Source organism: Zunongwangia mangrovi, assembly GCF_900112105.1.
GTDB classification, from domain to species: Bacteria; Bacteroidota; Bacteroidia; order Flavobacteriales; family Flavobacteriaceae; genus Zunongwangia; species Zunongwangia mangrovi.
Genome location: NZ_FOKV01000007.1, coordinates 57,672 through 115,342, shown reverse-complemented (window position 1 = coordinate 115,342; position 57,671 = coordinate 57,672). Strand labels below are relative to the sequence as shown.

The following is a 57,671-nucleotide window of genomic DNA, read 5'->3' as shown; positions in this document are numbered from 1 at the left end:
ATGGAGCCAGATTCCATTTTTCGTGACCTTGCTGGCCTCCATGATAGGCAAGTTCTGGATCGATCCCTATGCCCGCTTCTGTCCATAAAATAATGTTCTTAGAGTACAGAGAAAAGGAAATATTATTTGCAGAAATCTTACTAGCTAATTTTTCTGGCAGCGTGTATGTAAAAGTTATATCTCTTAATTTCACAAAAGACGCATCATACATAAAAGCATAGCCAGTACGCCAAAAACTCCCACTAGATTCTACTACGCGGTAAGCATCGAACATTCTGGTTCCCGGGCCTCCAAAATTTTCAGTATAAGTTCCGTCCCCATTATCGATCACTCCTGGAAAAAAAGCTCCATTATAATTACCATTATTCTCAAAACCTCCAAGTTCTTCGGTTCTTCCACCTATCCAAACATCATTATCACGATAAACCGGATTATTTCGAATTTCATTTGCTAAAGCTTCTCGATCTCCGCCAAAAGAATTGGCATCTAGAATTCCAGAAAATGTACTGGAACTTACTCCATTTTGCCAGTTTTCGATCTTACCAGAACGAGCCATTCTTTTCATAGATTCAGAAAAGAACTGTCCTCCCTGTCGCCAATCGAAACTCGCAGATAGTGTAAAGTTCTTATATGAAATAGATGTGGTCATTCCTATGGTAAAATCATGATTAAAATTACCTACCTTCTTTTGATTCTCGTAAGTACGATCTACTACCCATCTACCGTTAGTATCCAGTAAATTCCAACCTGCATAAGGCCCTTCTTCTACTTTTTGAATATAAGGTGAGTATAGATCACCAATTTCTCCTCCTACCCTGGTGAATGATCCCATATCACGACCACCTCCAAAAGAAACACGATCTATCCCGTCCACAAGTTCTACCAGTTTACTTTTTTGGGTGGTGAAATTGAAGTCCATATTCCATAAAAAATCCTCACTTTTTATGGGAACCAGATGCATTCCCAACTCAACTCCGTAGTTTTCTACTTTACCGGCATTGATAGTGGTACTTGTATATCCCGAAAGTGGTGAAGCATTAACATTTAAGATCTGGTTACGGTTTTCGTTTTTATAATACGTCGCATCTACACCAAATCGATTATTGAAAAATTTAAGATCTGCACCTACTTCATAAGAAGTTGCTATTTCTGGCTTCAACTGGGTATTAGGCATACTACCTGGCAGCGAATAAGTAAAATCTTCTCCCCAATAGCCTTGTGATAATATTGGATGAATAGCATAAGGAGATGTATCTTTTCCTACCTCGGCCCAACCTGAACGAAGTTTTATTAAAGATATCCATGATGGCATTTGTGTTATTTCTGAAATTAAAACACTCCCAGATACCGATGGATAGAAATATGACCTATTTTCACGAGGAAGCGTACTCGACCAATCGTTTCTTGCAGTAACATCAATAAAAGCAATGTCTCTAAATCCTAAAGAAAGTAATCCATAAGCGCTATAGATCGCTTTTTCTGAAAATGCACTGGCATAATTTAGACCACCTCGTGCTACATTAGATAACGTAAATAATCCTGGTAACACAAGATTATCACCTCCCGCATTAAAACTTTCTCCTTTAGAATTTAGAATATTACCACCAGCAGAGGCAGAAACATTAAAATCCTTTAGATCTTTAGTATAGCTGAAAAGTACCTCGGCATTCGATTCTCTATCCAATGCTCTATTAATAAAATAGGAACCAAATGGTTGCGTATTACCAAAGCCCTGGTATGACCACGGACGAATAATTTCCTGTCTATTATTATTGCTGCTATGAGAAACTCTTGCAAGTGCATTAAACTCATCGCTAATTTTCCAATTTAGTTCAAGATTTCCAAAACCGCGAATTCTGTCAAAACGGTTTTGGCGTTCTCTACTAAACCACCATGGGTTATTGTAACCTTCTGTAATATTTCTTTGCTGAACATTATTCTCTAGCCAAATTTGATCTTTAAGATCGTTAATGTTGATATGCGGTGCGATATTATAGATGTCAAAATATTCATCATTACCACCAATTAAGTTTGAAGGATAATTATCTGAATTAGAATTGGTAAGATTAAGGTTTAAGGATAAATTTACATTTTCTGCAATTTTATAGTTTGTTCCTAGATTTAAACCTATACGCTTAAGTTCTGCTTCAGGTGTTATTCCCTCTCCATTTAGATGTGAAATTCCAAGTCTAAAATCTCCTTTTTCGTAGGAACCAGAAACCTTCGCATCATTGATCGTTGTTACGCCAGTGGTAAAATAATCTTCCAGACTGTTATCATAAAATTGTAATGGAGCGGCTTCCCCATTTGTATTCCATTGTACTGCCTGTGCACCTTCTTCCGCTCCGTACCAATGCTGCCAGGTGGCTTCGTTAAATAAACCACGCTGCCCATTGGTGAAACGATTCTGTAAATCGAAGTATTTATAAGGATTATTAATGGTTAAAGTTGAATTTAGGCTTACTCCTATTCCTTTTTGAATGCCTTTACCAGACTTTGTTGTAATTAATATCACGCCATTTCCTGCTCTGGATCCATATAATGCAGCTGCACTTGCTCCTTTTAGTACACTTACAGATTCGATATCCATTGCACTTATATCTCCCATCACGCTAGCGTCTCCTACGGGCGCTCCATCAATAACTACCAAAGGTTGATCATTTCCAGTTAATGAGGTTCTTCCTCTAATAGTCACGTAAGATGGTGCAAAAACGTCATTTCCAGCTCTGCTCACATTTAGTCCGGAAACTTTTCCAGATAATCCGCCTAACACATTTTCCTGCGGAACTAAATTTAAACGTTCAGAATCTACTTCTCCAACGGCATATCCTAAAGCTTTTTTCTCTCGCTTCATTCCTAAAGCTGTAATTACAACTTCATCCAGATCAGCTGCACTGGGAGATAATTGAATATTTATTGTAGCACGCTCATTAACCGCAATTTCTTGAGTTTTGTATCCAATGAAGGAAACAATGAGCATGGCATTTTCCGAAGAAATAGAAATACTAAATTCCCCTTCAAAATTTGTTACCACACCATTAGAAGTTCCTTTTTCGATAACACTTGCGCCAGGAAGTGGAAGCCCATTTTCATCTGAGATCATTCCCTTTACCAGGAACTGCTGTTGCTTATTCGTGGATTCAGAATGTGAAGGCAGCGGCTTCTTTTCTGTTAAATGAATTTGTTTGTCTTGCTCTACAACAGTGTATGCTGTAGAACTTTTATCGAACATCAATTTTAAAACTTCAATTAAAGGTTTCTTTACAACCCTGATGTTTATTTTTCGACTTAGATTTACATTTTTAACTCGGTAAATAAAATGGAAATCAGATTGATTTTCGATCTCATCTATTAATTGATAAATACTAACATCTTTATGATCGAAAGTAATTTTTGTTTTTTGTGCCAAAGAATCATTGGCCTTCATACTAAAGACAGATAAAAAAAGTAAAAGGCTTATTCTCATTTTTAATTTATCGAATAAAGGTTTTGGTCTTCTTTTAGGTTTAAGAAGTTTTTTCATACTTTTAAAGCATTATTAAGTGATTGTTTTTTGTGACAGTCTAAAATATACAGATCGGGAAATGTTGCCGCATTTTCCGATTTTTTTTGCTTCAGGTTTTCTAAGCTACTGTCTGGTTCTAACTTGAGTGATCTTGTACAATTTTTACATAGTTTTTATTTTAAATATTAATTGATATAGATAGTATCTCCAGATGCTGTATAATCGATACCATGGTATTTCTTTAAACTTTCAAAAAGCTTAGTGACCTCTATTTTTCCAAAGCTTGCGCTAAACTTTTCTCTTGCCAGCACTTTATTATTGTTGATAATGGTCTTGTCGTAATGTCGTTCCAGCTTTTTTATCATGCTATTAAAACTTATATCACGAAAAATAAGCTTCCCTTCCATCCAGGAAGTATAGATATCTGGAGTGGTTTCAGTAATAACAATTCTGCTATTGCTCTTTTTAATGCTTCCCATTTCTCCGGGAGATAATATGAACTGATCTCTATTATCACTAATTTCATTTGGAGCGAGAGCCACTGCTCCTTCTACCAATACAACATCTGTTGTTTCGTCTTCGATATAGGACTGAACATTAAATTTGGTGCCTAGAACGCTAATTTGTAGATGATCTGCATTCACAAAAAACGGATGCAAAGAATCGTGAGCTACTTCAAAAAACGCTTCTCCTGTTAATGTAACCTCACGATTTTTTCCTTCTATAAATTGAGATGGATAATTTATGGAAGACCCTGAGTTTAGATGAACCTTACTGCCATCTGCCAGCTGTAATTTGAATGTTTTACCGTAAGGAACATTAAGTGTGTGATATTCGATTACTTTAGAAGTTTCAGAATTGTTATAAATAAGGGTTTGATTATTGTTTATTCCGTGAACGCTTCCATTAGACGTAACAGCATAATCGCCATCTCTTTTTTCTATAACTTTTAATTCGCCGTTAGGAAGTTCTAAAGTAATTTGATTCTCATTAAAAGCACTATTTTCACGATCTCCGAAAAATTGTTTCAATAAAACAGCACTACCTAAAAGCATTACAAAAACAGCGGCAATAGACCAGTAACTTATTTTATATGAAGATTGTTTCTTAGGCTTTTGAACTTCAATAGTGCTTAATATTCTGGTAAAAAGTCTAAGCTTAACCTCTTCTTTATTGCTTAGCTGCCATAACGATTCTTGTTTGATCTGCACTTTTTCACAATAGCGTTTTAGAAGTTTCACTTCAGAAGCACTACACGTTCCTTTTTCAAATTTCTGTAAAAGATCAAAAAACTCAACTTTGGTCATGTTCATTAGCTTTATATAAACAAGACACAAAAGCCAGGCTTATTTCACACACCAAAATCTCAAATAATTTGATCTTAATATTTTGTTAACCCAGGCTGAACCTTATGCTAACTTTAGGCTATAAATTGCCAGAAAACAATAGGATTATTAAAGTTGTTCCTAATTCTTTGCGTAGATGTTTTAGTGCAAGGCTAATTTGATTTTCTACTGTTCTTTGAGATATATTGAAATGCTTTGCAATTTCAGCTGAAGAATAATGCTGAATCTTATTCATATAGAAAATATCACGACAACGATCTGGAAGTTCTTTAGAAGCGCGGTTTATAGCTAAAATAGTATCATTTTTATCAAATTCTTGTTCGATCTCAGGAATTAATTCAAGCTTACCAACGATCGCTTCATCTAATTTTGTGAATTTATCGTCTCTAATTTTTAGTAAGGCTCTATTACGAACTGCATTAAAAAGGTAGCTTTTAAGATTCGTGATTTCTAGCTCTTCTTTTCTAATCCAAATTTGCGTAAATACTTCGTGAAGAACATCTTCGACGAGCCAGGTATCATTTAAAATTTTAAAACAATACATATAAAGTCTATCCCAATATTTATCATAAACCTGTTTAAAAGCTATTTGATTCCCTTGTTTAACAAGCGAGAAGAGCGTAGGGTCTGTGGATATATTCAATTTTTCGGCTTCCAAATGAAGTCATCTTATATTCACAAAAAAATTGAAGATTTATAAATTGGGCAAGGCATTGGGGTTAAGGATATATTACTATAACACTACTTGTATATCACCTAAAATAAAATTGTGAAATAAAAAATGGGGACGAATGCACCCCTACATAGCTGTCCCCACTTTATATATTACCGCTATGAACTACAAAATTAAATTTCAAGACTCTTAGCTTACTTAAAATATTCTGTACTTAAACGGTTAGGTTGAGATAAGTTCTAAAAACCCCAATTTTCGAGAACTTATCTATGCAATGATATTACTATAAATTTATTTCTGCAATACCCAATATTGGGTAAAAATTGGGTATAATTTAAAATGAAACTTTTAAAATGCTTCTCCAATACTTATATAAAAGTTGCTGTCGTCTTTAGTAAACGCATAATCAAACCGCAGGTAAACATCCTTTTGCTGGAAGATCAAAAAACGTGCTCCTGCACCGGCAGACCATTTTACATTATTTACCTGTAACTCGTCCCAATCATTAAAAACTTCTCCCACTCCTGTAAAAATCGTAGCACCTAAACGATCTGTAAAACCAAGTTTTAAAGGTAAAAATCGATATTCTACCTGTGCTGCAATCTGGTTCCGATCTCTGTACCGTCCTTTAAAATAACCACGCATTAAACTTTCACCGCCCATATAAGAAAGCTGATTAAAAGGTACGTCACCGCCAAAATTAAATTCACCGTAAAGTTGTGCGGCGAGGACATTATTTTCACTTACTTTCTTATAAATTCGGTTATCCAGAGTTATTAATTGATATTCTACATCACTTTTCCAGAAAGGATTATAATTTAGATATGCAAATTCGCTAAAAAAGGCATCACGTTCGTTTAAAACATTATGGCGCTCATCGTACACAAAACCTACTCCCAATCCAAAATTTGTGGTTCCATCAGCTCCAAAGGGTAATTCAAAATCTATTTCATCTCGCCCTTCAGCAGGATCAAAAGAAACATTGCTTAAACTTCTAAAATCGGTTTCAAGACCGATATAGAAATTTTCGAGCACTCGACGTAAAACCCGTTCTTTAATCCGAATTTGAGTAGCATCTACCAACGCGATATTTTTCTGCGGAACATTACCTCCTATTCCATAATATTTCAGCGGAAATTGTTCAAAATCGATATCTCCTAGAAAAAACCAGGTATCCTTATCTGAATATAATGCATGACTCATTCTAATCCCATACTGCCCATTTAGCGTAAAAAAGCTGTAGGCTTTCATTTCACTTAAACGGTTATTTACATCTTCGTTTGCGTAGTAAATATAAAGCGGAGTTACTCCAAATTCTACTCCGGTTTCGGGACGATATCCTACAGTTGGAAATACAAAGAATTGAGAACGTTCTTTAGAAACCGTATCATTTAAAACGTTATTAATATATCTGGAAATAAAATTCCTCTTGGGTTGTTTTTTTTTCGAGTCCTGAGCAAAACCAGCAAACTGAACACAAAAAAACAGGCAGAAAACGAGTAAAGTGGAGTAAGTTATTCTAATCATAATTGGGTTTGCAAACAAAAATAAACTTTAAAGTCTTTAAGCATCAAACTTTCACTTTTACCTAACATTAAATTGGGAAGAATTCTAAAACATTAATAATTCTATACATCGATTTGATCTCGAGCTATCTAGACAAATAAATTTAATATGACTTTAAAGATTTTATTTATTTCCAGGTCGCCTCGATATAAAGACGATTGTCAAAAAATGCCACACGGGCTTGCCCAGTAGTAATCTACTTATTGAAAATCGATAAGTTGTCCGCTATCTTTATTAACTTCCGTAGAAATATTTATTACATCATAATTCCTTCGGAAAATACTGAATATCAATATTCGTCATTTCTAAAAACATTTATTTTAACTAAATTAGCCTCGTACAAATAAGAAAATTAAGCCTTAAGATGCCTCAAACTCTATAGGTTTGTATTGAAATATGAGTTCTAAAAAATATAAAACCATCATTCGGATTGTTTTAGCTATCGGCACAATTACTTCTCTCTTTTTTGTTCCATGGATCATCCTAAAAGCCTGGCTGATGCCTTTACCAGATACGGTGCAGGAACAAGTAAATCGGGCTACCGGTCTTGGCTTTGATGGTATTATTGTTTACGTAGATAAGAAAGGTAACGAACCCGAATTCTTTGCTGCGGGATATAAAAATAAGGAAGAGAAAATTCCGGCAGATCCACATTCCATTTTTAAAATAGCAAGTATAAGTAAACTTTATCATGCTGTTGCGATTGCGAAATTAGTGCGAGAAAACCAGCTTTCTTTAGATAAAAATCTTGCTGATTATTTACCAGAATTAAAGGGAAGAATCGAAAATGCTGAAGCAATCACGCTGCGAATGATGGTACAACATCGTAGTGGGATTCCAAATTATACCGATACGTATATGTACTGGGCAGCACCAAAAGAAACCGCTGAAGAAAATCTGGCTTTGGTATTAGACCAGCCTGCAAATTTTGCACCAGGGACAGATTACGAATATTCAAACACCAATTATCTGCTTATCGACAGGATCATTCAGCGTGTTTTAGGTTACGATACTTTCGATTATATTCAGGCCAAAATCCTAGATCCACTTCAGCTTAAAAATACTTATGCGTCCATTCAAGATGTAGACATAGATGATGTAATGAGTGGCTATTATGTAGGCTACGAAGGCGATCTTAAATACGATAATATCGATGTGATGCTGGCTACAGCAGAAGATTTGGGAAAATTTATTAGAGCACTAAATGATGGCTCTGTTTTTAAAGATGAAAAAGAACAAGAGATTTATTCTTCGATTTACCGCTATGAGCATACGGGTTTGATCCCAGGATATCAAAGCATTGCCAAATATCATAAAGATATCGACACGGTCGTTATTCAATTCACCAATACCGTAGATTTTGAAGGTTACAACTGGAACCTGCACGAAATCATCTATAACCGCATCATTAAAATATTGAAGAAGAACAATTCCTGATCGCTTATACTTTTATGGTAATATTCGAGTTTCTATAAAAGTTTTATATTTCAGAAATTATTGCTTTTTCAATCCAATACCAATGCTATGATTAAACATTTACCTTTCAGAATTTTTGTATACAGTATTTTTATATCATTGGTTTTCGCCTGTAAAAATGATGCGAAAATTGTACAAAATGAATATGAAATAGCTTCAGATACGATCAATTTTCAATGGCAAAAATTAAAACAGGGTGGCTTTACCATTAATCACGGCACAATTCTTATTCCGGTGAAATTAGAAGGAATAGACAAGACTTTTAAAATGCAGTTGGATCTTGGTATCGATCATAATGTGATCTACGGCGATACTTTAAATGCGATTACTTCGGCTTATCCGGCCTTACAAAATAATATTCAGCATAGAGAAGGTTACGATGTTTTTTATAACCAAATCCATTTTGGAAATCAGCAACCAATCGCTCAGGATAGCTTAATGGTTCAGAAGAATTTTGGAAAATCTGAAAACTTAAAAGATTTTGATATCATTGGCACATTGGGAGCTAACGAGATCAAAAACAAAATTTTACTTATAGATTTCAAATCTCAGCAATTAGTGATTACTGAGAAATTAGAAGATTGGGAAGCAAATTCTTTTAGTTATACGCCGCTTCGCTTTAAAAATAATCAGCTGTATTTAGACCTAATTGCCAACGGAAGTAAAAATGCCGTGGTGTATAATACCCATGCAAGCTTATTTCCTTTTGCTACAATAGATGCCGACTTATTTAAAAGTATTACTGAAGAAAATCATACAGAAATAAAGAATTTGAAATCCTGGGGCGAAGATATTAGTTTTACCGGAAGTAATATTACTACCAAAATTAGAATTGCAGATGTTAACCTGCCGATCAATAATAAAAAAGCCTTTTTTACTAAAGCTGAAAAAGTGAGTAAAACCCTGAAATCTGAAAACCTAAAAGCGGTGATTGGCAGCGATCTTTTTATGAATAATACCATTGTAATCGATTTGGTAAATAACCGCTTTGGGATTAAATAAAATAGTGGGTAATTTCAATTTAAACTTAGTAATCAGTTTTTTTCAAGCTGAATTATAACTTTAACGGTCACCCTGAATCAAATCCGATTTCCAACCGAACCAGATTCAGGATGAAAATATTAATGTTAGCTAGTTATCCGCATCTAAATGAAAATTGGAAAGTTCGAAGGAATTTGATTTTTCAGTATAAACTAAATTGGGTGCCAGTTCAAAAAGATGCGCTTGTGTTTCAAAGAAATGCATCATATAGCCGGCAGTATTTACAAAAACCACAACATCACCAATTTCGGGAAGTTTAGGCAAGCTTACTTTCCTTTTCAATAATACATCTTTTTCTAAACAATAAGCCCCAGTAAAATAAACATCTACAGCGTCATTTTCTGTTTTATTTTCGTCCAAATCTGCATACATAACGTAAGGATCCAGCATAAAATCTGCGCTAGAACTCATCATCTGGCTCATATTCATTTCTAAACCAATTAACCATTGGCCTTTTGCATCTTTTTTTCGATGAACAACTTTCGCCATGGTCATCCCAGATTGATTTACTAAAGATCTACCCGGTTCTATACGAATTTCAACATTTTTCTTTTGAAGTAAAGAAGCAACAGAATCACTGTTTTGATCCTGATATTGTAGAACTTCATTCAAAAATTTATCTGAATGGATTTCATTAAAATAAGGATAGGTTTTCCTCTCCCCTTTTATTTTTCCGTCTTCGAATCTATATCCAAGTCCGTTTTTATTGAATGTCACCGGTGAAATTTCATCCTTCAGACTTTGCTTCAATCTTTCATCAAAATGTAACCATTCATTTTTATGCTCTAGATAATTGATCAAAATTCCACCGCCCATATCGATAAATCGAAGTGAGAAATCATGCTCTTTTAAATTTTGTATCAATTTGATGCATTGCAACAAAGCTTCACTTCTTTGGTGCGTAGAATAGCCATCTAAATGAAAATGTAGGCCCACTGCACTAAGATTACTATAGGCTTTATCTTCACCAACTTTGTTAATTAAATATTCTTCAATTTCGTCGATATCGAAGCCAAAGCGGCTGTAGAGTTTGTTTCCATCGACATGAAAACCACTTATGCGAAAAGCAACAATAGCTTTTTTATTATTTTTTTCAGCAAGATCATTAACCAGAATACATTCATCATCGTTGTCTAAAACAATTGGTACATTATTCTGAATAGCAATTTCAATCTGCTTCTTAGTTTTTATTGCTGAAGTTAATACTAGATGATCACCATCTCCACCAAGCTGAAGCGATTGTAACAGCTCGCGCTCACTCGCAGTATCTACCCCAATATTATCTTTAAAAGCCTGCTTTACAAATGCTTTTGCTTTATTAGCTTTTCTGGCATAGAAGATTCCAGATTTTACATTGTTAAGTTCAAAAACCTCTTTAAATTTTGTACAATTTTGGGTAAAAGAAGCAGGATTGAGAATGTTTAATGGAGAGCCATACTTTGCAAAAAGCTCATTCACTACTCCCGGATGATCCATAATATCGTGCATCCATTGCGAAGTTATTGGCGTAAGCCCATTTTCCTGATTTCCATTTGTATACTTACTATTGCTCATTTAATATTTTTAGAATTTGAAATAATCTTATTTAAGTGATCTACTACGCCATTCGCCCAAACTGATGAAAAATCGTTACGGCTTCTGGATAGCGTATCATTATCGAAAGTAACACCCTCGGTAGGGGTGCCATATATTGTGATATTATGTAATTCCTTTCCTTCTTTGCTAATTGGATGTCCTTCTTTGCTAAGATCCATACCTCCCGTCTCGTAAATCCCTGTTTCATCTATATTCTGAAAAACCTGCATTTTACCTTTCTCAAAAAGATTTTTATAAAGTAAAGAGGATTGTTCAGGTAATTTCATTTTAGGAATACGTGCATCGATGTGATAGTCGGTAATTGCCTTTTTATTAGTTTCTAAAGAAAAATTATCTAATTCAAATTTCCCATTGGGTAGCTGATCTATCTTCGGAGATTTACCATAGCTGAAATCTAAAATTCCAGCCTTTAATATTGCTAATATTTTAAACATATTTTCTAAAGGCGGCCCGTAACTAATTCGGTTGAAAAAAGAAAAATACTCCGTATCAAAAATTTGATGAGATCTGGCTGTCAAACCTCCAAAACTATAGAGATCATTGAAAATCGGACTTATATCATGCCACGCGCCAATCGCCGCGAGTAACGGACTTTTTCTTCCCTCTGACACCTGCGCTAAAGTTTCGTCCAGAAGATGTTTTACAGCTGAAGTATCATAGTCTTCATGCTGAATAAATGGTGATTGGAGTGCTTCAAATGAAAACCGCTTTTCTGAAGGATATTTTATGTGAAAGCTTTCAATTTCGTTTAGTATTTCAGAAAATGATAAATTTTCATCTAAATTTTCCCCTGAATTTCTGAAAGCTACACTGTAATATCGATAAATAAATTCCTTCCTGATCAATGGTAGTAAATCTCCTGAAAAATCGAATTTATGAGCCGAATTCTTTCTAATTTCACTCAGTTTTTCAGCAGTAAAAAAACGTAACTCGGGAACCTTCGGCATCTCTCCTACTCTAGGAATCATTAACGCACCAGACCTACAATAAGGATAAATTACAGCAGGTTCGTTTCCAGAAGCGAAATATTCCATATTCTTGCATACACCACTAAAACTTCCTCCTCTTCCTTCAGTTAAAGCTAAAACAGCATCTATAAAAGTTAATCCCATTCCTTTTATCGCTACGGAAGAATTAGAATCAATATTGACTAATTTTTTTTCAACCGGATACACAAAGTCGATATTCGAAGAAATTGACTCTTTATTTTCTAAAATTTCGGAACGATTTCCCGCATGTCCGGTGGTTAGTAACAAATTATGAACCTCTACAAGATTTTTTGATTTTACTTCTGAAAGTGTTTCCAGCTGAAGCACGTCTTCATTTTCGGTAATATTTACAACTTCTTCGTGATGTTGATATATCTTAATGTTCTCTGGAGCTGAAGAAATTAAATCTTCAAAACTTTTACTAAGATATTTCCCAACCATCTTTCGTGAAGAAAATTGATCCTTTAAATAACGCTCATCAGTTCCAGTACTATCTCTAAGCCATGTAGTATAATTGTTTAGTTTAACTATCGATTTTGGTTGTTTTTGAGGCCGAATATCTATTTTCTGATTTGTAAAATTCATTTTTAAATAATCGGGCTGATCTAAGCGATACACATCACCAGCACCAAAATATTCGTTTTTATTATAAAGATGAATATTTACAGTTTCCTTAACTTTTTCACTTTTAAGCTGAGCTAACAAACGTTCCAAACCGTATAGACCTTTAGGACCAAGACCGACAATAGCGACGTTATATTCAAAAGAAGGTTTAATTTTCCATCCTCCAATAGGCGTTAAAGCATCATAAACCCCCGGAATATTTCGTAATAACCACTGCTGATTATAAATAGTATCAAGATATCTGCTTCCACCATCGCTTAGGATAAATGCGCAACGTGAGCCTTCTTCTATTTGATCCTCGTATTTTTGAAATGCTTTTATGATCGCTCCAGAAGAACCGCCGGCAAGAATACTTTCTTTTTCGAGTAATTCCCAACATCCTGCAGCACATTCCAGATCACTCACCTTAACAAAATCATGAATATAATCTTCATCTAGAAATTGTGAATCTACCCCAGCGCCATGACCGGGAATTTTTCTTGTGCCAGCTTCACCGCCAAAAAGCACACTTCCAACTGCATCAACAGCTATAATTTTAGTATTAGGATGATTCGCTTTTATATAATCTGCACATCCCATTAAAGTTCCACACGTACTTGTAGCAACAAATAGATAATCTAATCTTCCATTTAAAGCTTCGTAAATTTCCTGAGTGGTTTGATAGTGTGTTTTGGGATTGTCCAAATTTCCATATTGATTACTCCAAAAGCTATTTTTAGTCTTTTTAAGCAAGTCTTTTACTTTAGCTAAGCGAGCACCCAAAAATCCGCCTTCTTCCAAAGGTTTAGTCACCATTTCGATAGTGGCTCCATAAGTTTCCAGTAACTGCGAAGTAAGTTTGTTGATTTTGGGGTCTACAACAACGATCAATTTTAATCCCATGACTAAACAAGCCTGAGCCAGGCCAATAGCCATATTGCCAGAACTAGATTCGATCACCGTATCTCCCTCACGTAATTCACCAGCCTCCATGGCTTTTTGGAGAATATTAAAAGAAGTTCTTGCTTTAACACTTCCGCTGGGATTAAAGCTTTCTAATTTGGCAAAAACTTCAACTTTAGTAGAAGAAATATGTTGTAATCGTACTATTGGTGTATCGCCTATAGTTTCTAAAATAGAATTAGAAACCTGAAGTCTATCTTTCAAGCTCACGTTCATCTTCAACAGGATTAGGTTTGTTAACGAATAAATTTAGATACATTTATTCGTAACAAAATCCTTATTAGATAAATAATAACATTTTTGGCTGAATTATAACTTTTGTATCTCTATTCCAAGCTACAATCTAGTTTCAATGTTGAAAAAGAATGTTTTTATTCTAAAAAACATTTTAGCTAAAGGTCATTATTTTAAAAATCAATTATATTTATATTTACCAACATTTTTTCGTGAAACGAATTTAGCTTATTAAGCTTATACGTTTTTAATTCCTAATTTCTAAATTGTAAATACACCACATTCTTCGCTACTTAAAACTTATAGCTTATCGAAAATTCTGTAGTCACAAATATTTTTAAAGGGATATCCCTTTCTTCGGAAGAAATTCTTTTAATCATCCCTCATCTTGAAAAAATAGAATTGAAAAAGGGAGAGAACTTATTAGAAGCTAATGAAACAGTGCTTTACCAATATTACGTGTCCAAGGGATGTTTACGCACATATTTTATAGACCAAGCTGGTAAAGAACATACGCTTCAATTTGCTATTAATGATTGGTGGATAAGTGACTATACTGCTTTTTTTAGTAGCACCCAGGCGATCATGAATATTGAATGTATTCAGGATGCTATTCTATATAAAATCTCTAAAAAAGGGATGGAAGACTTATTTCTGAAAATACCACAACTAGAAACTTTTTTCAGAAGAAAAATGGAAGGAGCTTTTGCTAGTTTTCAGAAAAGAATTTTAGCAAGCCTGGCGCAATCGGCTAAAAAAAGATATTTAGCATTTATTACTACATATCCTAATATCGAACAAAGTGTTAAGAATTATCATATTGCCTCATATCTTGGAATCACAACCGAGAGTTTAAGTAGGATAAGAAGAGAAAATGCCAAGAAGTAATTTCTTATCATACATCAATTTTTAAGGGCTTTCTTCAAGCTACATTTGCCTATATAAATTAATTCAATTGCTTAAATGAAAAGAGTATTAACAGCGATTTTCACTATGGTTTTATTGTCATCTTGTGGGCAAAACGCTAAAAAAGAAGCGCAAGCAGAACCAACAAATAGTGAGAACCTTAAAAAAAACAACGAAATGAAAAAGGTGTTATTTGTATTAACAAGTCATGAAGATCTAGGCGAAACCGGAGAAAAAACAGGTTTTTGGATCGAAGAGTTTGCATCTCCCTACTATTTTTTAAAAGATAAAGGTTTTGAGATCACTTTAGCTTCGCCAAAAGGTGGGCAGCCTCCTATAGATCCCAAAAGTGAGAGCGAAGATGCTCAAACTCCAGCGACAGAACGTTTTTATAATGATAAAGAAACGCAGAAGGTTTTGGCAAACACTATAAAGTTAGAAAATGCAAATCAGGAAGATTTTGATGCGATTTTCTATCCTGGTGGTCACGGTCCTTTATGGGATTTAGCTGAAGATAAAAATTCTATTGCCCTTATTGAAGATTTTTATGAGCATAACAAACCGGTTGCTGCTGTATGTCACGCTCCAGGAGTATTTAAGAACACTAAAAATGCTGAAGGAAATTCTTTAGTGGAAGGAAAAAAAGTTACCGGCTTCACTAACGAAGAGGAAGAAGCGGTTCAACTTACCAATGTAGTTCCTTTTTTAGTGGAAGATATGCTTAAAAAGAATGGCGGTATTTATTCTAAAAAAGAAAACTGGGCTCCTTATGCCGTTGAAGACGGTTTATTGATCACCGGGCAAAATCCAGCATCATCTGAACTGGTTGCTGAAATTTTAGTTAAAAAACTGAACTAATACCGTTCAATATCATTTATCAAAAAAGCGATCTGGATAGCATCTGGGTCGCTTTTTTATTTAAGTGGATTTAGATAAACAACAACTCATTGAAATCATTCTTGCTTGGATTTAAAATTTAAAAGTGGAATTTGACGTTTTGGAGTAATCCTATTTGCTATAGTATATCAAAAGCATAAAATTTCCTTTAATACACTTTTTGATTTTGGAATATTTCATTCTTGAAAAAACAGCTATCGTTCGCGATTATATACAGTTGCAGATTAATTAGTCAATTTAGCTCATGTTTAAAATAAATATTACCAAAAGATCAAGTATTAATTAGCAATTGGCCAAAGGTATTATTGAGCAGATTTGTTTTCAATAGCATTTATCATATTTAAAGCTGATTTCGCTAATACGCTTTCTGGAAACTCTTCTAAAGTTTTTTCATAATATTCTTTAGATTTTTTTCCGTTTCCTATTTGTGCATAGCAAAACCCTATATTTCCCAATGCTATTTCGCGATAAGAAAATTTTGAAGAACTTAATAATGTAATAAATCGGTATTTATCAATCCATTCGTGTTTTTTGAAAAAGTAATAGCTTTTCTCAAAATCAGAAATTGCATCTTTAAATCTTCCTTTATTATTTTTCTTTATTCCTTTTCTATGGTCTCTTGGAATTAAGTTTCTTAATAAGAAAGAAATGATTAAATAAGTCATTGCGCCCAGAAGCAATGCTTTTTCTGGATTAAATTGATACCAAATAAAAATAAGTATTCCCATAATAATAAAATGGGGAATTAGTGAAATCCAATTTGTTTGCTTTACAGTTGGTACTCTTGAATTCATCCTTCGATATATTTTTATTCAGAAATGTTATTTTTTTTATTTCAGTTGTAACCATGAAAATCAGAACATTAATAAAAATCTATTTAGTCACTTTATAATATTTTCTATTTACATTCATAAGCATATCGTTTGAATCAAATGAAAAATAGCTATCTAATATCGTAATTTTTAATCTGTAATTTCACCGTGCCGGTGTTGGTTTCATTGCTTTTCATCGCTTTACGATCGATCTTGGTATCGCTTCCCATAAAATTAAGCGGAATTTTTAGATTTTCGATCGCAAAAGAAACTTCAATATGATCTGGTAATATTTCAGCAGCATTGTACTGCATTTGTAAAGTATAGCTTCCCTGATTTTTAGTGGTAATTTCAGAAAGTATAATATGATCATTTTCAATATCCAGATAAAGTGTCGCCATCGCCATATCGGCTTTTTCGTCTTTTGGAATTACGCTTAAAACTTTCAAATTTTGATTATCGATCGTCTTAAAACCACGATCAACATTGATAAAAGGATGCTCAAAAAGTTCAGAAAACGTTAAATCGAGTCCGCGTTTTGGAAAGATCAAAAAATCTTTACTCTCAAACTTTATGTTCTCGCCTCGATTATATTCCATCGAAGCCGTTTTTGTAGGCATATTTATAAACGGCGCTTCAACATCTACCACAATATCTGCGGTGAAATGTAAAACCTCTTCCATTCGCTCTTTAATTCGCAATAAATCTTTATCGATTTCCTGCGCCTGTAAGCTCACGCTTAGCATTAAAATCAGCAAAAAAATGATCCTTAATTTCATCCAATATCGGTTTTACTGAATTTATAAATTCCAACAACAGCAAATAAAACAGTATATCCTAAAAGCATTATGTTGTCTTGAAAAATACTATAATGATCCAGATCGTATGCGAAAAATCGCTGCCATGAATTGGTTAACTTCGGAAAAAAATAGTCGCCAAAATCACCAAAATCGGCTTTTATAAATAACGAACTTAAGATTAGAAATAACGCTGAAGCAATCCAGGTTTTGGTAGGTTCTTTCAGGATAATTCCTAAAGTTACGCTTACCGTCGTAAAAAAGATCATGCTTAAAGTGCCAGACGCAAAGGCCCATAAAATCCTGGAGAAGGCTTCTTCCGCAGGGAAAAAATTTAAAGTTCCCAAATACACCACCAAATCGCCATCTCCAAAAATACCATAAGCCAATACAAAACTACTAAGCATTAAAAGCGCTAAGATCGATATTGTAAAAATTACGGACGTAATATATTTTGCGGTGATCAGTTTCTTTTTGCTTACCGCTTGCAGCATCAAAGTTTTTAAAGTTCCGGTTTTGTATTCTTCAGTAATTAAAGCTGAACTGACGATCATTAAAATTAAAGGTAAATTAAACCAAAGTGAGTTTAAAACGATGTATAACAATAAATTACCGTTAAGAAGGTTTCCTTCAAAATAAAAAGACTGCCTTAAATTGTCTAATAATAGCTCTAAAATAGTCTTTCCCTGATAATATGCGGCAAACAAAATGATAAATTCGATAATTAAAACTGCCGCGATCGCATACCATGTTTTGGCTTCTCGAAACAACTTAAATAGCTCTACCTTTAAAATTCTATACATCATGCGGTAGCGGACTTAAAAGTTCGTTCAACGTAAGCTGTGGCACACAAGATGTGATTTTGTATCCTTTTTGAACCAATTTTTCTAAAACATTAGAAATTTCAGTAGAATTACATTGAATATCGATCCTGTGATCTTCAGCATAAATGATATTTGGAAATTCGTTTTTCACCTTCCCTATTCTGTTTCCTTTTATCGTAAACCTGGAAATACATCTTTGAAAAAGCGTATTGGTTTCGCCCTTATTCACCAATTTTCCACTATCGATTACGTATAAATAATCGCAGCAATTCTGTAATTCGGTCATTAAATGTGAGGAAATTAAAATGGATTTATTCTGAACCGCCAGTGATTTTATAAGCTGAATTAATGCTGAAACACCCGTTGGATCTAATCCTGAAAATGGTTCGTCCAAAATGATAATTTCAGGATCGTTTAGCAAGGCAATCGCGATAGCCAGGCGTTGTTTCATTCCCATCGAGAAATTACGCACTGCATCTTTTCGCTCTAACGGAAGTCCTACATTCTTCAAATATTCCTGAAGACTTTTTCTATCCCGGGGTGCATCCTGAATTTCAGCAAAAATCTTTAGATTCTCGTAGGCATTTAAATAGCCATACAATCCGGGATTTTCGATGATCGCACCTATAAATTTTCGTTTCTCTGAATGAATTTTTAGCGTACCAGAATCTGGCGTTACCAAATTGCACAATATCTTAAACAAGGTGGTTTTACCCGCACCATTTTTACCTAGTAGCCCGTAAATTTTACCGGCTTTAAGCTGCATAGAAATATGATCTACGGCTTTACCAGATTTGTAGCTTTTGGTTAAATTATTGGCCTTTAAGATCACGAAAGTAGCTTTTGCTGATTTCTAAAATCGAATTTTGGTGCATAATAGCGCTCTAAAAAAGTACGCGACCAAAAATAATTACGGAAGAGAAATAAAGGATCTTTTATCATAAAAGTCGGAATAAAATGATACCAGCTAATTCCCATTTTTTGATAAAATCGCTGCACATCTTTATCGATTCCCAACTCCTTGGCGGCGGCCATAAACGCCATTCGCTGGCATTTACTACCCGTATAATTTATAGCGATCTTTGTTTTAAATCCATGCTGAAACATTTGATCTTTAGCTCTTTTATAATTCTGAAATCGCGACCAAACATCGGCCATTACCAAAAACATGTGAATAAAAGAAAAAAGTAAACACCAAAGCCAAAAACCAATGATAAGCAAATCGTTTTCTACAAGCGATTCATTAAACTTTGCGTAATAAAACAAAGTTTCGATAATAAAAAGAAGTAAAGCGCCATACAACAGCTTTCCTACATTCCAGTACGATAGAAAAATACTTGGTTGTTTTGGCAGATCATGAAAATTCATTTAAAAATGACTAAGCTTGAAAGACAAATATAAATCATTGCTTCGTTTACATACATTAATAAACTAGGCTTTAACTTAATTTTGATTTTCTGAATTTAGACAGAAAAGATAATGAATATCCACTTAAAAATATGTGCCGAAATTATATAAAATAGGTTATGCTTTTAGTAAACTACCTCGGGGTAAGCCCACGTGGCATTCACTAGAAACAATTTTTTAATTTCAAGGCAAGTCTCGGAGTATTATACCCTTTGGCTGTGCCAATAAAACGAAACAGGGAACGCAAGACGTTCCCTGTTATTTCGAAGATTGATTGGTTAGGATGATTTTCTCCGAAATTATTCTTTAGTAGTTTGGATCACTACGTTCCCTCCAGATTTAAATAACTAGTAAGATTTGCTTTCTCCTCAGTTTTGCCTGTGCTGGATTTACAAGCAAATTGCACGGCCAAAACCGATAATATCAGGCTATATTTTATCAGTTGTACTGAGGTGTTTTGGGAGACTTTCATTCAGTATAAATTTTAAGTTTTATCCTAAAAGCTCTGGACTTTCTTTGTAGGTTTTCCAGATAAATTCACCAAAAAGTGTATTTGCCCAGGCAAACCATAATCTTGAGAAATTTGTAGGATCATCTTTATGAAAAGTTTCATGCATAAATCCGGTATCGCCATGAGTAGCTTTAAGCATTTTAATACAGTCTTTAATTTCTTTATCACTAGTACTGGTTAAACCTCTCATAGTAATAGACATTGGCCAAACCATATCCATCCCTACGTGTGGCCCACCAACACCTTCTGCAGCGCTTCCTTTAAAGAAAAACGGATTATCTGTAGACCAGATAAATGCTCTGGTATTTTGATAAATCTGATCATCTACCGGCATGGCATCTAAATATGGAAGAGAAAGCAAGCTAGGTACATTGGCATCGTCCATTAATAAATGATTGCCAAAACCATCGATTTCGAATGCATAGATTTTACCGTATTTTGGATGCTCTACAATAGCATGTTTTTTTAAGGCGCTATCTACTTCTTTCGCCAGGCTTAATAATTCTGAAGCCGTTTGGCTATCATTTGCCAATTCGGTCATCATTTCTGCAGCCTGTTTTAAACTCACTACTGCAAAAAAGTTAGACGGAATTAAAAATGAAAATACCGTTGCATCATCTGAAGGTCTAAAAGCCGAACAAATTAATCCTACAGGATTTACCGGGTATCCATAACCATGCAATGCACGAGTATCTGTAGCTTTTGCCGTTTCTCTTTGAAAATGATAGGAACCACGATCATTCTTTTTTTGCTGATCTTTAAACACCTTTAAAATTTCTTTTATCGCTTTTTGCCATTCTGCATCAAAAGGTGCCGTATCTCCAGTAGTTTTCCAGTAATTATAACCTAATCGAATTGGATAACATAAAGAATCTATTTCCCATTTACGCTCGTGTACACCAGGTTTCATATCTGTATGATCTGTTGTCCACTCCCCTTTTTTTGAAGGATCATCATAAAAAGCGTTCGCATAAGGATCTTTTAGAATGTACTGGGTTTGGCGATTGATCACTCCTGCAATTAAATGCTGAAGATCTTTATCCTCATCTGCAAATGCCATATAAGGCCATACCTGTGCAGAACTATCCCTTAACCACATGGCATCGATATCTCCTGTAATTACATAGGTATCTGGTCTTCCATTTTTTGTAGTATAGGTGACTGTAGTATCTAAAGTATTTGGAAAACAGTTATTAAATAACCAGGCCAGTTCTTCATCATCTACTTTTTTGCCAAATTCTTTTATGGCTTTTTCGATTGCCTTACTTTCAAAATTTCGTTCTCCTTTTGGTGTTCTAACCACAGGATATTTTTCTAAGCTGGATGCGAATGATACTTTTGGATTGATCATTGCTAACGACCCAAATAAAGCCGAGTTTTGGATAAATTTTCTTCTTTGCATAGTTTCTTAACTTATTTGCGGTGACTCACTATATTCTGCCCACAGCTCATCTAAAGACTTACCTGTATATTGATTCCATAGATCTGCAGAATAGGTTTTATTTCGCATGTTTTTATCTAATTTCTGAACAATTTTTTTATCATATTTTTTAGTTAACCAATACAGGAATCTTGCTGTAATTCTATAACTGTTTTTATATGAATTTTCTGGGTTATAATCTGGTAGGCTCCATCCTGCTCCTTCGTTATCTACACCATATTTAAACCGAACATAATCTGCAATACTTTCAATCTTATCAGAAATAATTTAATCGATTAAATAAAACGTTTTAGCTTTCAGGGTTAAAAATCATATATTTATATATAAAACTTCTGAGCTAGGCACGAGACTTATTTGGAAAAGATGAATTTCTTTCAATCAAAGATGCAGAAAGGATTTTTTGGTTCTTATAAGGTTTATCTGAAGCGTTTTTTAACATTTTAAGAACAGTTGTCATCAATTCTTCTCCTATTTCCTCCAATGGTTGAGAAACAGCAGTAATCGGCGGAAAATAAATTTTGAAAAGATCATTGTCATCAAAAGTAATAATCCCCATTTCGTTGATCTTTTCTGGATATGATTCCCTAATAACCTCTAAACCTATTTGCGTTAAATAATTTGTTGCAAAGAATATGGCATCAAGGCCTTGTGCTGCTATATATTCTTTTATAAGCTCTTTTACTTTCTCTATATTTTTCTCGTAAAAAGGAACCTCCAGTACAAATTCTTTCAAATTATTAGCCTGCATAGCTTCACGATAACCACGTTGTCTAGCTTCCATTTGTGTCTGACTTGACGAAATAGTAATAAATCCAATATTCTTGTACGAATTATCCACTAAATGCTGACTAGCCTTATGAACCGCTTCAGAGTTATCTATAATCACATAATTGGTTTCAATTTCTGGGAAATAGCGGTCAAACAGAACTACAGGAATATCATCTGAAACTAATTCTGCTATATCCTGCTGAATTCCCGGGGAGGGAACAATAACGTAAGCATCTACCTGGCGCTCTCTAAATAAATTAATAAGATCTCTGGAGCGCTCATCTTTATTTTCGTTGCTACAAAAAAGAACCTTATATCCCTTATCATATGCAATATCTTCTATGATCCTGGCTAATTTAGAGAAGAAATAATTTGAAATATCCTCTACCATCACCACGATGATCTTACTTCTACCTGTTCTTAAACTTTGTGCTAATTGGTTAGGTTTATAATTGATGGATTTGGCATAATCTAAAACTTTTTTTGTAACCTCTTCTGAAATTCTCTTTTCTCTTGCTTTACCATTTAGTACGAAAGATACCGTAGTTACCGAGACATTTAGGGCAGCCGCAATGTCCTTTATAGAATGTCTTTTGTTTTTCATGTTAGTTAGTTTGCTTATAGTTGCTTGCTAATATAGCATGCTTTTTTAAGTTTTTGGTAAAGAACTGCTTCGATACTGAATATTACAGTCGAGTTCGATCTTTCTAATTAAATCTTCTTCATCTTTTTTCTTCAGTTTTTCCAACATCAATTCCATTAATTGCTCGCCAATTCTCTGCAGAGGTTGAGAGATCGCAGAAATAGAAGGATCAAATAATTTAAACAAAACATCATCATCAAAAGAAAAGAAGCCTTTAGTTTGCAAATATTCTGGATATTCTTCCTGTAACAATTCTAGAGCGCTAACAGCAAGGTAATTCGTAGCAAAGAATATCGCATCAAAATCTTCGGTATTATTTATCTTATTCCTAAACAGGTTTCTTCGCTTTTCCCTATCTTTTTCAGCAAAAGAGATCTCAAGAACATTTGGTGATAGTTCATGTTCTTTAACAGCATTTGTATATCCCAAACGTCGATCTAGCATCTGCGTTTGCTTTACATCTGTAGTAACGAAAAGGATCTTTTTATATCCATTTTGGATCAAATTATTCGCAGCGGTATAAGTAGCCTGTTTATTTGCTGCTACAACATGACTAACATTCAGATTAGGAAAATAACGATCAAATAAAACTACCGGGATACCATCATTAACTAAATTCTTTATATCATTCTCGATTCCAGGAGAAGGTACAATAATAAAACCATCTACCTGCCTGTTTCTAAATAGGTTGATTAACTCTTTAGATTTTTTATCCTCATTATCATTGCTACAAAATAAAACACGATATCCTTTCTTGTAGGCAATATCTTCAATGATCCTGGCTACTCTAGAATAAATATCCTCTACCATAAAAACAAGGATCTTACTCTTACCAGTTCTTAAACTTTGCGCTAATTGATTTGGACGATAATTTATTTTGGTTGTAAAATCGAGGACCTTATTTGTTAACTCTTCTGAAATTCTTTTCTCCTTTGCCTTACCATTTAATATGAAGGATATGGTTGTTGAAGAAACACCAAATTCTTTGGCTATATCTTTTAAAGAATAACGTTTTTTTTTCATTTAAAAATTTCAATATTTTCTCTCACCCCGCCAGTGATCATAAGAACATTTATCTTAGCCTTTAAAAATAGACATTCTTAAATCATTACACAAAACTCTGTATTTCTTAGATTGGGGAGAAAGACACTAGCCTCTCTCCCCGGATGTAAAACTCACACTTACAAAATCTAAGTGCTTTATAAATAAAAAATCTTCAGATAGACTTCTTTGATAACAAATTCAATAGAAAAAGGTCTAATTTTCTACAAACCTTTTTCTGTTTTTTAATGCGATGCAATATATTCATTTTTACCTCATTCCATTTTATCAATTTAGCTAGTGTTTTTAAGAGATCTAAAAATCTATAAATCAATCCACTAATTGCAATTAACAAATCATAATTCGATAAATATCGTACAAAATATAAAAAATTAGATTAAACCATTTAGCTATAGTGTGTTTTTAAATAAAATACCTTCAGGTAAGCTTACAAGGCATTCGTTGAAAATAAAATTTTAATTTAAAGGCAAGCCTCAGGGTACTATACCCTTTGGCGGCGCCAATAAAAAAGCCGGTAAAATTATTTACCGGCTTTTTTATTTAATATAATACTTCGTTCTTTCTACCAGAAATACCAATAAAAAGCACCTGTCAATCCTAATATAATTACAGAGTGAACAACATCCCATTTGTTCCAACTCTTACGGTCTTCATCATGATCTTCTTTAGTAGTTGTACCAAAGACTAATCCTTTGATTTTTTTGGCTTCTGGAGCCTCAGTAGCTAAACTTACTCCTACAACCACAAGGATACAGAATAAGAACATCCAACCACAGAAATATAACCAGTTAAGATCATAAAATACATATTTAAATATAGAATCTGACGCCTCGGCAAAATTACTGTAGTAAACTTTTGCTCCTAGTCGTGTAAGACCAATCACTAAACCAGAAATTAATCCCCACATACCACCTTTTGCGCTGGTACGCTTCCAGGTAATCCCTAATAAAAAGGCCGCAGCAATACCCGGTGCTAAAACAGATTGTACATCCTGTAAATATGTGTAAAGTACATCTCCTACACTTCGCATAATTGGTATCCATAAAATCCCCAGTATAACGATTACCAGTGTAGCCATTTGGCCAATTTGTACTAATTTTTTCTCTGGTGTTTCTGGCTTCAAACGCTTATAAAAATCGATTGTGAACAACATTGCTGAAGAATTAAATAATGATGCTAGTGAGCTCATTAAAGCCGCTAGAATACCACATACTACAAGCCCTTTCACTCCTGCTGGTAATAACTTAGCTACCAATGTTGGGAAAGCGGCATCTGCATTAGCTACTCCATTGTCTAAGAATGGTAAAAATCCTTCGCCTCCTGCTGAAATATTCTGATAATGAATTGAAAACGCTATCATCCCAGGAATAAGGAATAAGAAAACCGGTAAAAGTTTTAAGTATGCCCCGAAAATAGTACCACGACGTGATTCCTTTAAGTTCTTTCCAGAAAGTACACGTTGTACAATATATTGATCTGTACACCAGTACCAAAATCCAATAATAGAAGATCCTATTAAAGCACCTAACCAAGGAAAATCTGGATCATTATTACTTCTAATCAAGTTCACCATAGAATCACCATAATCATTTACCTCTACAGAACTTGTTATAGCAATCATTTGATCCCACCCACCTAATTCTTTAAGACCAAGAACCACGATAATTGCAGATCCTAATAGTAAAATTGGTGTTTGTAGAATTGAAGTATATAATACCGACTTCATACCTCCAAAAATGGTATATAAAGCGGTAATTAGAACAAGACCTATTGCAGCGATCCAGAAGAAATCGATGCCCCATAATTTTTCTATTCCAAAAACCTCCTGAAACACAAGTCCACCGGCATAAACTGTTACCGCTACTTTGGTTAAGACATAACTAATCAATGAAATCACAGAAAGTATGGTCCTCGACTGCTTGTTATATCTTCTTTCTAAAAATTCGGGCATGGTATATACCATACTTCGGCTATAAAATGGTACGAAAACCCAACCCAAAATAAGGATCATCCAACCCTGTATTTCCCAGTGCGCCATGGCCATACCGCTTGAAGCTCCTGCCCCGGCAAGACCTATTAAATGTTCTGAACCAATGTTCGAAGCAAATATCGATGTACCAATGGCAATCCAACCGGCATCTTTACCTCCTAAAAAATAATCGGCAGAATCGTTAGATTTTTGTCTAACTACGTATAAAATAACTCCTATAAGTAGTAAACAAAATACGCCTATAACGATCCAATCTAAAGTATCGAATGTTTGCATATTCTTATTTTACTGAAAATTTAAAACTAGTTTTAGAACTGTATTTCTCTCCTGGATTTAATACTACAGAAGGAAATTTTTCCTGATTTGGAGAATCTGGATAATGCTGTGTTTCTAAGCAAAAACCAGAACGTTTTGCATAAGTACCTTCTCCACCTTGCTGTGGTAAGGTTCCATCAAGAAAGTTACCGGTATAAAACTGGATTCCCGGTTCTGTAGTAGACACCTCAAGAAAACGTCCACTCTCTGGATCGTAAGCTGAAGCTGCAAAATGCATATCTTCAGTTTGATCGTTTAATACCCAACAGTGATCGTAACCAAGTCCCAGCTCTAATTGTTTATTTTCAGCTTCAATTTCTTCACCTACTTTTTTAGCTTCAGTAAAATCAAAAGGAGTACCTTCAACGCTTCTTAATTCACCAGTAGGAATTAAAGTTTCATCTACAGGTAAAAATTCATCTGCATTTAAAACTACCTCATGATCTAAGATCGTTTTACTGAAGTCTCCTGTTAAATTGAAATAAGAATGTTGCGTAAGATTAACGATCGTTTTCTTATCTGTTTCAGCTTCATATTCGACATCTAAAGAATTATCCTCACTTAAAGTATAAGTTACCTTTACATCAAGATTTCCTGGATATCCCATCTCTCCATCTTTACTCTGGTAAGTTAATACCAATGATGTGCTATCTGATGGAACTTCAGCAGTCCAGATCACTTTATCGAATCCTTGATCACCACCGTGAAGAGAGTTTTCTCCATCATTCTGCGGAAGTTGATATTCTTCCCCATCTAAACTGAATTTACCGCCGGCAATTCTATTACCAAACCGTCCAATTAATGCTCCAAAATATGGATGATCTGAAGTATACTGGCTTAGAGAATCGAAGCCTAAGATCACATCCTCAAATTCGTCATTTTTATCTGGTGCTTTTAATGAAGTAATACGACCACCGTAAGTAATGATCTTTACTTCCATACCTGCTTCATTGGTTAAAGTGTATTGTTCTACCTTTTCCCCTTCAGCGGTAGTACCGTAATCTTCTTTGGTCAAGAAATCGATTTCGGATTCGGTTTTGGCTACCTCCTCTTTTTCCTTATCAGACTTCCCGTCTCCCTTACAGTTAGTAAGGGAAAACAGAAAACTGAAAAGGCATAGGAAATAAACCGTATGCTTTATTTTTTTCATAATTTAAGTGTACTATTACATTTTATGTTGAAAGAGGTGATAATATGCCTCGTTGGCATTTATAGTATCTTTAAAGTCTCTTACTTTAGTATCCTGATCTATTACAAGAAGCTCTACACCTGCAATATCGGCAAAATCTTCCAAATATTCTGTAGTTAACGCCTGCGTATAAACAGTATGGTGAGCACCACCTGCTAAGATCCACGCTGTAGCGGCAACCTCAAGATCTGGTTTACAGTCCCAAAGTACTCTGGCAACAGGTAAATTAGGTAATTCTTTTTCTGGTGCAACAGCCTCGACTTCGTTAACGATAAGTCTAAAACGATTACCCATATCTATCCAGGTAGCATTAATTGCTGCTCCAACAGGAGAGTTAAACACTAAACGAACTGGATCTTCTTTTCCTCCAATTCCTAAAGGATGCACCTCACAAGAAGGTTTATCATCTGCAATACTAGGACAAATTTCCAGCATATGAGAACCCATTACTAAAGATTTCTCTGGAGTAAAGTGATAAGTGTAATCTTCCATAAAAGATGTTCCACCTTCCAGACCGTAAGCCATTACCTTCATCACTCGGGTTAAAGCAGCTGTTTTCCAGTCTCCTTCTCCACCAAATCCATATCCATCTGCCATTAAACGTTGTACAGCAAGACCCGGCAATTGCTTTAATTCTCCAAGATTCTCAAAGGTATCTGTAAAAGCTTTAAAACCACCTTCATCTAAGAATTTACGTAAACCTAATTCGATCTTAGCAGCATCGATCAAAGATTGTCTTTTTTCTCCGCCTTCTTTTAAACTATCGGTAAGATTATAATCTGTAGCATAGGTATCAAGTAATTTATTTAGCTCATCCTCTGTAACTTCGTTAATTTTCGCTACAACATTTGAAGAATCATAAGCGTTAACGGCTACTCCAAATTTCATTTGAGCTTCTACCTTATCACCTTCGGTTACCGCTACATTACGCATATTATCACCAATACGTGCAACTTTTAGATTTTGCATTTCGTCCCATCCTAAAGCTACGCGAGACCAGATACCAAGTTTCTTTTGTACTCTGTCACTTTTCCAGTGCCCAACGATAACTTTACGTTTTTTACGCATTCTAGACATCATAAATCCAAACTCGCGATCTCCATGAGCAGATTGGTTAAGATTCATAAAGTCCATATCGATATCGCTCCAAGGCACTTCAGCATTAAACTGAGTGTGTAAATGGCAAATTGGTTTACCTAGTAATGTTAAACCTTTTATCCACATTTTAGCAGGGGAAAAAGTATGCATCCAGGCCACAAGACCAATACATTTTTCTGAATTATTCGCTTCACGCATTACAGCAGCGATCTCATCTTCAGTTTTTACTGTGTCTTTATAAACTAATTTAACCGGAATTTCTGCAGAAGCATCTAAGCCTTCTACAATCTCTTTTGAGTTTTTAGCAACCTGCTCTAAAGTTTCAGGTCCGTATAAATGCTGGCTTCCTGTAATAAACCAGATTTCTTTACTCTCTATAGCAATCATTGGATAATTTGTTAAGGTTATTAATTCTGACCGTAATACGCATTTTTACCGTGCTTACGCTCATAATGTTTTTTAATTAAAGAATCTTTTAATCTAGGTGCATTCGGATTAATCTGTAAAGTTAGATAAGCCATTCTTCCTACTTCTTCTAAAACTTTACTATTGTAAACCGCTTTAGCAGCAGTTGGTCCCCAAGTAAAAGGCCCATGGTTACCAATAAGGATCATCTGTACCTCTTCGTAAGACAAACCTTTTTCCTTGAAGCAATCCAGGATTTGGATACCAGTATTATATTCGTAGTTACCTGCAATAAGCTCATCTTTCATTGGAGGCGCACAAGGAATATCTGCCGTTAAATGATCGGCATGGGTAGTTCCAAAAATCGGAATATCTAACTGGGACTGGGCCCACGCTACAGAGTATGTTGCATGGGTGTGAGCAATTCCCCCAATATTTTCCCAGTTTTTGTATAAATATGCATGTGTTTTTGTGTCTGATGATGGTCGCATGCTTCCTTCGATAACATTATTATCAAAATCAAGGATCACGATATCTTCAGGCTTTAATTCGGCATAAGGCACGCCACTGGGTTTTATAGCAAAAACTCCTTCTTTACGGTCTACTGCACTTACATTTCCGAAGGTATAAATTACAAGGTCTAATGCATCAAGCTGCATATTTGCCTCATAACATTCCTCTTTTAAAGATTGATATTTAGAACTCATGATCTATTATTTTTTAGTTATGCTTTCTTCAACAAAATGACTTAATTCTTTATACGCAGCCATTTGCTTTTCAAACTCTCCTACCATTTCTGGTTGTGGATAATATTCGGCTTCGAAATCACTACCTAAAGTTTTACTGGCGGTGATTACGTCTTCATAAATTCCGGCAGCAACTGCAGCATAAACTGCAGATCCTAAGGCTGGCGCTTCATCTGAAGCAGCAACTTTAATTGGCATGTTTAAAGTGTTTGCAAGAGTTTGCATGATATAAGCAGATTTTCTTGCCACACCACCAATACCAATTACTGTCTTAATTTCGACACCTTCTTCTTTAAAACGATCTACAATTTCCTTAGCACCAAAACAGATAGCATTCACAAGAGCTTTAAAGATATGCGGAGCTTTACTTCCTAAAGAAAGATTGCTAATTGCACTTTTTAACTCCTGATTTGCATCTGGAGTACGGCGACCGTTAATCCAATCTAAAGCTACAGGTATACTTTCGTTAAGTTCTAAAGCTTCAGCTTCAGCAGCTAATTCTTTAATAAACTTCTTATCTACTTCTTCTTTTAAGGCCGCTATTTGTTCTTCGGAAAGTACTTCAGAATTGTATACTAAATGATTTAAAGGCCAGGAAAGTACATTTTTGAACCAGGCCAGCACATCTCCAAACGCAGATTGACCTGCTTCTAATCCAACCATTCCAGGAATTACAGAACCATCTACCTGTCCACAAATTCCTCTAACAGTCTTGTCTCCAACTACATCGTAAGGAGAAACAATAATATCACAGGTTGAAGTTCCCATAACACGAACTAACGCATGTTCCTCTACTTTAGCTCCTACCGCTCCAGAGTGTGCATCAAATGTTCCCACGGCAATAACAGTATCTTCAGAAAGGCCTAGTTTAGAAGCCCATTCTTTACTGATCTTACCTGCAACTTCATCTGATGTATAAGTTTCGTTGTATAATTTTGATCTTAGATCTGCACAATATGGGTGTAATTTTCCTAGAAATTCTTCTGAAGGTAAACCGCCCCAGCTTTCGTGCCACATAGCCTTATGTCCTGCACCACATCTACTTCTTTTAAAAGAAGCAAGATCTGTATCTTCAATAAGAAGATAGGTCATAATATCACAATGTTCCATCCACGAATAAGCAGCATTTTTTACCGCTTCATCCTCACGAACAATATGTGTTATTTTTGCCCAAAACCACTCTGAAGAATAAATTCCTCCTTCGTATTTGGTGTAGTTTTCACCACCCCAGGTTTCTGCCAACTCGTTGATCTCATTAGCTTCTTTAATTGCTGTGTGATCTTTCCATAAGATCATCATTGCATTTGGATTATCTGTAAATCCATCTACAAGAGCCAAAGGAGTACCGTCTTTGGTTACCGGAACGGGTGAAGAACCTGTAGTATCTATACAAATACCTTTAACAGCTTCGCCATTAACTCCGCTTTTTTCAATAACTCCTTTTATTGTTTTCTCCAGACCTTCAATATGGTCTAAAGGATGTTGCCGAAATCGATTGAGACCAGCATCACAGTAAAGCTGTTTTTTCCAACGAGGATACCAAAATGTATCTGAAGCAAGCTCCTTTCCACTGGTGGTATCTACAAGTACAGCTCTTACCGAATCTGTCCCGTAATCAAGTCCTATTACATATGTTTCCATGTATTCTAACTTTTAGTCTGAAACAAATATATAAATTTGTTTTTATTAAGTGTAATAAAAACACTTATAATTTTAAGATTTCTTTAATTTTTATTCTTAAAATGAACAAGGCTTCAATTTTAGCGTTTTTCAATACTTAAAATTTACCTCATTCTCAATAAAGCTAAACAAAAAGAGGATTTAGAAAAGGCGTTTCAATCCTTAATTCTAAATCCCCATTTTATTCATTTATATCGTTAATCATGTTAGTAGAATTCAAAAACAGGTCTACCGTTTTCATCAAATTTTACTTCCATCAATCTAGCGTGCCGATTAGGATCATACAAAGGATCTGCTTTTATTTCTTCAAGTGATCTTTTATCTGATTCAGGTACCATTTTAGGATCACCAACTGCCTTTTCGTATTCTCTGGCATGATAAATCATTAATGGATCGCCATTTTCGTCTACAGTAAAAGAATTGTGACCTGGCCCATAAATATCTTTTTCTTCATTTGTTTTTAAAACTGGATATCTGGACTTTGTCCAAGAATTTCTATCCAAAAGATCGGCATCTGCATCGGCTTCCATGATTCCCATACTATAACAGGCACCGGTAGCACTGGCCGAAAAAGTGATAAATATCTTACCATCGTTCTTGATCACAGCAGGACCTTCATTCACCCAAAAATCGATACGCTCCCAATCGTAATCTGGCGTAGTTAACATAAACTGAACGGTCTTAAGTTTAATTGGAGATTCCATTTCAGCTAAATATAAATTTGAAGCCGCGAACTGCCCGCCGGTTTTTTCTGCCCAACAGAAATAGCGCTTTCCGTTATGTTCGAATACCGTTCCGTCTAAAGAGAAATCGGTAAAACTTTTGGGATCATTATCGGCAGCCTGCATTTGTCCAAGTTCGATCCAATCGTCTTCTAATGGATCCTGTCCTGAACATTTAATAACATAAGGTCTTAACTTCCAAATGTCGCTTTCTTCGCTTCCCGCAAAATATACGTACCATTCTCCATCCAGAAAATGAATTTCTGGCGCCCAGATATGCCGACTCATAGGTCCGCTTTCGTGCTTTTCCCAAACTCGAACAGGTTTAGCATCCTGCAAACCTTCTATGGTTTTTGCTCGTCTAATTTCAATAGCATCGTAAGTAGGTACAGAGCCAGTAAAATAGTAGTAACCATCTGTATGCTTATAGATAAAAGGATCTGCACGCTGAAGCACGATTGGATCATTAGATCTAACAAAATTTTCACCTTCAGATGTTTCCTGCGCATGTATCTGCGAATAGCTGGCCATTCCGAAAATAGAAAGTGCCACTAAAACCATATTTAATAATGATTTGAACTTCATATTGTTGATTTTACTTGTGAGTTTTTTATTTCAATTTTAGCTGTTTTGGCCATCCGTTTTCCCAACTTAGTTCTTTAATCTTAAGTTTGGGTTTTGCACCATCTTCAGCATCATAAGCATGAAAAAACATATAGTCTTTACCATCGAAAGCGTAAACACTGTTGTGACCGGCGCCATACCAATTTTCATTTCCTTCTACAACCAAACTTCCGCCACCATTAAATAAAGATTTGCCAGATTTATCTAAAAACGGACCTTTTACAGATTTTGAACGACCTACAACAACTTTATAAGTACTATCTTCTCCTCTGCAACATAGATCCCAGGAAATAAACAGGTAATACCAATCTCCTTTTTTGAAAATAAATGGTGCTTCTAAAGCAGCATCTCCAGGATTACTATCGGCGATCTTGAAAGAGCGTTCTCTTCTGGCAATCGTTTCCCATTCCTGTGGTTGCGCAATCGATTTTAAATCGGGGCTTAATTTAACTAATTTCAACCCTTCCCAGAACGAACCAAAACTTAACCAAGGTGTTCCTTCTTCATCAAAAATAAGATTAGGATCGATGGCGTTCCATAAGTCACGGTTAGGGATAGACTGAACAACAATTCCCTGATCTTCCCATTTATAATTAGGACTATCTACATCTAAAGTTTCATTGGTTACTAATCCTATTGCTGAAGTGTTTTTCGCAAATGCTGAAACTGAATAGTACAAATAAAATTTACCTTCAAATTCAGTAATATCAGGTGCCCAGATATGATTTCCAAAATCTGGAACCACATCGTCTGTCCACGCTGGCTTCTCAGCAAAAACAGGAGCTTCATGTTTCCATTCTTTAAGATCTTCCGAAGAAAACATTGAAATTCCCCTACCCGTGCAGAACATATAATATTTTCCGTTAGCCTGAATTGCGACCGGATCGTGAACAATCGTTTCCTCGGTTGGTGTTACTCTTTCTTGTGCTGAACAGAATAAAAAACTATTCAGCAAAATGGACAATATTAGATATTTTGAAGCTTTCATTATTCCTGTATTCCTTCTGAAGTCATGATCACTCTTTTCAAAGTATTATCATCATTATAATACAAACGATCGATACAAACCGAACGTCTAAAACTACCGCCGTGCGTTGGAATGCTTCCGTTATGATAAATAAAATACCATTTGTCTTTAAATTCGATGATCGATTGGTGATTGGTATTAGAATTACCGGCAACTTCATTTAAAATGCCTTTATATTCCCATGGCCCTTCGATAGACTTACTCATCGCGTAAGCTGTTTTCTCCGGAAATTTATAAGCATACGAAAGATAATACCAGTCATCTTTTTTATGAATCCATGGAGCCTCGGTAAAATGCGGAAGATCTACCGTTTGAATTTCACCTTCAAATTCGATCATATTATCCTTCAATTTCACCCAATATAACTGAGTATTTCCCCAATACATATACGCATCGCCATTATCCTCGATCCAAACGGTTGGATCGATATCATCCCAGGAAATCCCTGTATATTCGGTTGTCATATCGTTAGTGATCATTGCGCTACCGCGAGCATCTTTAAAAGGCCCTGTTGGTGAATCTGAAACCGCTACACCAATTGCTTTCCCGTGATGTGTTTCTTCGTGCTGTACGGTTACATACCAGTAAAATTTACCATCTCTTTCGATAACCTGAGCGGCCCAGGCTGCGCCGGTTGCCCATTCAAAATCTGTTGGCTTCAGGGGAACAGGATGTTCTTTCCAATTCACCATATCGGCCGAGCTGTACACTAACCACTCGTGCATTTCGTAACGATCTCTGTCATCTGGCGCCTGATCGTGACCAGCATAGATGTAAACCGAATCCTTATAAACCAAAGCAGCAGGATCCGCAGTGTATTTATCTGTTATAATTGGATTGTTGAAGTTTTCTTCCTGTGCGAGCGTAACCGCTGAAGTTAACATTAGCGCACCACTTAATATTAATTTTGTAAGCTTTCTCATTGTTTTTTCATTAGTCTTACGCCATAAATTCCGGCAGTTCTAGAACCAGCTTCGGCTTCAAAGCGTATAGTTAGGGTATCATTTTCTTGTTCTACGATCTTTTTAGGTAATTCGTAATCCTTTGTAAAGAATTCGGCTCCATTTTCACCTTCTAGATGTTCACGGGCAACCAGCTCTCCATTGACCAAAATCCTGAATTTCCGATCACTATCTTGTCCAAAGTAAGTTAATCTAATTCGTGCAGCTTCGTTATTAGTATCTTTAAATTCGTAGCTAAACCAACCTGTGGCATCACGCCAATGACGATCCTGGTTTACGCCAGCGTTCGAATTTTCGGATTTAATAAAATGATCTGATTCTGGTTGTTGTTCACCGGGGCTCACATAATCGATCGTTTTTTCTTCTAGCTCACGTTCGGCAATTTCCTGTTCTTTTCTTTTTTGCTGAATAGCCTCAAGACCTTCTGGAGTTTGTACCGGTAGATAAATAACATACCTGGAATCGTGGACTTTATAAAAAGGTTCGAATTCCAGATCCTGAAATTCTGAAGGATATAAAACCGATTTTGCTGAAAATCGAAGCTCATTTTTAGAATCTACTTCGACTTTAGAAGCCAGATTTTCTAAATTTTCTAAAAGGAACATTGGTGTTTCAGAAAGTGGTATCTTTTTACCTTCAGCAATATGCCCTCCTCTACTTGTATCTGCAAAAAGACCTTTTAAATCCTCTTTTCCGGTTTTTGCAGCCAAAACTAAAGGCCCATATTTTAAAGATTCGTAATTAGAATCGTCTGGTAGTCTTTCCGAAGAAATATTCATAGGCAAATTCATCGAAATTCGATCTCCATCTTTCCACTTTCTATTAATCGAAATAAAAGAGCCCGGTTTTTTATCGAATTTCACCTCTTTGCCATTTACCTCAACATTAAAACCTTCGCCTGCCCAGGATGGATAACGAAGATTTATAGTCAATTTTTGCGATTTTCGAGTTTCAATTTTAAAAAAAGTTTCTTCTGAATTTGGGAAATCGGTTTCCTGTATCAGTTTAAAATTCTTGGCTGACCAATTTACTTCAGAAGCAATAAAAAGATTTACATATAACTCATCTTCGCTGTGAGCGTAAATCATTTCGTTGTATTTCCCATGATTCTCTAATCCCGAACCTACACAACACCACATACTGGTTTCTGGCTGAGAATACACGCGATAATGGCCGGGACGCATTGGTGTGAAATATACAAATCCGCCTTCTGGATGCTGCGAAGAAAGAATATGATTGTACAATCCCTGCTCGTAAAAATCCATGTATTTTTCTTCAGCATCAGCTAAGAACAACTTTTCGCTTAACTTCAGCATATTATAAGTATTACAGGTTTCTGGGCCTTGTACGCTACTTACCATGCTCGAAAAATCATCGGCTGGATGAAAATGTTCTCTAACACTATTTCCTCCAATAGAAACAGTTCGATTATTCACTACATTTTCCCAGAAATATGTGGCCGCATTATGATAATCCTTATTTTGATCTAAAGCGGCAATAGTTTCAAAACCTATCACTTTTGGAATCTGCGTATTCGCATGCATTCCGTTCAAAATATCTTTGCCGTTCTCTAAAGGATTTAGAACCTGTTTTTGAGTGAAAGCATAAGCCAGATCAAGATATTTTTGATCGCCGGTCATTTTATAGACATCAGCAAAAGTTTCATTTAATCCGCCATGTTCTGAAGCTAACATCTCCTGAATTTGTGCATCGGAAAGATTTGCGGTGATATCGATCATCCAATCGGTTAGATCAATAAGCATTTGCTTTGCATCTTCGTTACCGGCAATAAGATAAGCATCACGCAATCCGGCATACGTTTTATGAATATTATAAAGCGGCACCCAACCACCGTTGAGGCTAAATCCGCCTGCATTTATTTTTCCTTCTGAAATTTCCTTCCAAATTCGGTCACTTTCAGGAATTCCGCCTACGTAACCATTTCCATTGGCATCCTGAGCTTTTTTTAATTCAGCGATCATATAATTTAATCGCTCTAAAGCTTCTTCGCTACCCGCTGAAGCATACATTTGGGCAAGCGCGGTTAAATAATGGCCACCAATATGACCATCTAAACCTGTATTTTCCCAGTTTGGATAACTTTCTGCTTTTGGTTCTAAACCAGCTTCACGTAAAAATGGTGCCAGTAAACGATCTGGATCCATTTGCATGATATAATCCAAATCTGTATGCATTGCTTCTTCAAACATACTTTCATGAAGCTTTACGTCCTTGAGGTCGAAAAGTGAAAGCTGACTTTGTTGCGCAAAACTGGTCGCAGAAAGTATTAGGGTTCCTACAACTAATCCTGTCTTTTTAAAACCGGGAATATTAATTTTCATTCTCTAATTAATTTTATGATTTTTTACCCCAGATAGAATATCCATTATTAGAAATTCCTGCATAGGTAATTGTGGTTCTTCGTGGGGAAGCTTCCCAATCCCATGCTTTATCTATTATAAAATCGTTTCCATTTATTTGCAATATCTGTACAGATTCATCAAAAGACCATGATCCACTAAGCGCACCGCCTAAAGTATGGTTTTCATTAAGCACGATATCTACAGAGGTTTGCATTGTTCTATATTCGTATTGTAAGGTGATTTGCTCCCAATTCCCCAATAAATCTTCTTCGGTTACCGCTTCGTCAGGCACCGCTGCATAACGTTCTGGAGCCACTACCGGCCAGCCATCTGCTGTCCAGTAAATTTCACGAACCTGCCCCATCATCACCGCATTTGATGCATTAATTCCTGGAACACCTTCTGGTAATCTTCCCTGCGAACTATAAAACCATTTTCCTAAAGCTTCATCTTTAAAAACCGTACAATGCGAAATACCAACCCATCCAGGCTGATTATCGAATTTGTAAGGATGGGTTAAAACTGGAAAAGCTTCAGCACCGTTGGTTACGTTGCCACCATCTATTCCAAAATATGGACCTTTAATATTTTCTGAACGTGCTACCCGGGTATTGTATGCAACAGATAACTCATCATAAGCTAAAAATAGATAATAATATCCAGTTTCTTCGTTATAAATAATTTCCGGTGCTTCCAGCGCCTGCCAGCGATTATTGTTAACATCTCCTCTACCTGCGATTCTTGTGCCATAATCTTCCAAAGAATTTAACTCGGTAGGTTTTCCGGTTGTAGGATCTAATTTTAATAATGAAATCCCAGAATGCCACGATCCATAAATTAAATACTGTTCTCCATTTGGAGTTTCGATAAAACTAGGATCTATTGCATTAAATTTGAAATATCCACTCCAGTCACCTCCTCCGTTTCGAGTATAAGTTTCGCGCCCATCAGGCACAGAATTTACCACCATTCCTTTATCTTCCCATTGGTTTGAAGAAAGATCGTTTGTTTCAGCTAAACCTATAAAAGCACGCTCGGTCCAATATTCGGTATTATCATTTCCTATAATAGGATTATGAACTACAATACTGTAATACAATCGATAAGTACCGTTAACCTCTGCAATTTCTGGTGCCCAAAATCCATAATTTGGATTTTCAATTGGATCTAGCGGCGGATCCATTTGTGCTCTAAGACTGTTTAGTGAATCTTTAACCCAGGATGGTACATTCTGAAATGCCATTCCCTGGAAATCCCAATTTACCAGATCTGTTGATCGCCTGTATGGAAAATGACCATTACCTGCATGCGCATTACCATAAGAGGCATCGGTTTGGTACATATAAAAATAATCACCATCCTTAGTAATACTGGGATCGTGAACATTTGCTAAGTTCCATGAAGACCGTTCTGCCCATGATGCCATAGAAGTATAATCATCGCTATACGTTGGACCATCAAAATCTGATTCTTCAATCTCCTCTTCTTCTTCACCTTCAGGTATCCCTGTAAATGAAGTATCATCCTCAGAGCAACTTAATGCTCCGATGATGATTAAAATCATTAATGATCTTTTTAAAAACACTATATTATTTACAATAAACATAGGCTTATTTACTCTCTAAAACCACTACAGAGAATGGAGGTAGTGTCATTTTTAGAGTTCCTTTTTTAAACTTGAAATCTTTAAATTCTGAAGGGGTTATTTTCTTTGGCTCATCAAAAGTATTGTGATCCTGCAACTCTTCTGAAACTAAAATTTCAGCATTAAAATCATCAATATCGAATCCAGAAAGATCGAATTCTACTTCATTTTCTTTTTCAGAATCAATATTTACTGCTGAAATATGTACCACACCAGTGCTATCTTTTGAAGCCGAAACTGATACCGCTGGTAAAGACTCTCCTTCGAATGTATATTCTGGTGAATCAAACTCTACCGGAAGTAATTGCGCATCCTGATGTACTTTATACATTTCCATCACGTGATACGTTGGCGTAAGAAGCATTTTCGCTCCATCGGTTAAGGCTACTGCCTGCAAAACATTAACAGTTTGAGCCAAATTGGCCATTTTTACACGCTTACTATGATTGTTGAAAATGTTTAATGAAACACCCGCAATCATTGCATCACGCATTGTATTTTGCTGATATAAGAATCCAGGATTTGTTCCTTCCTGGACTTCGTACCATCCACCCCACTCGTCTACGATAAGATCGATCTCTCCTTTAGGATCGTATTTATCCATAATTTCGCTATGCTTCGTTACTAGCTCTTCCATCTTTAGCGCTGTTTGCATAGTTGAGAAATATTGAGCTTCATTATAATCTACAGCATCTCCTTTATCTCCCCATTCTACAAAAGAATAAGAGTGTAAAGCCACACCTTCGATCAAACTATTAGGCACATCACGCATTAAAACTTCTGTCCAGTGATAATCGTCTACATTTGCTCCAGAAGCAATTCTGTACAATCCGGTTTCATTATCCCAACTGGTCATAAAAGTTGCATACTGGCGATAAAGATTAGCGTAATATTCTGGTGTCATGTTTCCTCCACAACCCCACATTTCGTTACCAACACCCCAGTATTTCACACCCCAAGGTTTTTCTCTTCCGTTTTCTTTACGAAGATCTGCCATCGGGCTTGTACCGTCATGATTTACATATTGGATCCAATCTGCAAATTCCTTTACTGTACCACTCCCAATGTTAGCAGCAAGGTAAGGCTCTGCACCAAGTTCTTCACAAAGATTTAAAAAGTTGTGAGTACCAAAACTGTTATCCTCTGTAGTTCCTCCCCACCATTGGTTTACAATAGTTGGACGATCTTCTAAAGGACCAATTCCGTCCTTCCAGTGATAGGTATCCGCAAAGCAACCACCCGGCCATCTAAGAATAGGGATTTGAAGATCTTTAAGTGCTTCAATAAGATCTGTACGAACTCCGTCTATATTAGGAATTTCGCTGTCTTCCCCAACGTACAATCCGCCATAGATACAGCGGCCTAAATGTTCTGCAAAATGACCATAAATATTACGGTTAATAACCGGTGCATCCTGATCATTTTTTACGGATACTGTTGTTTGGGCAAATAATCCTAGTGGAAAGCACAGGAATAAAGAAAGGATAAATTTTCTGTTCATAATTCTAATTATTAAATATCAAAGGATAGAACACCATTTATAAATTATAAATGGTGTTCATTTAGTTAAATTTAATATCCTGGGTTTTGTTCCAGATTTGTATTACTATTTAAAGCTGGTTGCGGTATTGGATATAAAGTTCTATAATTTTCACTAGCGGAATGAGAAAACCACGATTTCTGGCTAAAAGCTCCAAATCTTATCATGTCTTGTCTACGGTGTCCTTCCTGATGAAACTCCCATCCAAGTTCATCTAAAAATCTTCCATAAGCGATATCATCTCCACCTTCATTTGTACTTGTGTTTTCGTTTCTTAGGCCATAATCATAGGTAGAACCTCCCATCAACTCGGCCCCAGTAACTTCAGCTTTTTCAGGAGTATCTCTAAAAGAACGTTCTCTTACTGAAGTCACAATTTGTGCGGCCTCGTCACTACTACCACTTCTTAGTAAAGATTCAGCTTTCATCAATAAAATATCCGCGTAACGAAAAACGGGAAAATCATTACTAAGCACGTTAGTTGCTCCCTGAGCAATTTCGAATTTTCCAAGACGATAGCCGTGTATAGCTTCAGACCTGTCTATACTTGGTACTTCATTAATATAATTTAATGGCTCACCATTAAATGCTCCCAACTGCACAGTTAAAGGATCGCCTGCAGAAGAATATTGCTGTCCAAAAATAAAATTATCTATTAATCTACTATCATCAGGATCAAAAGAAGATATAAATTGTGGTGTAGCACAAATACCTCCCCAAGGTGTTTGCAATAAATTGTATGTGGACTGATTTGCAGGTTGCAAAGTTTGCATGTGTAAATCGAATGCATTCCAATTGTCAGTATAAACCTCATCTAAAGCTAATGCAAATATGATTTCTCTAGAGTTTTGATTTTCAACTACGAAATTATTTTTCTGATTTTCTTCTAAATTATACAGTCCAGAGTCGATTACCTCCTGGCAGGCATCTATACAATTTTGCCATTGCGGAGTTCCCGTATATACCTCGGCATTCAAGTAAACTTTAGCAAGCAAAGTATACGCCGCCCATTTGTTGAATCTACCATACATTTCTACTCCAGAATCTTCACTTAGATTGTCTACATTTTCAGTTATTTCACCAACCACGAAATCATAAACTTCCTGTCTGCTATTTTGTTCTGGGGAATAACCTTCTGGAACATCATATTCTGTTTCAATAGGTACATTTCCAAATAAGTCTAATAGCAAATAATAATAAGATGCTCTAAGCACTCTTAATTCAGCTAATGTAGAAATTCTCTCATCTTCTGTAAATGGGATCAAACCTTCTTCAATTTGATAAATCAAACGGTTACAGTTAGTAATACCGCCATAGGTTCTATTCCATGCCTGATTTACTGGATCATCATCTGCAAACCATTCGTGTTGATGAAGACGTTTATATATGCCACCATCTACCCATCCATTAGGTCGTCCCGGTATAATAAAACCATCTGCAGTCACTTCCTGAGTCCGCCATATTCCATTCCACTCTAACATAGTAGATCTCCATGGAACATAAGCTGCACCAACTAATGCTGCAACATCCTCACCCTCTGGAACAAATTCCTCTGAAACTATAGTACTATAGTTTCTATCTTCTAACTCTGTACATCCCCAGATAAAAATTAGGGATAATACAAGAATTGCTATTAATATTCTATTATTAAATTTCATAATGCCTTTAATTAAAATGATACATTAAAACCAAGTGTATAGGTTCTAGTCGTTGGATATTTATCTCTACCATCATTTCCAGGAGATAAACCAGATCGGTTTACCTCTGGGTCTATACCATCGTATCCCGTAAACGTAAATGTATTTAATGTTGAAACGTAAACTCTAGCAGATTTTATGTATTTACCAATCTCACTAAAATTATATCCCAGAGTAATATTATCAATCTTCCAGAAATCTCCATCCTCGATATAGTAACTGTTATATTCTAAAGGTGAAGTTAGCGCTGTTTTTCCAAAAACCGCATCTTCAGAACTTTGAAGGCGATTATAATTATCTATCGTAGGATTTTCAAGGTACATTCTTTCAAAATTTAATATTTGATAATCGAAAGCACCTCTCATTGTAATACTTAAATCAAAATCTTTGTATTTAAAAGTATTATTCCAGTTAGCATAATAATTTGGTAGTCCATTACCAAGTACCTGTTTATCTTCGAAAGAATGACCAAATTCATCATAATTCTGAATTTCTCCAGATGGCGTTTCATAAATCCATCTACCGTCGTCATCAATATCTACTACTTTAAATCCATAGAAGTTTCCAATTGGATCACCCACTCTTACTCTATGAGTAAAAGTTTGAATAGGTTCTCCTGTTCCTCCTGTCGTGAAATAATCATTTTCAGTTTGATAAAGATTATTTGATAAACTTACCAATTCGTTAGAATTTGTAGAGAAACCTACATTTGTACTCCATTGGAAATCCTCTTTATTAATTGGATTAATATTCAGCATTACTTCCAATCCTGAGTTTTTCATTTCACCAACATTAGCTCTTGTAGTACCATAAAGGTTTGGTGGTGTTGGAACAGCGAAATCGAATAAAAGATCTTGTACATTTCTATTATAATAATCTATACTACCACTAACAATATTATTGAAAAGCGTAAAATCTATACCGTAGTTATATTCATGTTTCTCTTCCCATTTTAGATCTGGATTAGGGTTTTGAGATGGTGATAAAGTTCTTACCCATGTATCATTATAATAGAAGTATTGGCCGTATCCCAAAAGAGCAACAGCACCAAAACCTAGTTGATTAGGGATACCGGTTACACCATATCCAAATCTTAGTTTTAAATTATCGATAATATTCGAATTTCTTAGGAATTCTTCTTCAGAAACTCGCCATCCAGCAGAAAACGCTGGGAAAGTACCCCATGGTTCGTTGGTTTTGTATAACTGACTTGCTGCTTCGTGACGTACACTACCCATCAAAAGATATTTATCTTTATAGTTGTAATTTAATCTCCCAAAGAAACCTATCAAATTAGTTTTAGTGGTATTACTTCCCATACCTGCCTGACCTTCTTCCAAACGTCTACCTAAGCCTATATTATGATAGGTGAAAATGTCTGTAGGGAAATCTGAGTTCGTCATATAATAATCTCTGTAATAATTTTCCTGATAACTATAACCTGCTAAAAGATTAAAATCATGATCATCCATTAAGGTTTTAGAGTATTGTGCCGTTAATTCTAGCAAACGATCTTCAGTTTCTCTAGTTCCATTAGAAACAAATCCATTTACTCCACCTCTTACATTAGAGATATGATCTTTAGATTCTGCATATCCCCTGGTTTGATTATATCGAGACAAAGATCCAAGTGCTGAAAGCTTTAAGTCTTCTATAGGCTCATAAGTAAGTTGTGCGTTATATCTCAAAAATTGAGATTTATTTTCCCCATCAGATTCATTTAATCTAGAAACGGGATTATCATAATTGAAATTTCCAGGAACTTCATACCAGCTACCATCAGGATTTTTTATAGGTTCTGTTGGATTTCTAATAAGTGCTTGTCTATATGTATATCCATTAAAGCTTGATCCATCTCCGGTAGTTGTATAATTAACAGAGCGACCTATAATACCTAGATTAATTTTAAGTTTCTCATCAAACATATAATGATTGATGTCTACACGACCTGTAAAAATAGTATTATCAGATTTCAAGAATATTCCTTCAAGATCTCTAAGATTAATTGTTGCCAAATAATTAGTTGTGTTATTCCCTCCTCTTAAGGTTAAATTATGTACCTGGGTAAATGGAGTTTGTGTAATCTCGTCTAGCCAATCTGTACTACTGCCCGCATCAGCTGAAGCGTCTCTCGTACCGTTTTCAATTTGTCTTCTATAGTCACTAGCCGATAAAACATCTAATTGATTAAAAATTTGTTGTGTACTTAAGCTTACTGAATAATCAACCTGATTAGTGTAAGCTCCCGAAGCTCTTTTAGTAGTAATTAAAATAACCCCATTTGTACCTCTGGTACCGTAGATTGCTGCTGCAGAACCGTCTTTAAGTACATCAATAGATTTAATATCCTCTGGAGGAACAGTTTTTAGATCACCAGGGATTCCGTCAATTAAGATCAAAGGGTTTGTATTGCTACCAAGTATAGAACTTGTTCCCCTCAATCGAATTTGCGAACTAGCTGTTGGATCACCGCTAGGCATCGAAATAGAAAGACCAGCAACCTTACCCTGGATTAATTGTCCTGCATCAGTAACGTTGGATTGAATAAAATCTTCAGAATCTACAGAAGAAACCGCACTAGTAAGATCTTCCTTTCTTTGCGTACCATAACCTACTACAACAACGTCATCTAAAGCATTCATGTCTTCAGCTAAAGAAACGTTAATCTCTGTTTGAGTTCCAACCTGTATTTCCTGTTGTTTAAAACCTAAAAATGAAAATACAAGTACATCGTTTTCGCTTGCCTCTATAGAGTAGTTACCATCAATATCGGTGACCGTTCCTGTAGAAGTTCCCTGAATAATTACATTAACACCTGGCAAAGGCATACCATCACCCTCTGATGTTACCATACCAGTAATTAATTCCTGCGATTGCGCAAATGATGACATCCCCAACATCATCATTAATATGAAAAAAAATCGAAAACCTTTTCGTATTTTTCCCACTGCGCTAATTAGTAATTTTGAAATTAGCATAAATTAAACTTTAGTTTTATAAGTGTGAATTTTACATTTCCAAATTTAATTAAAGTTTCATTAAAAAAGCAAATATTTTTTTACATATTTTTAACTATAGCTTATTAAATAAATGAATTTCATAATTCTATCCTGCTCTATACCTGCCATACTGTGGTGTCCTGCTTAGTTTGTTAATTTTTTGATTTACTTTAGAAACCGGTTTCTATTATGATTTACTTTGAAATTATCCTAAATTGGCACTTTTTAAATTCTACCAATGATCCATAGTTATAGTTCTGAAGATAAAGTTCTGCTCGCTGTAGACTGTATCATTTTTGGCTTCGATGAAGAAGAACTTAAAATATTACTTATTAAGCGAGATTTTGAACCCGAACGTGGCAAATGGTCGCTAATGGGTGGATTCCTTAAAAAAGATGAAAATCTGGATCATGCCGCCAATAGAATTTTACATCACCTAACGGGAATCAATAATGTTTACCTGGAACAACTTTATAATTTTAGTAAAGTAGACAGGGATCCGGTAGAAAGAACCTTATCGGTTTCTTATTTTGCTTTGATCAATATCGCCGAGCATAATACTGAACTTACCGAAAATTATTCAGCAAAGTGGTTTACGCTTTCTGAAGCTCCAGATCTAATTTTTGACCATAGTAAGATGGTAAAGCACGCGATTAGTAGATTACGATACCGTGCTTCAAACGGTCCCATTGGCTTCGAATTACTACCTGAGAAATTTACGATGAGACAACTTCAGAAATTATATGAAGCAATCTTAGGGGAAGAATTGGATAAACGTAACTTCATCAATAAAATAAACTCTTTTGATATTTTAGTGAAATTGGATGAAAAAGACATGAGTTCTTCCAGAAAAGGAAGCTTCCTATATAAATTTGATCAGGAAAAATATAAAAGAAAAACCGACGATGGTTTTTCATTCAAACTTTAATTAATACAAATCCAAAACCTCGGCACAATCCCTTGAGGTATAAATAGAAAATCTTTAAAAGCCTCGATTCAGATCTCTATAAATCAAACGCTTAAATAAATATTAAATTAAAAAAGCCGACTAATAATTTAGTCGGCTTTTTCTATTAAGTTGATTGGAATTTATTCCAAGGTCTTATCCTAATGTGATAGTTTTAGTAATTGTACGCTCTCCTACTTTTAAAGAAATTAAATATTCTCCTGCAGGTACTTCAGAGAAATCAAAAGTTTTCTTTACCACAAGGTCATTGTTTGTTGAAGAAGACATTAAAGTTCCTTCAGCATCGTAAATTCTAAATGTTGCATCTTCGTAACCTGGGTTTGTAAAAGAAACTAACACTTTATCTTCTAAAGTTTTGTAGAAAGGCTTAAAGAAAATTTTAGATTCTGTTTTATTTACAGTTACGCCATCAGCATTTTTAGTGATCACTGTAGTTAAAATACTATCATTTTTCTCGAAATTTAAAAAGTAAGTTCCAGAAGGAATGCTGTGAAGGTCTAAAGCTTTTTTATAAGAAGACTCCATTAAAGCATCTTTAAAAAGAACCTCTCCATTCATATCTGCTAAAATTAGTGTAGATCCTTCTTGAGTATTATCTAACTCTACTACTAATTTTTCTTCGCTCACCTTTACTTCTATGTCTTTAGCGTTCAAAGTATTACCTAATACTAATGCTAAAACCAAAACTGTTGCTTTAAATAGATTTTTCATGATTTTCGGTGTTTTTGTTAAATTACTAATTATCCTGCAACAAATATAGAGTGAAACTTATGTGAAGCTTAATAGAAAATAAACTAAAATATGTGCTATTTTAACCGAAAATATTATCGTAAATGGTTAATTTTGCAATGAGAACATTTTTAGGTTAATTTTCGACATAATAAAATATCCATAATTTGAAGTTCCAATTCAGCTAAAACGTTATCGATATGATAAAATCACAAAAAGCAGTTTTCGAAAAGGTTGAACCTCAATTTGGTAGTTCGTTTAAATACCAAACATTTGATCATAGTTCACCTAATAAAAACAATAATTTTTGGCACTATCATCCAGAGATAGAACTGGTTTATATAAGTAGTGGCTCAGGAAAAAGGCAAATTGGTAGCCATGTTTCTTTTTATAGACAAGGAGATCTTATACTTATTGGTTCTAATTTACCTCACTGTGGTTTTACCACTAAATTGAACAGGTACGAAAGAGAAACGGTAATCCAAATTCATCCAGATTTTCTTGGAGAAACATTTTTTAATATTCCTGAAACAAAAAATATTGTCACCTTATTAGAAAAAGCAAAAAAAGGAATTGTTTTTCACGGGGAAGATAAAAGATATATTGGTGAAAAGATCGAAGAACTAAAACACCGCTCACCTTTTGGGCGGCTGGTAGCCTTACTGGAGATCTTTAAACATTTAGAAGAAGCAAGAAATTATACCATTCTTAATGCTCAGGGTTTTGTACTAGAAACCGAACTTCAGGATAATAATCGTATTAATCAAATCTTTAATTTTGTAAAGGAAGAATTTAAAAGAACTATTGTTTTAGAAGAAGTTGCCGAGCTTACCAGTATGACGGTACCCGCCTTTTGCCGATTCTTTAAAAAGATCACAGGTAAAACATTTACGCAGTTCGTTAACGAATATCGCCTGGCACACGCAGCCAAACTTTTACATGAAGAGCAAATGAGTATTACTGATATTTGTTTTGAATGCGGCTTTAATAACTTTAGTCATTTTAATAAGCAATTTAAAAAGTTTACCGGTAAATCACCTTCTAAGTATAGAAACGAATTACGAGTAAATATCTCGTAAACTACCTCGGAGCAAGCCCTCTAGGCATACGTTGGAAACAAATTTTTAATTTCGAGGCAAGCCTCTGGGTATTATACGCTTTGGCGGTGCCAATAAAAAAAGTCCGTTTAAGAAAACGGACTTTTATATTCTGAAAATTAATCTTAGTGACTAATCGTGCATAAACTTTTGTTTGGTCAAAAGTTCTTCTTCACTCTCTACATGATCATCATCTGGAACACAACAATCTACCGGGCATACTGCCGCACATTGTGGTTCTTCATGAAAACCTTTACACTCTGTACATTTATCTGGTACGATATAATAAAACTCGTCACTTACTGGTTCCTGGGCTTCTTCAGCATTAGCCTCTGTCCCAGATGGTAATACGATATCACCAGAAAGATCTGTACCATCTGCATAACGCCAGTCATCTGCTCCCTCGTAAATTGCTGTATTAGGGCATTCTGGTTCGCAAGCGCCGCAGTTTATACATTCATCTGTTATAATGATTGCCATAGCTGTTTTTTTAGTTTGTAAAAATAAGGCGATTCTTCAGTTTTGCTTCCAGTTTTAGGAAATTTTATAGTTTTTCCAGTTAGGAAGTTTTAATTTCGCTGTTACAAATTTAACGTGAAGGCTTTTCATAACCAAATTAGGAATGACAATTAAAGAACGTATTTCATATTTTTCAAAATTGGGCGATTTTCTTAAGAATTTTAATGCTGAAAGTGATTCAGCGCTAAATCTTTCAGAAATCGATAAAAAATATTTCGACGAACTGGAATACAAAATCAATTCAGCAGTACATTATAATGGCTGGTTTACCAGAGACAATGTTCTATTCGCTCTAAAACAATGGAGTGAAGCTTTAACTACGGCTAATCTTGAAGCCTGGGTAAAAGATTATGCGATTAAAGACGATATTTCACCAAAAACCATTGCTATCATTATGGCCGGAAATATTCCGCTGGTTGGTTTCCATGATTTTTTGAGTGTTTTAATCTCTGGTAATAATGTGCTTATAAAGCCATCTGATAATGATAAGCAGCTTTTGCCAATTTTGTGTAATTATTTAGCTGAATTAAATAACGAATTCGAATCTAAGATCACCTTCACCCAGGAGAAATTAGAGAATTTTGATGCCGTTATAGCTACCGGAAGCAATAACACCGCGCGCTATTTTGAATATTACTTTAAGAATAAACCCAATATTATACGTAAAAACCGAAACTCGGTTGCCATTATTCGCGGTGATGAAACCGAAACCGAATTAAAGGCCTTAGCTGAAGATATTTTTAGATACTACGGCCTGGGTTGTCGTAATGTCTCTAAATTATTTTTGCCTAAAAATTACGATTTTGACCATTTCTATAAAGGAATTTATCATTGGAACGATATTATTAATCAAAATAAATACGCCAATAACTACGATTATAATAAAGCCGTGTATTTAATGAGTGAATTTAATATTCTGGATAACGGATTTTTAATGCTGAAAGAAGATGAAGGTTTTGGATCACCAATTTCAGTACTTTTCTATGAATATTATGAGGATGAAGCACAACTTCAGCAAGAATTGGAAGAAAAAGCAGATCAATTACAATGTGTGGTAAGAAAAGAAGCTTCAGCAAAAAATGAAGTGAAATTTGGCGAAACTCAGCAACCACAACTTTGGGATTATGCAGACGGCGTAGACACGCTGCAATTTTTAATCGATTTAAACCAGTAAACTAGCTAGGGGCAAACCCACGAGGTAATCGTTAGAAACAAATTTTTAATTTCAAGGCAAGCCTCGAGATATTAAACCCTTTGGCGGCGCCAATAAATTTGGCGCTGTTTTTATCGAATTTTGATAAGTCATTTTAAAATTTACGACATACAGCAAAGAAAAGCTCCATTTAAGAGCTTAACCTAAATACCATATGAAAAAACATAATTTTAGCGCAGGACCTTGCATTTTGCCACAAGAAGTTTTCGAAAAAGCTTCTGCAGCAGTATTGGATTTTAATAATAGCGGACTTTCAATTCTTGAAATTTCGCATCGTAGTGAAGCTTTTGTTTCAGTTATCGAAGAGGCTCGCGCTTTGGTTTTAGAACTTTTAGGACTTCAGAATAAAGGATACCAGGCGCTATTTTTACATGGTGGTGCCAGTATGCAGTTTTTAATGGTTGCTTATAATTTATTGCAGAAAAAAGCCGCTTACACCAACACAGGAACATGGAGTAGCAAAGCGATTAAAGAAGCTAAACTGTTTGGAGAGGTGCAGGAAATTGCTTCTTCTAAAGACAAAAACTTCAACTATATTCCTAAAGATTACAGCATTCCTGCCGATGCAGATTATTTTCACTGCACCAGTAACAATACTATTTATGGAACGCAGATGAAATCTTTCCCAAAAACCGATGTGCCATTGGTTTGCGATATGAGTAGTGATATTTTATCAAGAACGATGGATTTTAGTCAGTTTGATTTGATCTATGCCGGTGCACAGAAAAATATGGGACCAGCGGGTGTAACGCTTGCCGTGGTGAAAGAAGATATTTTAGGAAAAGTAGAGCGTCAAATTCCATCGATGATGAATTACCAGGTTCATATCGATAAAGACAGTATGTTTAACACGCCATCTGTTTTTGCCATTTATACTTCTTTACTGAATTTAAGATGGCTTAAAAATTTAGGCGGAATTGCAGGAATTGAAGATCAAAACAATAAAAAAGCAAACTTGCTTTATGCTGAAATAGATCGAAATCCATTGTTTAAAGGTTTTGCTGAAAAAGAAGATCGCTCTACCATGAACCCAACTTTTAACCTTGTAGAAGCTGCCGATAAAGCGACTTTCGATAAACTTTGGAAAGAAGCCAATATTAACGGAATTAATGGCCACAGAAGTGTTGGTGGTTATCGTGCTTCGATGTATAACGCGATGCCTCTAGAAAGCGTGCAGGTTTTGGTTGATGTTATGCAGCATTTTGAAAAGATTTCATAAATACGAAAAATAAAAATTCATGAATATTTTAGTTACCGATGGGCTTTCACAAGCCGCAGTTTCTCAATTAACCGAAGCTGGCTTTAATGTTTTATCTGTGAAGGTTGCCCAATCTCAGCTAAAAGAATATATCAATGCAAAAAACATTGAAGGGATAATTTCGCGCACAACATTTATAGAAAATGAAGTTGTTACGGGTGCGCCTCAGCTAAAATTTATCGCTGTAATTGGTGACGAGCAGGTAGTAAGTTCTGTTGCTGAAGCCGAGAAAAATGGGATTCAGTTTATCAATGCTCCTGTTGCTGCAACAAGATCTGTAGCCGAACTTGTTTTTGCTCATATTCTTGGTGGAAGCCGATTTTTACATCACTCTAACCGAAATATGCCACTGGAAGGCGATATGAACTTTAAGGACCTAAGAAACTTTTATTCAGGCGGAATCGAACTTCAGGGAAAAACAATAGGAATTATTGGTTTTGGAAAAATTGGTCAGGAAATAGCCAAAATCGCCTTAGGTTTTGGGATGAAGGTTATCGCTACAGATCCTAATGTAGTTGGTGCTAAACTTCAACTTAAAATTCAGGATCAAAATATCGAAATTGGATTAAAAACGATGAATTTAGAGCAGGTTTTAGAAAATTCAGATATCATTTCTTTAAGTGTTTCTGAACAGAAAAAACCAATTATTGGAGCTAAAGAAATCGCTTTAATGAAACCAAATGCAGGAATTGTAAATATTTCTAACGGAAATGCGATCGATGAAGAAGCTCTTATTGAAGCCTTAGAAGATGCTAAATTGAAATTTGCCGGTTTAGATACTTACGATAACGAGCCTACACCGGCCATAAAACTTTTAATGAACGAGCGTATTTCTTTAACGCCGCATATTGGCGGACTAACAGGCGCAGCGATAGATAATGCTGGCGATGTAATTGCAAAAGAAATTATTGGCAAATTTCATGGAAAGTCGGGAATGGATTTCTTTAAGTAAAATAATAAAGGCTTACCACCTCCAAATCAAATAATTAAAAAACCCAGTCTGGAAATGTCGATTTTCAGACTGGGTTTTATTTTTAGTTCGATATTCTATGAGTTTTATCTATTTTCTAGAATGATATTATAATAAAGCTTTAACAGCGATGCCAGTTAATATTGCTTAACTTCAAATAAGTTGTCGGCAGCTAGATTTGTACATTCTAAAGCCGATTTTTAATCTCGAAAATTTAAACTAAAAAATCTTTATGGCCTCGATATTAGACGTTTTAAATACTAATTTAGGAAAGCAGCTTATCAATAAAGCTTCCAAGGAAACTGGTGAAAGTAATAATAATGTTGCTTCAGTTCTAGGCATGGTGCTTCCATTGATCCTGGGGAATTTCAAGAATAAAATACAGGAAGGCCATGAAGAAGCTTTAACCGAAATGCTTGAAGAAGCTCCAGATCCTTTTAAATTCATGAAGGTTTTTTCAGAAAAAGAAACAAACGATTTATTGGATTGCGGTAATGATTATGGCGAAATCATTTTAGGCGAAAACTTCAGCGCTATTACCAATACGATTAGTGAATCCTGCCTTATTGAGGAAAATTCAGTAAAAAAAATAACCGCGATTTCGATTCCGGTTGTGGTGGCGATTTTAAGTATTCAGAAGAAAAAAGAAAACTTAACCAATAATGATATTGAATTCTTAATTGATAATGCTTTAGGAAATTCTTCGAAATATAATAATTCTTTTCTTGAAACAATTTTGGATACAGAAGACGACCCTAATATCATTCCTAAGGCCTCTGAAATGATTCTTGGAAAAGAAAATAAAAAAGATAGTATTTTAAAAGGCTATACAGGCGGGAAATAAATTACTTTTTTAACTAAATTGCCACAATGAAAAATTTACTCTATATACTTTTAATGGTGCTGTTTGTGTACAGCTGCGGTTTAACCAAAAACAATGGACGAAGCGGTAAAAACAACGCTACTGAAAATGATACGGTAAGAATCGCCAATGATAGTTTGGAATACGAAATTATAATTATCGAGCCGGGCTTCAATCTTTTTATTAATAGTATAGCAAGACCAGAAGGCTACTATTCGCAAAGTTATTTAGAGAATAAAAATCAGATTTTAGTGAACGATTATAACAATCGTGTTCGCCAACCTATGCGCTATAATACGAATCTTTATGTGCAGGAGATCAATTATAATCCCCAGATAGATTATGGCTACGAAGTAAACTATTTACTGTACAATTATTTTGTCTATATAAGCAGGCAATATAATCAGCGATTTAGCGTGCCCACACGTATTTAAGTGCTTAAGACTTTAAAACTTAATTCCTTTTAATATCTTTGCAGCATGGAGAAATTAAAAGAACGTTGGGGATTAACATCTAACCGCCAGGTGGTTGTTGTCCTATTAGTTTTTGCAATTACAGGATCTACGGCTGCAAAATTAGCTGCACCGGTAACCGCATTTTTAGGAATTACTCCGCAGCACGAATGGTATATTTACTGGCCTGCAAGAATTCTATTTTTGTTTCCTATTTACCAGGTTTTACTGGTAGTGATTGGCTGGATCTTTGGTCAGTTTGAATTTTTCTGGGCGTTTGAAAAGAAAATGCTTAGTCGCTTAGGTTTTGGTAAATTCTTTAAAGACTAGATGATTAAAACGTTGAAAAAAATATTTTTTGTTTTTGCGGCGTTTATCATCGTATTCCCGGCAATTGCCAACTTTATTCATATTTTTAGCGGCCACCAGCATGGGCTTTGTGATAATTATGCTAAGCAGCATATTCATCATCCAGATCTAGATTGTAATCTTCATAAATTTCATCAAAACCCAGCATTAAATCTTGAAATTCTACATTTTGAGCCTGTTGTTTTCACAAAGCAGGTAAAACATAGTTTTAGTTTCTACAAATTTTTAAACGATTTTCAATATCGATTATTTGAGCTTAGAGGGCCACCTTCTTTGATCGCTTAATCATATTACCCCAATCCTTTATCACAATCGAAAAAGGACAAATTCTATTTAATCGTTTAAAATCCCATACAATGAGAAAATTACTCATTACACTGCTATTTGTAGCAGTATCCCCTATTTTATTAGCACAAAATCAATTTAGTGGAAATGTAAAAAATCAGGAAACAGGTGAAGCTGTTTTTAGCGCTACCGTATATTTTCCAAGACTAGAAAAAGGAACTACTACAGATGTTGATGGTAATTTCACCATCAAAAATTTACCTTCAGGAAATTATAAACTTGTTGTTTCTTCGATAGGTTTTACTTCTTACTCGAAAGAAGTTAGCATTCCTTCAGATAATTTTGAGCTGGTTTTAAAACCTTCAGCTGTAGAGATGGAAGAAGTGATCGTTTCTACTCCTTTTCATCAATTACAGAGCGAAAATGTGATGCGAGTGGAACGCGAAAGTGTTTCAGAATTAAATAAAATAGGAGCAGTAACTCTAGCAGATGGTATTTCACAAATAGCTGGGGTAGAAAATCTTAGTACCGGTGTTGGTATAGGTAAACCCGTAATTCGTGGTTTAAGCTCTAATCGTGTACTTACTTACACTCAGGGTGTTCGTATGGAAAATCAGCAGTTTGGCGGCGAACATGGCCTTGGTATTAGCTCTAAAGGTATTGGAAGCGTGGAAGTGATTAAAGGCCCTGCTTCCCTACTCTACGGAAGTGATGCGATTGGTGGGGTATTATATCTAAATCCAGAGCAATATGCTTCAGCCGGAACTACAAGTGCTGAAGTTAATGGTGATTATTTCAGTAATACTTTGGGGTATCAGGCCAGCGCAATGGCAAAAACTTCAGGAGAAAAATTAAAATTTATCGCCCGCGGAAGTTTAGCGGAGCATTCAGATTACGAAACTGGTAATAGTGAACGCGTAACCAATACAAGATTCAACGAAAAAGATCTTAAAACCGGAATTGCATATCAAAACGAAAAATTTAAATCTGATCTTCGATATAATTTTAACCGAAGTGAAATTGGTATTCCTGAAGAAATAGGCACTCAAACTACTTCTAAAACTTTAGTGCTTCCATACCAGCAGATCGATAACCATATTTTGAGTTTAGATAATAAGATTTACTTCGCAAATTCTAGCCTGGATGCAAAATTTGGATATCAGATTAACAACAGAAAAGAATTTGAAGATCATCATGATCACGAAGATGAACACGATGAGCATGCTGAAGAGGAGCATGAACATGAGGAAGAACATGAAGATGAGCACGGAGATGAGCATGAAGAAGAGCATGGAGATGAACATGGAGATGAACATGATGAAGAAAGTGAAGAATTACTTCCTGCTCTAGACATGGAGCTGGAAACCTTTAATTATAATATTAAATATAATCTTCCAAAATTAGGGAAGTTTGAGACCATTGCCGGAATCCAAGGTATGTGGCAAGAAAATAGGAACACTGGTGAGGAGATCTTAATTCCAGATGCCCAAACAGTAGATTTTGGTGTTTTTGCAACAACACATTTGCATTTAAGTGCCTGGGATTTCCAGGCTGGTTTACGCTATGATACTCGTAATATCGATAGCGAAACGCATGGTCACGAAGGCGAAACCGGTTATATGGAAGCGGTAGATCGAACTTTTAACAGTGTAAATGGAGCTTTTGGCGCGAAATATCAATTTTCCGATAATTTAAATGCGAGATTAAATCTTGCAAGCGGATTTAGAGCACCTAATTTAGCTGAACTTACCAGTAATGGTTCTCACCACGGCGCAAACCGCTATGAAGTTGGAAACCCTGAATTAGATAATGAACAAAACTTCCAGGTAGATTTATCTTTAGAATGGAGAAACGAACATTTTGAAGCTTTTGCCAATGCTTTTCATAATACCATAAACGACTATATTTATTTATCGCCAACGGGAGAAAGTATTGATGAAAATCCTGTTTATGATTACATACAGGACGATGCCGAATTATACGGTGGTGAAGTTGGAGTTCATGTGCATCCACACCCTTGGGACTGGATGCATATCGAAAGTAGTTTCGAAACAGTTACCGGAAAAAGAGACGATGACACTTATCTTCCGTTAATTCCTGCAAACAGTATTACAAACACATTTAGAGTCGAATTTAATCAGGGTGAAATTATCGAAAATAAGTATGCATTTGTTCGACTTAAAAACGTATTTGATAAAGAAAACACCAGTTATTTTGAAACTAGAACCGGTGGATATTCTTTATTGGGAGCAGGATTTGGTGGCCGTGTGCAACTGGCAGATTCTGAAGTTCAGATCTCGGTTAACGGAAACAACCTCTTAGACAAAACTTATATCTCTCATTTATCCAGATTAAAAACGGATGGTATTGCCAATATTGGCCGAAATATCATGGTGTCTTTACAATGGTTTTTATAAAACTATAAAATAAAAGCAATAAAAAAAGCCTGTTTGAATATCTCAAACAGGCTTTCGCTATATAAGGGGATTCCTGGTTTAATAACTTTCTACTTCTATGGTTCTTACCTTTTGCTCTGGTTCTTTCTTGAAAACAAAAGTATAAATATACATTAGAGTAAAGGTTGGGATAATATCTGTTAATGGTAAGATCTCTTCTATAAATACAATTGCTGAAGCTAACTTTCCATTTCTACCTGGATACATTTCTCGCATTTTACGAGCCGCAAATGGTGCCCATAAAATATCTAAAAAAGGACCAATTACTGGAATACCTACTGTTAGCATACCAATGGCATCTAACATTAAACCCTTTAAAAATAATTTATCTTTTAGCATCTTTTCTTTGTGTTGATTCATTTAATAGAATCAAATAAGATGCCAGTTTTTATGAAAGGTCTGAGCTTATGAGTTTTAAAAACTCATTTCTGGTCTCTATTTTTTCAAATTGTCCTCTAAACCCAGATGTTGTAGTGGTACTATTTTGCTTTTGCACGCCACGCATCATCATGCACATGTGTTGTGCTTCGATAACTACCGCAACTCCCTGTGGTTTTAATGTGTTATTTAAACATTCCAGTATATCGTGAGTTAAACGCTCCTGCACTTGTAATCTTCTCGCAAATACATCTACGATTCTTGGCAGTTTACTTAATCCAACAATATGGCCGTTTGGAATGTAGGCAATATGTGCTTTTCCAAAGAACGGAAGCATATGATGTTCGCAAAGTGAATAGAGCTCGATATTTTTAACCACCACCATTTCATCATAATCTTCCTTAAACATGGCTTTCTTCAAGATCTTCTCTGCATCCAGTTCGTAACCCTGTGTGAGAAATTGCATCGCTTTAGCAGCACGCTCTGGTGTTTTCAAAACACCTTCCCTATCGGGATCTTCCCCTAACTCTGTAATTATACTTTTGTAATTATCTTTAAGAGAACTGGTCACTTCTATCGAATATTCTTCAAAACTTTGATAAGCCATATCGGGAATTTATTTCTTTAATTTTTCAGCAAAAAGTGATTGTAATTTATGGATTTTTGGATCGATAATATATTGACAATATGGCTGACTAGGATGCTCATTATAAAAATTATGATGCTCTGCTTCAGCTTCATAAAAAGTTGAAGCCTCAGTAATTTCAGTAACAATAGGATCTTTGAAAACCTCCTGCGCCTCTAATTCCGCTATAACCTGTTCTGCGATCTGCTTCTGTTCTTCAGAATGATAAAAAATTGCGCTACGATATTGCGTTCCTACATCATTTTGCTGGCGATTTAAAGTCGTAGGATCGTGAGTAGAAAAGAATATTAATAATAACTCCTGAAAACTTATAATCTTGGGATCGTAGTTAAACTGAATTCCTTCAGCATGACCCGTTCTACCGGTGACCACTTCACGATACGGTGGGTTTTTAATAAAACCTCCCGT

47 protein-coding genes (2 of these 47 cut by a window edge) are annotated in these 57,671 nt (G+C 35.3%); 14 read left to right on the top strand and 33 right to left on the bottom strand.

What is annotated here, in order from left to right:
* From BM201_RS14370 to BM201_RS14355, 4 genes are all read right to left on the bottom strand, one after another.
* Nucleotides 1–3,523: the 5' portion of a SusC/RagA family TonB-linked outer membrane protein gene (locus BM201_RS14370; RefSeq protein WP_092543825.1), read on the bottom strand. 41 nt of this gene lie to the left of the window's left edge; the window shows 3,523 of its 3,564 coding nt (coding positions 1–3,523); its start codon is at nucleotides 3,521–3,523; its stop codon lies off the left edge, out of view.
* A gap of 167 nt (nucleotides 3,524–3,690) precedes the next feature.
* Complete coding sequence (locus BM201_RS14365) at nucleotides 3,691–4,812, bottom strand: FecR family protein (RefSeq protein ID WP_175487054.1); 1,122 nt, start codon at nucleotides 4,810–4,812, stop codon at nucleotides 3,691–3,693.
* A gap of 118 nt (nucleotides 4,813–4,930) precedes the next feature.
* Nucleotides 4,931–5,494 (bottom strand): RNA polymerase sigma factor, encoded by a 564-nt coding sequence (locus BM201_RS14360; RefSeq protein ID WP_175487053.1) that lies wholly within the window; start codon nucleotides 5,492–5,494, stop codon nucleotides 4,931–4,933.
* Between the two features lie 378 nt (nucleotides 5,495–5,872).
* On the bottom strand, nucleotides 5,873–7,051 hold the full coding sequence (locus BM201_RS14355; protein WP_092543819.1) for a BamA/TamA family outer membrane protein: 1,179 nt from the start codon (nucleotides 7,049–7,051) through the stop codon (nucleotides 5,873–5,875).
* Between the two features lie 435 nt (nucleotides 7,052–7,486).
* Here BM201_RS14355 and BM201_RS14350 point away from each other — a divergent pair, with 435 nt between their 5' ends.
* Nucleotides 7,487–8,527: a serine hydrolase domain-containing protein gene (locus tag BM201_RS14350; RefSeq protein ID WP_092543817.1), complete on the top strand. Its 1,041-nt coding sequence runs from the start codon at nucleotides 7,487–7,489 to the stop codon at nucleotides 8,525–8,527.
* 87 nt (nucleotides 8,528–8,614) lie between these two features.
* Nucleotides 8,615–9,568: a hypothetical protein gene (locus BM201_RS14345; RefSeq protein ID WP_092543815.1), complete on the top strand. Its 954-nt coding sequence runs from the start codon at nucleotides 8,615–8,617 to the stop codon at nucleotides 9,566–9,568.
* A gap of 129 nt (nucleotides 9,569–9,697) precedes the next feature.
* On the opposite strand, the gene BM201_RS14340 is transcribed toward BM201_RS14345, so the two are convergent.
* Together BM201_RS14340 and sbnA are read right to left on the bottom strand one after the other, a co-directional pair.
* Entirely contained in the window at nucleotides 9,698–11,161 is a 1,464-nt protein-coding gene (locus BM201_RS14340; RefSeq protein ID WP_092543813.1) for a type III PLP-dependent enzyme domain-containing protein, read from the bottom strand.
* Complete coding sequence (gene sbnA / locus BM201_RS18145; RefSeq protein WP_175487052.1) at nucleotides 11,158–13,974, bottom strand: 2,3-diaminopropionate biosynthesis protein SbnA; 2,817 nt, start codon at nucleotides 13,972–13,974, stop codon at nucleotides 11,158–11,160. The genes BM201_RS14340 and sbnA overlap by 4 nt, the downstream gene beginning before the upstream one ends.
* A gap of 420 nt (nucleotides 13,975–14,394) precedes the next feature.
* Between sbnA and BM201_RS14330 the strand changes: the two genes are divergently transcribed.
* Together BM201_RS14330 and BM201_RS14325 are read left to right on the top strand one after the other, a co-directional pair.
* On the top strand, nucleotides 14,395–14,880 hold the full coding sequence (locus BM201_RS14330) for a Crp/Fnr family transcriptional regulator (protein ID WP_245758653.1): 486 nt from the start codon (nucleotides 14,395–14,397) through the stop codon (nucleotides 14,878–14,880).
* Nucleotides 14,881–14,955: 75 nt separating this feature from the next.
* Nucleotides 14,956–15,756, top strand: a complete 801-nt coding sequence (locus BM201_RS14325) for a type 1 glutamine amidotransferase domain-containing protein (RefSeq protein ID WP_092543809.1) — start codon at nucleotides 14,956–14,958, stop codon at nucleotides 15,754–15,756.
* Between the two features lie 341 nt (nucleotides 15,757–16,097).
* Here BM201_RS14325 and BM201_RS14320 read toward each other — a convergent pair whose 3' ends face one another.
* From BM201_RS14320 to BM201_RS14215, 22 genes are all read right to left on the bottom strand, one after another.
* On the bottom strand, nucleotides 16,098–16,589 hold the full coding sequence (locus BM201_RS14320) for a tetratricopeptide repeat protein (protein ID WP_139219248.1): 492 nt from the start codon (nucleotides 16,587–16,589) through the stop codon (nucleotides 16,098–16,100).
* A gap of 149 nt (nucleotides 16,590–16,738) precedes the next feature.
* Nucleotides 16,739–17,386, bottom strand: coding sequence for a hypothetical protein (locus BM201_RS14315; RefSeq protein ID WP_245758652.1), 648 nt, complete (start codon nucleotides 17,384–17,386; stop codon nucleotides 16,739–16,741).
* The gene (locus tag BM201_RS14310; RefSeq protein WP_245758651.1) at nucleotides 17,383–18,210 is read right to left on the bottom strand and encodes an ABC transporter permease; all 828 of its coding nucleotides are present in this window, start codon (nucleotides 18,208–18,210) and stop codon (nucleotides 17,383–17,385) included. The genes BM201_RS14315 and BM201_RS14310 overlap by 4 nt, the downstream gene beginning before the upstream one ends.
* A complete protein-coding gene (locus tag BM201_RS14305) occupies nucleotides 18,200–19,060 on the bottom strand; it encodes an ABC transporter ATP-binding protein (RefSeq protein WP_092543803.1) in 861 nt (286 codons plus the stop codon). The genes BM201_RS14310 and BM201_RS14305 overlap by 11 nt, the downstream gene beginning before the upstream one ends.
* Complete coding sequence (locus BM201_RS14300) at nucleotides 19,057–19,596, bottom strand: hypothetical protein (protein WP_092543801.1); 540 nt, start codon at nucleotides 19,594–19,596, stop codon at nucleotides 19,057–19,059. Before BM201_RS14300 ends, BM201_RS14305 begins: the two co-directional genes overlap by 4 nt.
* Nucleotides 19,597–20,126: 530 nt before the next feature.
* Complete coding sequence (locus BM201_RS14295; protein ID WP_092543799.1) at nucleotides 20,127–21,548, bottom strand: glycoside hydrolase family 125 protein; 1,422 nt, start codon at nucleotides 21,546–21,548, stop codon at nucleotides 20,127–20,129.
* Between the two features lie 6 nt (nucleotides 21,549–21,554).
* On the bottom strand, nucleotides 21,555–21,830 hold the full coding sequence (locus BM201_RS14290) for a basic secretory family protein (protein WP_245758659.1): 276 nt from the start codon (nucleotides 21,828–21,830) through the stop codon (nucleotides 21,555–21,557).
* 94 nt (nucleotides 21,831–21,924) lie between these two features.
* The gene (locus tag BM201_RS14285) at nucleotides 21,925–22,959 is read right to left on the bottom strand and encodes a LacI family DNA-binding transcriptional regulator (protein ID WP_092543797.1); all 1,035 of its coding nucleotides are present in this window, start codon (nucleotides 22,957–22,959) and stop codon (nucleotides 21,925–21,927) included.
* A 45-nt stretch (nucleotides 22,960–23,004) separates the two neighbouring features.
* Nucleotides 23,005–24,021: a LacI family DNA-binding transcriptional regulator gene (locus BM201_RS14280; protein ID WP_092543795.1), complete on the bottom strand. Its 1,017-nt coding sequence runs from the start codon at nucleotides 24,019–24,021 to the stop codon at nucleotides 23,005–23,007.
* Nucleotides 24,022–24,622: 601 nt separating this feature from the next.
* Complete coding sequence (locus BM201_RS14275; protein ID WP_092543793.1) at nucleotides 24,623–26,326, bottom strand: sodium:solute symporter; 1,704 nt, start codon at nucleotides 26,324–26,326, stop codon at nucleotides 24,623–24,625.
* Nucleotides 26,327–26,330: 4 nt separating this feature from the next.
* A complete protein-coding gene (locus BM201_RS14270) occupies nucleotides 26,331–27,515 on the bottom strand; it encodes an aldose epimerase family protein (RefSeq protein WP_092543792.1) in 1,185 nt (394 codons plus the stop codon).
* Nucleotides 27,516–27,530: 15 nt separating this feature from the next.
* The gene (araA, locus tag BM201_RS14265; RefSeq protein WP_092543790.1) at nucleotides 27,531–29,039 is read right to left on the bottom strand and encodes an L-arabinose isomerase; all 1,509 of its coding nucleotides are present in this window, start codon (nucleotides 29,037–29,039) and stop codon (nucleotides 27,531–27,533) included.
* Between the two features lie 20 nt (nucleotides 29,040–29,059).
* Nucleotides 29,060–29,764: an L-ribulose-5-phosphate 4-epimerase gene (locus BM201_RS14260; RefSeq protein ID WP_092543788.1), complete on the bottom strand. Its 705-nt coding sequence runs from the start codon at nucleotides 29,762–29,764 to the stop codon at nucleotides 29,060–29,062.
* 6 nt (nucleotides 29,765–29,770) lie between these two features.
* Nucleotides 29,771–31,444: a ribulokinase gene (locus BM201_RS14255; RefSeq protein WP_139219246.1), complete on the bottom strand. Its 1,674-nt coding sequence runs from the start codon at nucleotides 31,442–31,444 to the stop codon at nucleotides 29,771–29,773.
* Between the two features lie 245 nt (nucleotides 31,445–31,689).
* On the bottom strand, nucleotides 31,690–32,790 hold the full coding sequence (locus tag BM201_RS14250; protein WP_092543786.1) for a family 43 glycosylhydrolase: 1,101 nt from the start codon (nucleotides 32,788–32,790) through the stop codon (nucleotides 31,690–31,692).
* 25 nt (nucleotides 32,791–32,815) lie between these two features.
* Nucleotides 32,816–33,817 carry an arabinan endo-1,5-alpha-L-arabinosidase gene (locus BM201_RS14245; RefSeq protein WP_092543784.1) on the bottom strand — a complete coding sequence of 334 codons (1,002 nt, stop codon included), beginning with the start codon at nucleotides 33,815–33,817 and terminating at the stop codon, nucleotides 32,816–32,818.
* Entirely contained in the window at nucleotides 33,817–34,740 is a 924-nt protein-coding gene (locus tag BM201_RS14240; RefSeq protein WP_394333749.1) for a glycoside hydrolase family 43 protein, read from the bottom strand. Before BM201_RS14240 ends, BM201_RS14245 begins: the two co-directional genes overlap by 1 nt.
* Nucleotides 34,741–34,775: 35 nt before the next feature.
* Entirely contained in the window at nucleotides 34,776–37,160 is a 2,385-nt protein-coding gene (locus BM201_RS14235; protein WP_092543780.1) for a glycoside hydrolase family 127 protein, read from the bottom strand.
* A gap of 13 nt (nucleotides 37,161–37,173) precedes the next feature.
* Complete coding sequence (locus BM201_RS14230) at nucleotides 37,174–38,745, bottom strand: arabinan endo-1,5-alpha-L-arabinosidase (protein WP_245758650.1); 1,572 nt, start codon at nucleotides 38,743–38,745, stop codon at nucleotides 37,174–37,176.
* 46 nt (nucleotides 38,746–38,791) lie between these two features.
* Complete coding sequence (locus BM201_RS14225) at nucleotides 38,792–40,327, bottom strand: alpha-N-arabinofuranosidase (RefSeq protein ID WP_092543776.1); 1,536 nt, start codon at nucleotides 40,325–40,327, stop codon at nucleotides 38,792–38,794.
* Between the two features lie 71 nt (nucleotides 40,328–40,398).
* Entirely contained in the window at nucleotides 40,399–42,024 is a 1,626-nt protein-coding gene (locus tag BM201_RS14220) for a RagB/SusD family nutrient uptake outer membrane protein (RefSeq protein ID WP_092543774.1), read from the bottom strand.
* A gap of 11 nt (nucleotides 42,025–42,035) precedes the next feature.
* On the bottom strand, nucleotides 42,036–45,041 hold the full coding sequence (locus BM201_RS14215; protein ID WP_092543772.1) for a SusC/RagA family TonB-linked outer membrane protein: 3,006 nt from the start codon (nucleotides 45,039–45,041) through the stop codon (nucleotides 42,036–42,038).
* A 259-nt stretch (nucleotides 45,042–45,300) separates the two neighbouring features.
* Between BM201_RS14215 and BM201_RS14210 the strand changes: the two genes are divergently transcribed.
* Nucleotides 45,301–45,990: an NUDIX hydrolase gene (locus tag BM201_RS14210; RefSeq protein WP_092543770.1), complete on the top strand. Its 690-nt coding sequence runs from the start codon at nucleotides 45,301–45,303 to the stop codon at nucleotides 45,988–45,990.
* A gap of 174 nt (nucleotides 45,991–46,164) precedes the next feature.
* Here BM201_RS14210 and BM201_RS14205 read toward each other — a convergent pair whose 3' ends face one another.
* On the bottom strand, nucleotides 46,165–46,740 hold the full coding sequence (locus BM201_RS14205) for a T9SS type A sorting domain-containing protein (protein WP_092543768.1): 576 nt from the start codon (nucleotides 46,738–46,740) through the stop codon (nucleotides 46,165–46,167).
* A gap of 218 nt (nucleotides 46,741–46,958) precedes the next feature.
* On the opposite strand from BM201_RS14205, the gene BM201_RS14200 reads away from it, so the two are divergent.
* Nucleotides 46,959–47,837 (top strand): helix-turn-helix domain-containing protein, encoded by an 879-nt coding sequence (locus BM201_RS14200; protein ID WP_092543766.1) that lies wholly within the window; start codon nucleotides 46,959–46,961, stop codon nucleotides 47,835–47,837.
* A 150-nt stretch (nucleotides 47,838–47,987) separates the two neighbouring features.
* Here BM201_RS14200 and BM201_RS14195 read toward each other — a convergent pair whose 3' ends face one another.
* Nucleotides 47,988–48,335 (bottom strand): 4Fe-4S binding protein, encoded by a 348-nt coding sequence (locus BM201_RS14195; protein ID WP_092543764.1) that lies wholly within the window; start codon nucleotides 48,333–48,335, stop codon nucleotides 47,988–47,990.
* A gap of 142 nt (nucleotides 48,336–48,477) precedes the next feature.
* Between BM201_RS14195 and BM201_RS14190 the strand changes: the two genes are divergently transcribed.
* From BM201_RS14190 to BM201_RS14155, 8 genes are all read left to right on the top strand, one after another.
* Nucleotides 48,478–49,548, top strand: coding sequence for an acyl-CoA reductase (locus BM201_RS14190; protein ID WP_092543763.1), 1,071 nt, complete (start codon nucleotides 48,478–48,480; stop codon nucleotides 49,546–49,548).
* Nucleotides 49,549–49,741: 193 nt separating this feature from the next.
* Nucleotides 49,742–50,806: a 3-phosphoserine/phosphohydroxythreonine transaminase gene (gene serC, locus BM201_RS14185; protein ID WP_092543761.1), complete on the top strand. Its 1,065-nt coding sequence runs from the start codon at nucleotides 49,742–49,744 to the stop codon at nucleotides 50,804–50,806.
* A gap of 19 nt (nucleotides 50,807–50,825) precedes the next feature.
* Complete coding sequence (locus tag BM201_RS14180) at nucleotides 50,826–51,797, top strand: NAD(P)-dependent oxidoreductase (RefSeq protein ID WP_092543759.1); 972 nt, start codon at nucleotides 50,826–50,828, stop codon at nucleotides 51,795–51,797.
* 250 nt (nucleotides 51,798–52,047) lie between these two features.
* Nucleotides 52,048–52,659, top strand: coding sequence for a DUF937 domain-containing protein (locus tag BM201_RS14175; protein WP_092543757.1), 612 nt, complete (start codon nucleotides 52,048–52,050; stop codon nucleotides 52,657–52,659).
* A gap of 26 nt (nucleotides 52,660–52,685) precedes the next feature.
* Nucleotides 52,686–53,111: a DUF6146 family protein gene (locus BM201_RS14170; protein WP_092543755.1), complete on the top strand. Its 426-nt coding sequence runs from the start codon at nucleotides 52,686–52,688 to the stop codon at nucleotides 53,109–53,111.
* 45 nt (nucleotides 53,112–53,156) lie between these two features.
* Nucleotides 53,157–53,459 carry a DUF6787 family protein gene (locus BM201_RS14165; protein WP_092543753.1) on the top strand — a complete coding sequence of 101 codons (303 nt, stop codon included), beginning with the start codon at nucleotides 53,157–53,159 and terminating at the stop codon, nucleotides 53,457–53,459.
* A gap of 12 nt (nucleotides 53,460–53,471) precedes the next feature.
* Nucleotides 53,472–53,783 (top strand): hypothetical protein, encoded by a 312-nt coding sequence (locus BM201_RS14160; protein WP_139219244.1) that lies wholly within the window; start codon nucleotides 53,472–53,474, stop codon nucleotides 53,781–53,783.
* 71 nt (nucleotides 53,784–53,854) lie between these two features.
* Entirely contained in the window at nucleotides 53,855–56,200 is a 2,346-nt protein-coding gene (locus BM201_RS14155; protein WP_175487051.1) for a TonB-dependent receptor, read from the top strand.
* Between the two features lie 78 nt (nucleotides 56,201–56,278).
* Here the strand turns inward: BM201_RS14155 and BM201_RS14150 are convergent, their stop codons facing one another.
* The 3 genes in view from BM201_RS14150 to msrA are tightly spaced (at most 28 nt apart) and all read right to left on the bottom strand, a layout consistent with a single transcriptional unit that may run on beyond the window.
* Nucleotides 56,279–56,599 carry a hypothetical protein gene (locus tag BM201_RS14150; protein WP_245758649.1) on the bottom strand — a complete coding sequence of 107 codons (321 nt, stop codon included), beginning with the start codon at nucleotides 56,597–56,599 and terminating at the stop codon, nucleotides 56,279–56,281.
* Between the two features lie 28 nt (nucleotides 56,600–56,627).
* Complete coding sequence (gene folE / locus BM201_RS14145) at nucleotides 56,628–57,224, bottom strand: GTP cyclohydrolase I FolE (RefSeq protein WP_092543749.1); 597 nt, start codon at nucleotides 57,222–57,224, stop codon at nucleotides 56,628–56,630.
* A 9-nt stretch (nucleotides 57,225–57,233) separates the two neighbouring features.
* Nucleotides 57,234–57,671 carry the 3' portion of a peptide-methionine (S)-S-oxide reductase MsrA gene (msrA, locus tag BM201_RS14140; protein WP_092543747.1) on the bottom strand. Its footprint extends 99 nt past the window's final position, so the window shows 438 of its 537 coding nt (coding positions 100–537); its start codon lies off the right edge, out of view; its stop codon occupies nucleotides 57,234–57,236.

Excerpts from the sequence above, each read along its gene's own strand:
- BM201_RS14365 (WP_175487054.1), bottom strand. The coding sequence starts at position 4,812 with ATGACCAAAGTTGAGTTTTTTGATCTTTTACAGAAATTTGAAAAAGGA.
- BM201_RS14355 (WP_092543819.1), bottom strand. The coding sequence starts at position 7,051 with ATGATTAGAATAACTTACTCCACTTTACTCGTTTTCTGCCTGTTTTTT.
- BM201_RS14350 (WP_092543817.1), top strand. The coding sequence starts at position 7,487 with ATGAGTTCTAAAAAATATAAAACCATCATTCGGATTGTTTTAGCTATC.
- BM201_RS14345 (WP_092543815.1), top strand. The coding sequence starts at position 8,615 with ATGATTAAACATTTACCTTTCAGAATTTTTGTATACAGTATTTTTATA.
- BM201_RS14340 (WP_092543813.1), bottom strand. The coding sequence starts at position 11,161 with ATGAGCAATAGTAAGTATACAAATGGAAATCAGGAAAATGGGCTTACG.
- sbnA (WP_175487052.1), bottom strand. The coding sequence starts at position 13,974 with ATGAACGTGAGCTTGAAAGATAGACTTCAGGTTTCTAATTCTATTTTA.
- BM201_RS14325 (WP_092543809.1), top strand. The coding sequence starts at position 14,956 with ATGAAAAGAGTATTAACAGCGATTTTCACTATGGTTTTATTGTCATCT.
- BM201_RS14320 (WP_139219248.1), bottom strand. The coding sequence starts at position 16,589 with ATGAATTCAAGAGTACCAACTGTAAAGCAAACAAATTGGATTTCACTA.
- BM201_RS14315 (WP_245758652.1), bottom strand. The coding sequence starts at position 17,386 with ATGAAATTAAGGATCATTTTTTTGCTGATTTTAATGCTAAGCGTGAGC.
- BM201_RS14310 (WP_245758651.1), bottom strand. The coding sequence starts at position 18,210 with ATGATGTATAGAATTTTAAAGGTAGAGCTATTTAAGTTGTTTCGAGAA.
- BM201_RS14300 (WP_092543801.1), bottom strand. The coding sequence starts at position 19,596 with ATGAATTTTCATGATCTGCCAAAACAACCAAGTATTTTTCTATCGTAC.
- BM201_RS14295 (WP_092543799.1), bottom strand. The coding sequence starts at position 21,548 with ATGCAAAGAAGAAAATTTATCCAAAACTCGGCTTTATTTGGGTCGTTA.
- BM201_RS14285 (WP_092543797.1), bottom strand. The coding sequence starts at position 22,959 with ATGAAAAACAAAAGACATTCTATAAAGGACATTGCGGCTGCCCTAAAT.
- BM201_RS14280 (WP_092543795.1), bottom strand. The coding sequence starts at position 24,021 with ATGAAAAAAAAACGTTATTCTTTAAAAGATATAGCCAAAGAATTTGGT.
- BM201_RS14275 (WP_092543793.1), bottom strand. The coding sequence starts at position 26,326 with ATGCAAACATTCGATACTTTAGATTGGATCGTTATAGGCGTATTTTGT.
- BM201_RS14270 (WP_092543792.1), bottom strand. The coding sequence starts at position 27,515 with ATGAAAAAAATAAAGCATACGGTTTATTTCCTATGCCTTTTCAGTTTT.
- araA (WP_092543790.1), bottom strand. The coding sequence starts at position 29,039 with ATGATTGCTATAGAGAGTAAAGAAATCTGGTTTATTACAGGAAGCCAG.
- BM201_RS14260 (WP_092543788.1), bottom strand. The coding sequence starts at position 29,764 with ATGAGTTCTAAATATCAATCTTTAAAAGAGGAATGTTATGAGGCAAAT.
- BM201_RS14255 (WP_139219246.1), bottom strand. The coding sequence starts at position 31,444 with ATGGAAACATATGTAATAGGACTTGATTACGGGACAGATTCGGTAAGA.
- BM201_RS14250 (WP_092543786.1), bottom strand. The coding sequence starts at position 32,790 with ATGAAGTTCAAATCATTATTAAATATGGTTTTAGTGGCACTTTCTATT.
- BM201_RS14245 (WP_092543784.1), bottom strand. The coding sequence starts at position 33,817 with ATGAAAGCTTCAAAATATCTAATATTGTCCATTTTGCTGAATAGTTTT.
- BM201_RS14240 (WP_394333749.1), bottom strand. The coding sequence starts at position 34,740 with ATGTTAACTTCAGCGGTTACGCTCGCACAGGAAGAAAACTTCAACAAT.
- BM201_RS14235 (WP_092543780.1), bottom strand. The coding sequence starts at position 37,160 with ATGAAAATTAATATTCCCGGTTTTAAAAAGACAGGATTAGTTGTAGGA.
- BM201_RS14230 (WP_245758650.1), bottom strand. The coding sequence starts at position 38,745 with ATGATTTTAATCATCATCGGAGCATTAAGTTGCTCTGAGGATGATACT.
- BM201_RS14225 (WP_092543776.1), bottom strand. The coding sequence starts at position 40,327 with ATGAACAGAAAATTTATCCTTTCTTTATTCCTGTGCTTTCCACTAGGA.
- BM201_RS14220 (WP_092543774.1), bottom strand. The coding sequence starts at position 42,024 with ATGAAATTTAATAATAGAATATTAATAGCAATTCTTGTATTATCCCTA.
- BM201_RS14215 (WP_092543772.1), bottom strand. The coding sequence starts at position 45,041 with ATGCTAATTTCAAAATTACTAATTAGCGCAGTGGGAAAAATACGAAAA.
- BM201_RS14210 (WP_092543770.1), top strand. The coding sequence starts at position 45,301 with ATGATCCATAGTTATAGTTCTGAAGATAAAGTTCTGCTCGCTGTAGAC.
- BM201_RS14205 (WP_092543768.1), bottom strand. The coding sequence starts at position 46,740 with ATGAAAAATCTATTTAAAGCAACAGTTTTGGTTTTAGCATTAGTATTA.
- BM201_RS14200 (WP_092543766.1), top strand. The coding sequence starts at position 46,959 with ATGATAAAATCACAAAAAGCAGTTTTCGAAAAGGTTGAACCTCAATTT.
- BM201_RS14195 (WP_092543764.1), bottom strand. The coding sequence starts at position 48,335 with ATGGCAATCATTATAACAGATGAATGTATAAACTGCGGCGCTTGCGAA.
- BM201_RS14190 (WP_092543763.1), top strand. The coding sequence starts at position 48,478 with ATGACAATTAAAGAACGTATTTCATATTTTTCAAAATTGGGCGATTTT.
- serC (WP_092543761.1), top strand. The coding sequence starts at position 49,742 with ATGAAAAAACATAATTTTAGCGCAGGACCTTGCATTTTGCCACAAGAA.
- BM201_RS14180 (WP_092543759.1), top strand. The coding sequence starts at position 50,826 with ATGAATATTTTAGTTACCGATGGGCTTTCACAAGCCGCAGTTTCTCAA.
- BM201_RS14175 (WP_092543757.1), top strand. The coding sequence starts at position 52,048 with ATGGCCTCGATATTAGACGTTTTAAATACTAATTTAGGAAAGCAGCTT.
- BM201_RS14170 (WP_092543755.1), top strand. The coding sequence starts at position 52,686 with ATGAAAAATTTACTCTATATACTTTTAATGGTGCTGTTTGTGTACAGC.
- BM201_RS14165 (WP_092543753.1), top strand. The coding sequence starts at position 53,157 with ATGGAGAAATTAAAAGAACGTTGGGGATTAACATCTAACCGCCAGGTG.
- BM201_RS14155 (WP_175487051.1), top strand. The coding sequence starts at position 53,855 with ATGAGAAAATTACTCATTACACTGCTATTTGTAGCAGTATCCCCTATT.
- BM201_RS14150 (WP_245758649.1), bottom strand. The coding sequence starts at position 56,599 with ATGAATCAACACAAAGAAAAGATGCTAAAAGATAAATTATTTTTAAAG.
- folE (WP_092543749.1), bottom strand. The coding sequence starts at position 57,224 with ATGGCTTATCAAAGTTTTGAAGAATATTCGATAGAAGTGACCAGTTCT.